At 35.0% G+C, this 57,671-nt stretch carries 48 protein-coding genes, 3 pseudogenes and 1 riboswitch (1 of these 52 running past the window's edge); of the genes and pseudogenes, 4 read left to right on the top strand and 47 right to left on the bottom strand.

Features of this window, described 5'->3' with window-relative positions; translation table 11 throughout:
- The 24 genes and pseudogenes from C564_RS0111330 to C564_RS0111205 form a co-directional block, all read right to left on the bottom strand.
- Positions 1-210, bottom strand: partial view of a DUF4064 domain-containing protein gene (locus C564_RS0111330; protein ID WP_016114488.1) — the 5' portion only. The gene continues 141 nt to the left of window position 1, outside the view; only the first 210 of its 351 coding nucleotides appear in the window; it begins with the start codon at positions 208-210; its stop codon lies beyond the left edge, outside the window.
- A gap of 80 nt (positions 211-290) precedes the next feature.
- Positions 291-626, bottom strand: coding sequence for a DUF4064 domain-containing protein (locus C564_RS0111325; protein WP_018765412.1), 336 nt, complete (start codon positions 624-626; stop codon positions 291-293).
- Between the two features lie 209 nt (positions 627-835).
- Positions 836-1,255: pseudogene (locus tag C564_RS0111320) on the bottom strand (copper resistance CopC family protein); the annotation flags it as partial.
- Between the two features lie 476 nt (positions 1,256-1,731).
- The gene (locus C564_RS0111315; RefSeq protein ID WP_018765411.1) at positions 1,732-2,151 is read right to left on the bottom strand and encodes a VOC family protein; all 420 of its coding nucleotides are present in this window, start codon (positions 2,149-2,151) and stop codon (positions 1,732-1,734) included.
- A gap of 186 nt (positions 2,152-2,337) precedes the next feature.
- A complete protein-coding gene (gene brnQ, locus C564_RS0111310) occupies positions 2,338-3,690 on the bottom strand; it encodes a branched-chain amino acid transport system II carrier protein (RefSeq protein WP_018765410.1) in 1,353 nt (450 codons plus the stop codon).
- A gap of 348 nt (positions 3,691-4,038) precedes the next feature.
- Positions 4,039-4,380 (bottom strand): zinc ribbon domain-containing protein YjdM, encoded by a 342-nt coding sequence (locus C564_RS0111300; protein WP_003196906.1) that lies wholly within the window; start codon positions 4,378-4,380, stop codon positions 4,039-4,041.
- Between the two features lie 127 nt (positions 4,381-4,507).
- A complete protein-coding gene (dltC, locus tag C564_RS0111295) occupies positions 4,508-4,747 on the bottom strand; it encodes a D-alanine--poly(phosphoribitol) ligase subunit DltC (protein WP_018765408.1) in 240 nt (79 codons plus the stop codon).
- Positions 4,748-4,841: 94 nt separating this feature from the next.
- Positions 4,842-6,554: a SulP family inorganic anion transporter gene (locus C564_RS33435; RefSeq protein WP_018765407.1), complete on the bottom strand. Its 1,713-nt coding sequence runs from the start codon at positions 6,552-6,554 to the stop codon at positions 4,842-4,844.
- Positions 6,555-6,691: 137 nt separating this feature from the next.
- Complete coding sequence (locus tag C564_RS0111285; RefSeq protein ID WP_006094540.1) at positions 6,692-7,132, bottom strand: hypothetical protein; 441 nt, start codon at positions 7,130-7,132, stop codon at positions 6,692-6,694.
- A 1-nt stretch (position 7,133) separates the two neighbouring features.
- Positions 7,134-7,487 (bottom strand): ArsR/SmtB family transcription factor, encoded by a 354-nt coding sequence (locus C564_RS0111280; protein ID WP_003196899.1) that lies wholly within the window; start codon positions 7,485-7,487, stop codon positions 7,134-7,136.
- Positions 7,488-8,041: 554 nt separating this feature from the next.
- On the bottom strand, positions 8,042-8,263 hold the full coding sequence (locus tag C564_RS0111275; protein WP_003196897.1) for a hypothetical protein: 222 nt from the start codon (positions 8,261-8,263) through the stop codon (positions 8,042-8,044).
- 32 nt (positions 8,264-8,295) lie between these two features.
- Positions 8,296-9,381, bottom strand: a complete 1,086-nt coding sequence (locus C564_RS0111270) for a P-loop NTPase (RefSeq protein WP_018765406.1) — start codon at positions 9,379-9,381, stop codon at positions 8,296-8,298.
- A 50-nt stretch (positions 9,382-9,431) separates the two neighbouring features.
- Positions 9,432-9,668, bottom strand: coding sequence for a molybdopterin converting factor subunit 1 (moaD, locus tag C564_RS0111265; protein WP_018765405.1), 237 nt, complete (start codon positions 9,666-9,668; stop codon positions 9,432-9,434).
- Between the two features lie 4 nt (positions 9,669-9,672).
- On the bottom strand, positions 9,673-10,137 hold the full coding sequence (locus tag C564_RS0111260) for a molybdenum cofactor biosynthesis protein MoaE (RefSeq protein ID WP_018765404.1): 465 nt from the start codon (positions 10,135-10,137) through the stop codon (positions 9,673-9,675).
- A 170-nt stretch (positions 10,138-10,307) separates the two neighbouring features.
- Positions 10,308-11,603, bottom strand: a complete 1,296-nt coding sequence (locus tag C564_RS0111255) for a molybdopterin molybdotransferase MoeA (protein ID WP_018765403.1) — start codon at positions 11,601-11,603, stop codon at positions 10,308-10,310.
- Between the two features lie 18 nt (positions 11,604-11,621).
- On the bottom strand, positions 11,622-12,638 hold the full coding sequence (locus tag C564_RS0111250) for a molybdopterin-synthase adenylyltransferase MoeB (RefSeq protein ID WP_018765402.1): 1,017 nt from the start codon (positions 12,636-12,638) through the stop codon (positions 11,622-11,624).
- Between the two features lie 63 nt (positions 12,639-12,701).
- Positions 12,702-13,496 carry a formate/nitrite transporter family protein gene (locus tag C564_RS0111245; protein WP_018765401.1) on the bottom strand — a complete coding sequence of 265 codons (795 nt, stop codon included), beginning with the start codon at positions 13,494-13,496 and terminating at the stop codon, positions 12,702-12,704.
- A gap of 214 nt (positions 13,497-13,710) precedes the next feature.
- Positions 13,711-14,727 carry a GTP 3',8-cyclase MoaA gene (gene moaA, locus C564_RS0111240; RefSeq protein WP_018765400.1) on the bottom strand — a complete coding sequence of 339 codons (1,017 nt, stop codon included), beginning with the start codon at positions 14,725-14,727 and terminating at the stop codon, positions 13,711-13,713.
- A gap of 44 nt (positions 14,728-14,771) precedes the next feature.
- Positions 14,772-15,569 (bottom strand): formate dehydrogenase accessory sulfurtransferase FdhD, encoded by a 798-nt coding sequence (gene fdhD / locus C564_RS0111235; protein WP_018765399.1) that lies wholly within the window; start codon positions 15,567-15,569, stop codon positions 14,772-14,774.
- A 16-nt stretch (positions 15,570-15,585) separates the two neighbouring features.
- Entirely contained in the window at positions 15,586-15,930 is a 345-nt protein-coding gene (locus C564_RS0111230; protein ID WP_000041501.1) for a DUF2294 domain-containing protein, read from the bottom strand.
- Positions 15,931-16,109: 179 nt separating this feature from the next.
- The gene (locus C564_RS0111225) at positions 16,110-16,592 is read right to left on the bottom strand and encodes a DUF1641 domain-containing protein (protein WP_003196878.1); all 483 of its coding nucleotides are present in this window, start codon (positions 16,590-16,592) and stop codon (positions 16,110-16,112) included.
- 15 nt (positions 16,593-16,607) lie between these two features.
- The gene (gene fdhF / locus C564_RS0111220; protein ID WP_018765398.1) at positions 16,608-19,547 is read right to left on the bottom strand and encodes a formate dehydrogenase subunit alpha; all 2,940 of its coding nucleotides are present in this window, start codon (positions 19,545-19,547) and stop codon (positions 16,608-16,610) included.
- A 969-nt stretch (positions 19,548-20,516) separates the two neighbouring features.
- Positions 20,517-22,661, bottom strand: a complete 2,145-nt coding sequence (topB, locus tag C564_RS0111210) for a DNA topoisomerase III (protein WP_003196873.1) — start codon at positions 22,659-22,661, stop codon at positions 20,517-20,519.
- Positions 22,662-23,424: 763 nt separating this feature from the next.
- Positions 23,425-24,465 (bottom strand): YheC/YheD family endospore coat-associated protein, encoded by a 1,041-nt coding sequence (locus C564_RS0111205; protein WP_018765397.1) that lies wholly within the window; start codon positions 24,463-24,465, stop codon positions 23,425-23,427.
- 197 nt (positions 24,466-24,662) lie between these two features.
- Between C564_RS0111205 and C564_RS0111200 the strand changes: the two genes are divergently transcribed.
- Positions 24,663-25,895, top strand: coding sequence for an ATP-grasp domain-containing protein (locus tag C564_RS0111200; RefSeq protein WP_003196866.1), 1,233 nt, complete (start codon positions 24,663-24,665; stop codon positions 25,893-25,895).
- Between the two features lie 173 nt (positions 25,896-26,068).
- Here the strand turns inward: C564_RS0111200 and C564_RS0111195 are convergent, their stop codons facing one another.
- Both C564_RS0111195 and C564_RS0111190 read right to left on the bottom strand, forming a co-directional pair.
- Positions 26,069-26,917: a YitT family protein gene (locus C564_RS0111195; RefSeq protein WP_003196864.1), complete on the bottom strand. Its 849-nt coding sequence runs from the start codon at positions 26,915-26,917 to the stop codon at positions 26,069-26,071.
- A 48-nt stretch (positions 26,918-26,965) separates the two neighbouring features.
- Positions 26,966-27,862, bottom strand: coding sequence for a LysR family transcriptional regulator (locus C564_RS0111190; RefSeq protein ID WP_003196862.1), 897 nt, complete (start codon positions 27,860-27,862; stop codon positions 26,966-26,968).
- A gap of 583 nt (positions 27,863-28,445) precedes the next feature.
- On the opposite strand from C564_RS0111190, the gene C564_RS0111185 reads away from it, so the two are divergent.
- Positions 28,446-28,676: a DUF896 domain-containing protein gene (locus tag C564_RS0111185; RefSeq protein ID WP_018765396.1), complete on the top strand. Its 231-nt coding sequence runs from the start codon at positions 28,446-28,448 to the stop codon at positions 28,674-28,676.
- A gap of 133 nt (positions 28,677-28,809) precedes the next feature.
- Here the strand turns inward: C564_RS0111185 and C564_RS0111180 are convergent, their stop codons facing one another.
- From C564_RS0111180 to C564_RS0111090, 18 genes and pseudogenes are all read right to left on the bottom strand, one after another.
- Entirely contained in the window at positions 28,810-29,412 is a 603-nt protein-coding gene (locus tag C564_RS0111180) for a nucleotidyltransferase family protein (protein WP_081621467.1), read from the bottom strand.
- Between the two features lies 1 nt (position 29,413).
- Positions 29,414-30,364 (bottom strand): XdhC family protein, encoded by a 951-nt coding sequence (locus C564_RS0111175; protein WP_018765394.1) that lies wholly within the window; start codon positions 30,362-30,364, stop codon positions 29,414-29,416.
- Positions 30,364-30,831, bottom strand: a complete 468-nt coding sequence (locus C564_RS0111170; protein ID WP_018765393.1) for a (2Fe-2S)-binding protein — start codon at positions 30,829-30,831, stop codon at positions 30,364-30,366. The genes C564_RS0111175 and C564_RS0111170 overlap by 1 nt, the downstream gene beginning before the upstream one ends.
- Positions 30,831-31,667: an FAD binding domain-containing protein gene (locus tag C564_RS0111165; RefSeq protein ID WP_018765392.1), complete on the bottom strand. Its 837-nt coding sequence runs from the start codon at positions 31,665-31,667 to the stop codon at positions 30,831-30,833. Before C564_RS0111165 ends, C564_RS0111170 begins: the two co-directional genes overlap by 1 nt.
- On the bottom strand, positions 31,654-34,005 hold the full coding sequence (locus C564_RS0111160) for a xanthine dehydrogenase family protein molybdopterin-binding subunit (protein WP_018765391.1): 2,352 nt from the start codon (positions 34,003-34,005) through the stop codon (positions 31,654-31,656). Before C564_RS0111160 ends, C564_RS0111165 begins: the two co-directional genes overlap by 14 nt.
- A gap of 334 nt (positions 34,006-34,339) precedes the next feature.
- Positions 34,340-34,735 (bottom strand): cytidine deaminase, encoded by a 396-nt coding sequence (locus C564_RS0111150; RefSeq protein ID WP_003206815.1) that lies wholly within the window; start codon positions 34,733-34,735, stop codon positions 34,340-34,342.
- Positions 34,736-34,773: 38 nt separating this feature from the next.
- Positions 34,774-36,075: a pyrimidine-nucleoside phosphorylase gene (locus tag C564_RS0111145; RefSeq protein WP_026008534.1), complete on the bottom strand. Its 1,302-nt coding sequence runs from the start codon at positions 36,073-36,075 to the stop codon at positions 34,774-34,776.
- Between the two features lie 48 nt (positions 36,076-36,123).
- Positions 36,124-37,305: a NupC/NupG family nucleoside CNT transporter gene (locus C564_RS0111140; protein ID WP_018765388.1), complete on the bottom strand. Its 1,182-nt coding sequence runs from the start codon at positions 37,303-37,305 to the stop codon at positions 36,124-36,126.
- Positions 37,306-37,416: 111 nt separating this feature from the next.
- Positions 37,417-38,088, bottom strand: a complete 672-nt coding sequence (gene deoC, locus C564_RS0111135; protein WP_018765387.1) for a deoxyribose-phosphate aldolase — start codon at positions 38,086-38,088, stop codon at positions 37,417-37,419.
- Between the two features lie 373 nt (positions 38,089-38,461).
- The gene (locus tag C564_RS0111130) at positions 38,462-39,400 is read right to left on the bottom strand and encodes a sugar-binding transcriptional regulator (RefSeq protein WP_018765386.1); all 939 of its coding nucleotides are present in this window, start codon (positions 39,398-39,400) and stop codon (positions 38,462-38,464) included.
- Between the two features lie 281 nt (positions 39,401-39,681).
- On the bottom strand, positions 39,682-40,767 hold the full coding sequence (nheC, locus tag C564_RS0111125) for a non-hemolytic enterotoxin subunit C (protein ID WP_026008533.1): 1,086 nt from the start codon (positions 40,765-40,767) through the stop codon (positions 39,682-39,684).
- Between the two features lie 196 nt (positions 40,768-40,963).
- Positions 40,964-42,172: a non-hemolytic enterotoxin subunit B gene (gene nheB / locus C564_RS0111120; RefSeq protein ID WP_006094514.1), complete on the bottom strand. Its 1,209-nt coding sequence runs from the start codon at positions 42,170-42,172 to the stop codon at positions 40,964-40,966.
- A gap of 53 nt (positions 42,173-42,225) precedes the next feature.
- The gene (nheA, locus tag C564_RS0111115; protein ID WP_018765384.1) at positions 42,226-43,386 is read right to left on the bottom strand and encodes a non-hemolytic enterotoxin subunit A; all 1,161 of its coding nucleotides are present in this window, start codon (positions 43,384-43,386) and stop codon (positions 42,226-42,228) included.
- 961 nt (positions 43,387-44,347) lie between these two features.
- Positions 44,348-45,387: pseudogene (locus C564_RS33430) on the bottom strand (hypothetical protein).
- 36 nt (positions 45,388-45,423) lie between these two features.
- Positions 45,424-46,530, bottom strand: coding sequence for a hypothetical protein (locus tag C564_RS0111105; RefSeq protein WP_033794803.1), 1,107 nt, complete (start codon positions 46,528-46,530; stop codon positions 45,424-45,426).
- 223 nt (positions 46,531-46,753) lie between these two features.
- Entirely contained in the window at positions 46,754-47,428 is a 675-nt protein-coding gene (locus tag C564_RS0111100) for a response regulator (protein ID WP_018765383.1), read from the bottom strand.
- Positions 47,391-48,914 carry a sensor histidine kinase gene (locus C564_RS0111095; RefSeq protein ID WP_018765382.1) on the bottom strand — a complete coding sequence of 508 codons (1,524 nt, stop codon included), beginning with the start codon at positions 48,912-48,914 and terminating at the stop codon, positions 47,391-47,393. Before C564_RS0111095 ends, C564_RS0111100 begins: the two co-directional genes overlap by 38 nt.
- Positions 48,915-49,576: 662 nt before the next feature.
- Complete coding sequence (locus C564_RS0111090) at positions 49,577-51,403, bottom strand: APC family permease (protein WP_018765381.1); 1,827 nt, start codon at positions 51,401-51,403, stop codon at positions 49,577-49,579.
- A gap of 141 nt (positions 51,404-51,544) precedes the next feature.
- Positions 51,545-51,693, bottom strand: a riboswitch (cyclic di-AMP (ydaO/yuaA leader).
- Positions 51,694-52,071: 378 nt separating this feature from the next.
- On the opposite strand from C564_RS0111090, the gene C564_RS0111085 reads away from it, so the two are divergent.
- Positions 52,072-54,513: a PAS domain S-box protein gene (locus tag C564_RS0111085; RefSeq protein WP_018765380.1), complete on the top strand. Its 2,442-nt coding sequence runs from the start codon at positions 52,072-52,074 to the stop codon at positions 54,511-54,513.
- A 465-nt stretch (positions 54,514-54,978) separates the two neighbouring features.
- On the opposite strand, the pseudogene C564_RS34655 reads toward C564_RS0111085, so the two are convergent.
- From C564_RS34655 to panE, 3 genes and pseudogenes are all read right to left on the bottom strand, one after another.
- Positions 54,979-55,137, bottom strand: a pseudogene (locus C564_RS34655) (phospholipase); the annotation flags it as partial.
- A 64-nt stretch (positions 55,138-55,201) separates the two neighbouring features.
- Complete coding sequence (locus C564_RS0111070; RefSeq protein WP_018765378.1) at positions 55,202-55,477, bottom strand: hypothetical protein; 276 nt, start codon at positions 55,475-55,477, stop codon at positions 55,202-55,204.
- A 150-nt stretch (positions 55,478-55,627) separates the two neighbouring features.
- Entirely contained in the window at positions 55,628-56,542 is a 915-nt protein-coding gene (gene panE, locus C564_RS0111065; protein ID WP_026008531.1) for a 2-dehydropantoate 2-reductase, read from the bottom strand.
- Between the two features lie 171 nt (positions 56,543-56,713).
- Between panE and C564_RS0111060 the strand changes: the two genes are divergently transcribed.
- Positions 56,714-57,259: a GNAT family N-acetyltransferase gene (locus C564_RS0111060; RefSeq protein ID WP_003196811.1), complete on the top strand. Its 546-nt coding sequence runs from the start codon at positions 56,714-56,716 to the stop codon at positions 57,257-57,259.
- The last annotated feature ends 412 nt before the right edge of the window (positions 57,260-57,671 follow it).

Raw genomic sequence — 57,671 nt, 5'->3', positions numbered from 1 at the left:
ATTTATTTTATTAACACAACAAGCTAATACTAATAGGCCTATTTGAATAATTAAGGCGATGCTAGAAGTAATGATAATATATTCTTCAATACCTCCAGAACTAGTGTGAGAACTAGTGTAGGAAATACTACCAATTACAATAAATAAAGAAAGTAAGAGTCCTAAGATTCCTCCGATTAAGCCGATTACAAATTCTACAGTGCGTTTCAAATTACAATACCATCCTTCAAAAATATTTTTTAAATTAATCCTTATATATAATTACCGTTATTTCGTAATAACTAAATGTTTTAATGAGGTTCTTGCTTTAAAGATCGAAATGCAAATCCACCAGAAATAATTTGAAGAATTACTGGAATAAGTAAAAGGAATAATGACATAACCAATGTTACTAATGGGAGTAATATCATACAAAGTCCATAGGCTATATTGTTAACCTTATTTACTGAACATGCTAAAACTAACAGCCCTATTTGAATAATTAATAAAATAGAATAATAATTTAAAAGTTTATAATCAATATAACCATCCATAGCAGTTATAGCTATCATCAATATAATAAAAGAACCTATAACTCCAAAAATACCACCAATTAAACCTAGTATAAATTCAGGTGTTCTTTTCAATTCTAATACCTCCCTAACTATTAATATATTATGTATTTAATGTCCGTTTATCTATATTATCAAATATAATTTGGAAAAACTATGCATAAATGTATTTAGTTCAATACATAATTGTGCACTGAGGAGACAAAGAACGAGTTAGAAGATATGTTAGAGGAATCTCTAAACAGCAAACTTTAACAAAATATAGATTTGATATGTAAGGGAACTTCGGCTTGTATATCACTCGTTCCCTTTCCCTCTGTTCCAATACGGAACGGAATGACCCCTTGAATGGGATGCCCATCAGCAGAAATAGCTTTCCACTGAATGGAATACGTACCATTTGGTATATTTTGTTCCACTCCAGCTTCTAATAATTTGGGATTCTTTTTATCAATATGAGCATTTTTTAAATCTACTCGTTTCCCTGAAGCATCCCTTACGAATACTGTATTAAAGTGTGAGGATTGAAGCATTTCATCAAATTCAATCCTTACAACGGAAGGTGCTTTTTCTAATGTTTCATTTTCTGCAGGATTTGATTTAACAATATAAGCATGAGCGGAAGCCGCGCTCGGTGCCAGTATCAGTAACACACATACCATTACCATCCAGATTCCTAGTTTTCTTACTACACTCACATTCATTTCACTTCTTTCTTTTGCATCACTATATTTCACTTGGAAGTTAATAAAGTACCACTATTTTTACTCTCTTTTTTTAGAAATTAACCTCATTAAATATCAAATAATAAAATATAAATCCTCATTATGAACTGTTCACACACCACCTTTAACTTACACTTATAAAGCTACTATTTATACAAACATCACTTATCTTTAGAAAGTTAGTTACGATTATAACATGTAATATATAAATATAAGTTTTTAAAAACGAAAAGAAACAGTGGATCATTTGTGAAGAAAGTGTGAAATCCACTTTCATACAGCGTAATTCCTCACAAAAAAGGTATTACGCCAATGCGTAACACCTTTTTGTTTTTTAATCAATATTATACAACCTACTCTATCTAATCGATGCGTTACTGCAGTAAGTGTTGTCGCGATTGTCCAGGCTTTTAAACTTGCTGCCGCGACACCTTTTATCACACTTCATATACAAATTATTGTTCCTCTGGGTAATCACAATATTCGATAATTGTCCCCTCTGTATCTGCTGGATTGAGGTAAATTAATCTTCTACCATGCTTGTTTATACGGAGTGTATGCTCCAACGTTCGAATTCCTTGTTGTTTTAATTCTTCTAAAGCTTGATCCAAATTATCTACACGATAAGCAATGTGATGTACACCTTTTCCTTTTTGCTTTATAAACCTAGCAATTGGCGAAGTTGTATTATTCGTCGGCGCAAGTAACTCAATGCTATCTCCGTTCACTTCAAGAATAGCCACTTCACTCTCAACACCTATCGCTTCACTTATGTAACGATCTATTAATGTTCCTGATAAGACTTTTTCATAAAAACGTATACTACTATCTATATCACGAACAGCAATACCAATATGATCAATTTTTTTATTCATTTCGTTTCTCCTAGCTTCATTTTACTTCTTTTATAAAAGACATCTAATCAAATTGCCATCTATGAATGATCCAGATCTCTATATTTATTATACATCTAAATTATTATAAAAACTCTCGCTATTCATCTCCTATAATAATAAAAAAGTTATAGAAACGAATTCTATAACTTTTTTTGGTACATATAACTACTTATTTACTCTCGCTACGTTAGAATGAATTTCACTTTTCATTCGTAAATAACTAATCCCATATCCAATAAGTCCACCAATAATAGCTGGGAAAATCCATCCGAGCCCTACTTCATGCATCGGAAGAATTTGAGTGAACAGCTGATTAACTACTTGAATATTTACTCCAGCTACACCAAGTCCATCAAATAAACTTATAATAAATGTTACAAGTAAGCTTGCTTGATAAACTTCTGATCTCCCTTTAAATAATGGATGTAAAAACGTTAAGAAGATTAATACAATTGCTAATGGATATATAGCTGTTAATACAGGAACAGAAATAGCAATTAATTGTGTTAATCCTACATTCGCAACAATTGCACTAAACACAGATAACATAATCGCGATTTTTTTGTAAGATACCTTTGGAAATAATTTATGGAAAAATGAAGAACATGCTGAGACAAGCCCTACACTAGTCGTTAAACAAGCTACTGTAATCATTAATCCTAACAGTATTCCGCCATATGAACCAAAGTAGTAATTTGAAACCTTCGCTAACACTGCTCCTCCATTATCTAAATGTCCAAGCTTCGCTACGCTTGAAGCTCCCATATAAGAAAGCGCTGTATAAATAATCGCTAATGTCGTTGCTGCAATAATTGTTGCTTTTGCACAAACAACCATAATTTGTTTTTTCGTCTTCGCACCTTTTTCTTTAATAGCATTAATGATAATAATGCCAAATACGAAAGATGCAAGCGTGTCCATTGTTAAGTATCCTTCTTGAAAACCTTTAAAGAATGCGTGAGATGTATAATTTTCAACAGGTGCTTGCATATCCCCTATTGGGTGAATAAAAGCAACAATTACTAAAATTCCAATGAACGTTAATTTGATTGGCGTCAAGATTTTCCCAACAATATCGACAATTTTCGCAGGATTGAGCGAAAAAAAACATGTAATGCTAAAGAATATAATTGTAAAAATAATTAAAGGCATAGAACCTAAACTTTCTGGTACAAAAGGTTTAACACCAATTTCAAAGGAAACATTACCCGTTCTCGGTATAGCAAACAAAGGACCAATTGCTAAATACAAAACTGTTGTAAACACAACTCCGAAAACAGGATGAACACGACTTGCCAGCGATTGTAAATCCTCTTTACCTGAAATTCCAAATGCTAATACACCAAGTAACGGTAGTCCAACTCCAGTCACTAAAAATCCTGCATTCGCTGACCAAACATTCGTTCCCGCTGATTGTCCAAGCATCGCAGGGAAAATTAAATTTCCTGCCCCAAAAAAGAGAGCAAACAACATTAATCCAATAACTACTATGAACGAAAATGGTACTTTGTTCGTCATCATAAAACCTCCATTAAAAATAACGTATCTCATTTCCAAATTTAACTAATTGAAGATTCTGAATATTTAACTTAAAAGTTAAGTATTCTTTTCATTTATTATAGCCCCAAGGATAATATATTGCAATACTATTTTCGAACTTTTCTTTTTTTTTTAGATATACAAATATTAATAGAGACTCAATTTTCCTGTTATTATATAATTCCGCATCAATATTTAAGAAGGTGTTGCGTATCATCACAACACCTTCCCTCTATCGTTATATAAACAGTTCTTTACTAATAAATAGCGAAATCAACATGTTTTCCAAGTAGTAAAGATTTTTTATCTTTTATTACAAAGCAACATTTATATCTTTTTAACAAATTCAGATTTTAATTTCATTGCTCCAAAACCATCAATTTTACAATCAATATCATGATCTCCATCAACTAAGCGGATACTCTTTACTTTTGTACCGATTTTTATAACTGATGAAGTTCCTTTTACTTTAAGATCTTTGATGACTGTTACAGAATCACCATCGTTTAGTACATTTCCATTTGCATCTTTGATTACCTTTGTATCTTCACTATTTTCAGTTTCTGATTCTAAAGTCCACTCATGAGCACATTCTGGGCATACGAAAAGATTCCCATCTTCATAAGTGTATTCCGAATTACATTTAGGACAATTTGGTAAATTAGACATATTTTATTTCCTCCACTTGTTATCATTCTAATATATATGAATTATTTTCAATTTCCTTTTTACGACTTCATAAGAAAAACAATTACGAAGTTAAACTGTTTCTTATCCATTTCTCAAACTTCTATTTTTATCGAATTTCTTTCAATTTGTTAATAATCATGTTTGGTGTCGCCCATTCATCGCGATCAAAATCAGAGATAGATACTTCAATGTTTAAACGTTCTTGAAATTCTACTAATAAAGATACCGTACCAAAAGAATCTAAAATCCCTTCTTCAAATAATTGCACATCTGGGTTATCTTTTACGATATCATTTTCACATACTTCTTCTAAAATGTTTAATACTTGATCTTGAAATTCAGACATTATTTATTCTCCTTTATATCCATGATTTATAATACATTTCTTCTTAAAAATCTAGTGCATTAGCTTTATTATTTATTGTATTCCCTTCCTGGGATTACTGAGAAAGCCCGGTACATTCACGAAAAGCGAAATGCTTACACCCTATACATTTTTTCGTATTTAAATGCTCTAGAGCGTAGTTAATCGCTTCTCCTGTATGATCAAAAAAGTTTTCTTCTCCAATCTCAGCGTATAATCCATTCTTGTCTAGAGTTGTTTTTAATTCTGATTGAACTCCCGAAATGAGAAGTACGCCACCTTGTTTTTTAAAATGCTGGACAATATTCCTAAAGTATGATTCTCCTGTTGTATCAATAAAAGGAACTTTTCCCATACGTAAAATTAAAACTTTAGGTTTATAATGAATGGTTGCTAAAATGTTTTGTTCAAACGTCTGAGCAGCACCAAAAAATAACGGACCTTCTATTGTATAAATACTAATTTGCGGACAATCATGAGCTTTACTTACCACATGTGGTAGCAATTTTTCGTTCTTTTTTGTGTGATCAGGAAGCACTTTAGATATAACGAGCATATTGCTCATACGTTTTGTAAACAAAATAATAGCTAAAATAAGACCGATTTCCACAGCAGTTGTCAAACTAGTAAATACAGTGAGTAAAAAAGTTACAAGTAATACAAGGGAATCCCCTGTCTTCATTTTCAGTATGTGAACAAAGTGTTTTTGCTCACTCATATTCCAAGCTACTACCATTAAAATGGGAGCCATACTAGCAAGAGGAATATGCGAAGCATATGGAGCTAACAATAGAAGCGTAAATAACACAAATCCCCCATGAATCACACCTGACATCGGAGATACGGCTCCACTTTTGATATTGGTTGCTGTGCGAGCAATCGCTCCAGTTGCAGGAATCCCTCCAAATAACGGTGTAACAATATTAGCAATACCCTGACCAAACAGTTCTTTATTACTGTTGTGTTTACTATTTGTCATACCATCTGCTACGACAGCAGATAAAAGGGATTCAATACCACCCAGCATTGCAATAACAAATGCTGGACCAATTAACTGTTGTATCCGCTCTAATGTAACTTCTGGTATACCAAAATGAGGAAGTGTATTTGGAATCGTACCATATGCTGTGCCAATAGTAGGTATATGCCCTGAGAAAAATATAATTGCAATTACAGTTGAAACTATAATCCCTACTAATGAACCTGGTACTTTTGGAAAAATTTTTGGTGTTATGAGTATAGTGAACAAACAAATCAAGGCAGTTAAAACACTGTAAAAATTAGTAGTATCAATATGAGTAAAGATTTCTTTTAAGTTCGCTATAAATTCTTCATGTTTTTTGATACCCGTTAAACCTAAGAAACTGGAAATTTGCCCTGTAAAGATAATGACAGCAATACCTGACGTAAAGCCAATTGTTACAGGACGCGGAATAAACTTAATTAAAGATCCTAGCTTAAAAATCCCCATAAGACATAAGATAATTCCAGCTAATAAACCAGCAAGTAGTAAATCTTCATACCCATAGGTAATAACAATCCCTAAAAGAATAGGAACAAAAGCACCTGTAGGTCCTCCTATTTGATACTTTGAACCACCAAATAGCGAAATGAGTATCCCGGCAATACATGTTGTATAAATCCCATACTCCGGCTTAACACCAGAGGCTATAGCAAAAGACATTGCAAGTGGAATCGCGACAACTCCTACAATCATTCCAGAAAGAAGATCCTTTTGAAAATGTCCCAATGAATATCCTTCAAATCTTCCTGTAAATAACCCTTTCATTACAAACCCTTCTTTTCTATTTTTAATAAATCTAATTTCTTCTGAAAGAATATTTTCTTTTGATAAATTTGAATCCTAAATGTATGTTTCATACTTTTGTACAAGAGTTCTTTATCTCGTTACAAGAAAATATCAGCCTAGTATTGGCTATACGTTTTGCTTAAATGTCGTTCTAATTTCCCTATGTCTCCACCTTCTTGCATGTAGGATTTTAACCTTTCTGCTAAAAGTAATCCATCTCGATTATTTAATTTTTTCATATCTATAAACGATGTAACCTTTACTATATCTGGGGTAATATCTCTACGAAACATTTGTCCTGGAACTTCATTCCAGAAACGATTCCATTCGTCCAATATTCCGATTTGATCAAATAAAAAACATTGCATCCCACATAGCCAAGCTGTGCAAGCTGTATTTCTCTTTTGACATCCTACTCCTTCTTGCAAATGTTCGCATAAAAAACAACAAGAATTCCCACTTTCAATACAAACTTTACAAACGTGATGAGCTCCTATTGAGCGAAATAGTTCCATTCCGTATTGAATAATATCCTCTTTCTTAACTTCAATACTCAATCTAATCCTCCTTACTCATCACTTCACGTTCTGTTTCATCCAACTCTTCTAACATTGAAATTGTATCGATTAAATGGTTGTTAAAAATTTTCTTAGCAACTACCAGTAAATCCACAATCATAGGATCTCGCAAGGAATATAAAACTCGTTTTCCATCTTTCGTACCAACAACAATGTTCTTTGAGCGTAGTACACTAAGTTGTTGAGAAACAGCTGAACCTTCTTTATTAAGAATCGTTTGCATTTCATTTACGCTTTTTTCGCCCTCTGATAATAATTCAAGAATACCTATTCGCAAAGGATGTGATAAGGCTTTAAAAAAATCAGCTTTAAATTGTTGCATTTCGTTTCCCATTCAAACGCCTCCGTTATTTATCCTTAATTTGAAAAATCATCATATACATCTTCAAATGTTTGAATATGTATATGATACTTCTAAAACTTACAAGTTTCAATATAAATTTTGAAACTTTAAAAACCTAACTGTTTTTTGTACCAGAACAAAGTTCCTTATTTTAATTCGATAAGGTTTTTAGTATTAGTTTGATAGGAATTGAGACAAACAATTTATCCATTATTTTCTTTTAAATCATTGCGTCTATTCTCATTTATAATTCCCTCTGAGTGAAATATTTCAAACGAAAAAACCTCGCATCCTTAATGATGTGAAGTTTTGAAATGAGGACAGTATATATTCAAATTTGACTTTGCCACGTTTCTTCTACCCTCATTTGTTGCCTAACAAGAAAAGCATGACATTTCGCTGTCATGCTTTTTTCATGCATTTTATAATAACTCATTTAGTAAAAAATTTTTTTATCTTTTACTTTTTGATATCCATAAGATTCACCCTTTCCGAAAAGCTAACTAAAGAAAACACAAGTTAAATACTGCTGTAAATTCTATTAATTAACTTATAAGTAACATTAATTTTTCATTTCTTTTCTCCCGTTCTTCTTTAGCTGCTAGGTCGTACTTTTTTAAAAGGTGAAATATTTCATTTAATATTTTCTGTGAATGATTGCTTTTTAGAAATTCATGTAAGTCTTTAACCAAAAATTCGGATAAAAAACATTGCTGCGTTTCAAGTTTATTGATTACATCTTCAAAAGAATGATCTATATTACACATTCTATTAAAATCCCTCCTTATATCCCTCTCTTTTAAAAGTTCCGTTCTTTTACTATGTTGATATTTAATTTCCATTTGTAGACAAGATCTTGAGCTAAAGATGTAAACATCTCTCCAACAAGCGAATCTTCGTCATATACGGACGAACCTTTATTTTCTTCAGGCTTTGCAAAAGGTATTTGTGCCATCACTTCTGTTTGCAGTTGTTCTGCTAACATTTCGCCGCCACCCTTCCCAAAGAGATAATTCCTTGAACCATCTTGTTCCTCATAATATGCCATATTCTCAACGATACCTAAAATATCGTGTTTTGTATGCTTTGCCATTACCCCTACTCTGGAAGCAACAAACGAAGCTACACTATGAGGAGTCGTAACTATAATTTCCTTCGCATGAGGAATCATCGCAGCCACATCAATCGCGACATCTCCTGTGCCAGGAGGCAAATCAAGAAGAAGATAATCTAATTCTCCCCAATGAGTATTGGCAATGAAATTTTGAATCCATTTGTTTAACATTGGCCCTCGCCACATAACTGGGTTATTACCCTCTGTAAAAAATCCCATTGACATAATTTTAACGTCGTGGCTAACGACCGGAATCGCTGTCTGATCTATCATTATTGGCTTTTGATTAGCTTCCATCATAGCAGGGATACTGAATCCATATATATCTGCATCTAAAATCCCAACCTTTTTCCCCATACGGGCTAAAGCAGTAGCAAGGTTAATCGTCACAGTTGATTTTCCGACTCCACCTTTTCCACTTGTCACAGCAATAAAACGTACACCTGAATCTGGTCGCAATATACTAGGCATGCCGGTTTCCGTTCTAGAATTTTTCTTTAAAGTTTCTGTTAATGCAGCCCGTTCTTCCGGTGTCATAGAGCCGAAAGTCAAAGAAACCTTAGAGGCTCCAATGTTCCGAAGAGAGTCTTCAATATCTTGTTGAATTTTTGCCTTTAATGGACAACCTTGAATCGTTAAAATAACTTCAAGGTAAATATGTGTGCCATCAATTTGAATATTTCTTACCATGTTTAATTCCACGATACTTTTGTGCAACTCTGGATCCTGAACATGGCTTAGAACTTTCATAATTTGTTCATGAGTAAGCATAAATCTCAGTCCTTTTCATTTTTATTTGATAATTTTTAGTACAAACAACATTATCCTCCACTTACAGGTGGGATAAACGCAACGTTATCTCCGGATTTTACAATATGTTCGTCAGTTACAAATTCTTCGTTGATAGCCACCATGACTCTATCCAACGATTGTAAATGATAACTATCTTTAAGCCATTCTTTTAATTGATGAACACTAATCTTTTGTTTTTCTATTATTACTAATTGGTCTGAGCCGACTTCCTCTCGCAAATTTGCGAACAGTAAAATTGTAATCATCTTCTCACTCTTCCTTCTTTGGTTCCCCTTCCGGGTACGGTGTATTTTCAAGCTGATCTCCAATCCACTTTGTTCCATCTTCCCAAAATTCTTTTTTCCAAATTGGGACGATTTGTTTTATGCGTTCAATTGCGTATTCATTCGCTTCATAGGCAACTTTACGATGCGGCGACGACACTGCAATTACAACTGCAATATCCATTATTTCTAGTCGTCCCACTCGATGTGTAATTGCTATCTTTGCACCCGGCCAACTCTTCTTAATTTCTTCACCAATTTGAGTAAGCATTTTTATTGCCATTGGTTTATACGCTTCATACTCTAAATGCAAAGTTCTTTTTCCCTTTGTCAATTCTCTTACTGTTCCAATAAAAGTTGTAATGGCACCTGCTTCACTTCTTGCTACCTTATTCGTTACTTCTTCGACTAAAATAGGAGTATCTACAATTTCAAATAATACTTGTCCCATCAACATGATCCTCCTCTTGTTTTAAAGCTCTATTATTTATCCCGCTATTTGCGTGCAGTAAGACTCCACCTCAAAACTCAGCGAAAACAAAAAGGTTAGGTGGGAGATCAACTGCCCGTAAAAGCCTGATTGGTTCAACTAATAATCAGTGGGGGGCCATCCCCCACTGATTAAAGTTTCACTTTATAGGATGGAATAATATTGCTCCAAGGCCATTCACTTCCTTGATTATCTTCTAATAGGAGAACATCTACGAACATCCCTTTTTTATATCCTCTTGTCCCGCCTGGGAGTACGATAAAAGCGTTTGATTCTGCTAATGAAGAAACTGCACTAGACTTATCAAATCCTGATGGATAGGCGATTACTTGTCCTTCGTTATATTTTAACTTTGCTCGTACAAATCTTGTAAATGGATTAGATTTTAAAAAATCTTCTCCTAGTAATGCTTTTTCTTTTTTTAAATGTGGCTTTTCACTAAACATATAGGTACGAATGCTAGGTCTTACGAATAACTCAAAGCCTACATAACAAGCAGAAGGATTACCTGATAACCCAAATAATAGTTTTTTATTTAATTGTGCTACGGTCGTGACGCTACCTGGCCGCATTGCAACTTTGTTAAAAAGAACCGATGCCCCTAATTTTTCGTATATAGCTGGCAAATAATCATAATCCCCTACCGAAACACCACCTGTTGTGATTAACATATCCACTTGACTTAACGTTTCTTTTACGGCTGCGTGGCACGTATCAAAATCGTCACTAAACTTACCAAAGTATTTCACTCTTCCCCCTGCTCTTCGAATTTGGGACAATATCATGTACGTATTACTATTTCGAATTTTTCCAGGTTGTAGTAATTCATTTACATCAAGAAGCTCACTCCCAGTCGCCAATACTCCAACTACAGGCTTTTTTGCAACTGGCACTTCGCTGTAACCAAATGTAGCAAGGAGAGCTGAAATACCTGGATTAATGCAAGAACCTCTCTTCGCAAGAATTGTCCCTTTATGTGTATCTTCACCTTGAAAGGAAATATTTTCTCCTTTTTTGAATGAGCGTTTCACTTCCACATAGGCTTTACCGACATCCTCATATTGACGAGTCAGTTCTAGCTTCACAACTGCGTTACTTCCTTTTGGAATTTGTGCCCCCGTCATAATTCGAACCGCTTGAAATTGACCTACCTCTTGAGGAAATATAGAACCTGCCCCAATTTCACCAATTATTTCGAACAAAATTGGATTCTCATAACTTGCCCAGGCAGTATCTTCTGCCCTAATAGCAAATCCATCATATGGCGAGCGATTGAAGGACGGAACATCATGATCCGCTACTAAATCTTCTGCTAATGTACGTCCGTATGCTAATTCCAGTGGTACTAGTTCTTTCAAACCACAATTGGCATATTCCATCACTTTACGGACGGCCTCTTCAACTGTAATCGGCACTCTTATTTCCATCATTACCAGCCCTTTCTATTAACCTAATAACCGATAGTATATTTGTTTCGCTTTTTGAATTTCATTCGTTCCATGAATAAATACACGACCATCTTGAAAAATGACCATCCGATAACCTTCTAGTTGGCAAGATAGCAAATACGGATTTCGATCTACTTTCCCGTGTTTTCTTAATACTTTTTCTAAATCTTCAAAGTTGTAATGACTATTATGCGCCGGTCTAATTTGAACCGTATTTCTTCCGCATAAAACAGCTGTCTTCGTTTGATTTTCATAAGATAAATAAGGATAAATTCTATGCGTTCCGCACGAAGGACAATTGTCTGTTTTTATTTTTTCTAGTCTGATAGAATGGTGTTGATTACTCCATATATCAAACATTAAAAAGGTTTTTCTAATTGCTGAGTAATCTTCCACTAAAATTTTGAATGCTTCTGCCACTTGATATGCTGCGACGATTTGGACAGCCGGACTAATAATTCCAACCGTGTCACATGTCGCTCCTGTAACAGGAACACTTTTTAGTACACAATGTAAGCACGGTGTTTTCTTCGGAATAATCGTATAGCTCATGCCATACCCCCCAACACAAGAACCATAAATCCACGGAATATCATATTTTTGTGATAGATCATTTATTATAAATCGAATATCAAAATTATCTGTTGCATCGATGATGACATCGACATCATCTAATAAAGCTTCCATATTTTCTACTCTTGCATCCATCACGAAAGCATCAATTTGTACTTCTGAATTGATTTGTTTTAGACGATTCTGTGCTGCGATTGCTTTTGGCAATTGTTCTATCGCATCTTGTTCAGCATAAAGCTGTTGCCGTTGTAAATTACTCCACTCTACATAATCACGATCAATAATCGTTAATTTTCCAATACCTGCACGTACAAACGCCTCTGCACTTGCACTTCCTAATGCACCTGCCCCCACAATCAACACATGCTTATTTCTAATCTTCCCTTGTCCTTTACTTCCAATAGGAGTGAACAACTGTTGACGTGAATACCGCTCTATCATTAGATAGCCTTCCTTTCATGTACATACTCATCATTTAATTAAAAAAACATGCTTCATATTCGATCATTTTCTCAATACATCTTTCTCTGTAGCACTTTGTTTCTGATAACAAGAAAAATAAGCAAACCCAACAAATCCAGCTCCACCAATTACATTTCCGATAAAGACAGGAACAAAGTTTTTAGCAAGATCCATCCACGTAAGATGACCAGCAAAAATAACTGCTGAAATAACAAACATATTTGCCACTACTTGCTGAAATCCAATTACTACAAAGGCCATAATCGGAATCCAAATTCCAACAATCTTTCCAATCAAATCGTTCGTTCCATAAGCTAACCAAATCGCAAGGCAAACGAGCCAGTTACAACCAATTGCTAAAATTAACGTTCTCCCAAACGATTCATGTAACTTATCTTGAGCTATCGCGATCGTTTTATTTAAATACGTCCCCTCTGTTAGCCCGCCAAGGTGGCCGAAACAATAAGCTACGAAAAGTGCACCGACAAAGTTAGTTAAAGTTATCCAAACCCAGTTATTCAACACATTTTTCAATGAAATTTTTCGTGCATAAAGTGCCATGGACAGTGACATCATGTTTCCCGTAATTAATTCTCCTCCTGCTAAGACTACGAGCATAAGACCTATAGGAAAAACCGCTCCTCCTATAAAATTTACTAAACTTCCCCATTGCTGAGGTACATTGCCTAGAACGCGAATATTAAGCAAAAATCCTAACGAAATGAATGCTCCTCCTAAAAATCCAAGAATAAGCATTGCGGATAGCGATTGCCTTACCTTTTGAACACCGGATTCAATCACAAGCTCAGCGATTTGTTCCGGTTTATGAAATGACATAACCAATTCCTCCATTTTTCCAATTAAAAAGCAGCTTCAAAAACCCTTAACATAATAAGGATTTTTGAATGCTGCTTAATCTCCCTGCATTTCTCTTACAGAGATATCAATCATCACTTTTACTATAAAATAGAAAATCTGCAAAACTTGCACACTTTCCACTACTTACTTTAACAAAAAGAAGCTACGAACAGCCTTCTTTCATAGTGATTTCTCAACCACCAATATGCGACATTTCAATTTTCGGCAATGCTTTTTTATTTGTATTACTTAGCCGTTCATCTGAATAGCGATCTGAACGATTATTCCAAATGTCACGAATAACATCAGTAATCTCCTCATCGGTATATCCAGAGCGAAGTAATTCTCTAAGATCGTTTCCTTTAGAAGCAAACAAACAAGTATATAATTTTCCTTCTGCAGAAATACGAGCTCTTGTACATGATGAACAAAAAGAATCTGTTACAGATGAAATAATTCCTATTTCCTCATCGCTACCGATATAACGATAGCGAGTAGCAACTTCACCAGGATAGTTCGCTTCAATTCGTTCAAGCGGCATAACTTTATGAATCATCTCTAATATTTCTTGTTTAGAGACTACCTCGCCTAATTCCCAGCCGTTAAAATTTCCGACATCCATATATTCAATAAACCGAAGAATATGCTTATTCTCTTTAAAGTATTGCGCCATCTGAACGATGTCTTGTTCATTTTTTCCTTTTTGAACAACCATGTTCATTTTAATCTTCATCCCGACTTCCGCTGCAGCCTGTATTCCTGCAAGAACCGTTTTTACTTTACTTCTATTCCCATTTAAATAAGAGAAACGCTCTTCGTCTAAAGAATCTAAACTAACTGTCACACGCGATAAACCCGCCTTATATAAATCCGGAGCAAACTTCTTAAGTAGTGATCCATTTGTAGTTAAACCAATATCCTCTACTCCATCAATCTTGTTAAGTCGCTCGATTAATTCAGGAAGGTTTTTCCGAAGTAAAGGCTCTCCCCCAGTAATACGCAACTTTCTTACACCTAAAGAAACGAAAATACGCGCTACCCTTTCAATTTCATCAAAAGATAAAATTTTATCATTAGACAAAAAAGAATAATCACGACCAAATATTTCCTCTGGCATACAATATCGACAGCGAAAATTACAGCGATCGGTAACAGAAATACGTAAATCCTTTAAAGGACGGTGCAATTTGTCTAATGTGACGGATTTCATGTTTATTGCCTCGCTTCTACATATTTTATAATTCCGTACAAGTTTTATTTAATATTTACAACCCGCTCTGGATGAGTATATACATTTAAAGATTGATTCCGAATGAAACCTATTGTAGTAATCCCCAATTCTTCTGCTAGCTGCAATGCTAACTCAGTTGGAGCGGATTTTGACAATATTATTTCACAGCCAATTTTCGCAACTTTCAATAGAATTTCTGAAGATATACGGCCACTAAAAACAATAATTTTATCACCAATAGAAATGTTATTTTTTAAACAATAGCCGTAAATTTTATCTAAAGCATTATGTCTTCCTATATCCATTCGGCTTAAAATAATCCCATTCACATCGCATAAAGCTGCATTATGAACGCCGCCTGTATGCTGAAAAGTAGCCGCAGATTGCTGCATATCATTCATTAATCGAAAACAATCCTGAGTAGTGATCTTTACGCGAATATCATTCATCTTCTTCGCAGTCAGCGCATCGTTTGCGAAAACAAATCCTTGCCTACTCATTCCACAGCATGAAGTAATATAACGTTTATTTTGGATATCACGATAATAAGGATTGATTTTTGTCGTTTTTACATGTACATATCCTTCTTTCTCCTGTACCCATATTTCATCAATATCTTCATACTTTCGGATTATACCTTCAGAGGCTAAAAAGCCTATTACCATATCTTCAATATACTCTGGAGTACTAACCATTGTAACAAATTCCTGTCCGTTAATTTTAACCGTCACTGGAAACTCTGTTACAATGCTGTCCTCTATTTGTTTAAATTCCCCTTGTTCATAACGGAAAATTCCCCGTTCCACCTGTATCGATTTCACGATCAGTATCCTTCTCTCACGTTATATTTTTATCAAAGACAAAGACTGAAACTGCAATATCTTCTTCCACTTTCATATCCGAAAATAGATGAACTAATTTTGCCCCAACAAGTTCCTCCAAATGTTCACGAGAATTGACAGCATAAACCTCCTGAATCATTTTCGTTCGAGCCATATGAACCATTTCCGCACCATCCATAGTTCCCGAAATGAATTTCTCAGTAGGTGTCAAATTTCCATAAAGTGTGGCAATAGCCATATTCTCAGCAAATACAGTATGAATTCGTTCTGGTCCTTTTCCGAACAAATCTTTTCGAAGCTTTCGTATCATATCATTAAATTCATGCACCATTTTTGACATACTCTCATTCCTCCCAGTTAATCAATATTAATTTTCCGAATACTACTTCATCATAAACATTGTAACAAAATGACCTTTTCGTCTAAATTATTCACACAAATAATTAAACGAAAAGGCTCATCTTTTGGAATTATTTCAAACATGCATACAACATATGAAATAATATTATTGTTGCTTACCTATTCGTCTTTTAACCCTTTACCCATACCTTTTAAGAAATGAAGACCGAATCCGATAGCACGGTTAATATCCGGATCCTTAAGTACCTTCATAAGGTCCAGTATTCCTACTTTTTTATTACTTTGCAGATGCTGATTACCTTCATCCATGCCTGTTAATACACTACCTACAAGCTTTTTAGTAAGTTCCGGATTAAGCTCTGTTAAAGCTCCTGCAGCGCCCATCATATTATTAATTAAATTTGTAACTGGTTCACGAGTGACTTGTCCTAAAACAATTTTTGCAATTGGTTCTTTCGCTTTAAGCATAGAATTTGCAGCTTCCAGCATCCCAATATCATTCAGTTCACCTACAATATTAAACATTTGATTTAAAGCTTCTTCATTATTAGCTAGAAGTTCTTTTAAATCTTCTAGCTTTTGTTGCTTTTGTTCTTCCTCAGTTAGCCCCTGCTTCTGGATCGCCTTAATAGGTGCTGCCATATTCTTTTCTCCTCCCTAGTTATCCGTTAAATGTACGTATCCTGGACGAGCCCACTTACGATTTACCTCAATCCCATTTTGAGGATGACGCTTTTTGTTACGTGGATTCGCTTTTGGCATCGGATTTTCACCTTCTACTTGTAACACTTCCATACGAACCTTCGTTTGTTTATATGCAGGTGTATTCGTACGTTGATCGACCGCCGGACCAGTTAAGAAATTAATCGCCGATTCTTTATCAGTTGAGTTCATCGGTAAATAAAGCTCATTTTCTTTTACGCGATCCGTTACAAGTGCACGTAATTTAAGTGCTCCAAAAGGAGAAACAAGGCGCACTAACGAACCAGTTTTAACTCCACGTTCTTTTGCAAGTTCTGGAGAAACTTCAACGAATACACCAGGCACTTTCGTTTGAATACCAGTTGATTTATTTGTCATATTACCTTCATGGAAATGTTCAAGCATACGACCATTATTAATGTGAAGATCATATTCCGCTGGGAATTCAGCAGGACGTACCCAATCAGCTAGCGCAAAACGAGCTTTTTTGTCTGGGAAGTTAAATCCATCTTGGAAAAGAAGCGGCGTATTCGTTCCTTCAAAGCTTCCCCAATGAAAACTATTCCAGCCTTCAAGTACTTCATAGTTTGCTTGTGCGAAAAGTGGCGATAAACTTGCCATTTCAGCAAAGATTTCACTTGGATGACTATAGTTCCAATTTGCGCCTAATTTATTTGCAATCGCTTGTACGATCCACCAATCTGGTTTCGCATCACCTAGCGTTGGAAGAACTTGATATAATCTTTGTACACGACGCTCTGTATTTGTGAAAGTACCTTCTTTTTCAAGAGATGGTGCTGCTGGTAACACTACATCGGCGTATTGAGCAGTTTTAGAAAGGAAAACATCTTGAACGACAAAGAATTCAAGACTTGATAAAACTTCATGTACATGATTTGCGTTAGAGTCTACAAGGGCCATATCCTCCCCAACTAGATACATTGCTTTCATTTTCTCTTCTTCAATTGCGTGAAGCATTTCAATGTTATTAAGACCTGGTTTGTTATCAATTTTTACCCCGTAAGCTATTTCAAATTTCGCACGTTCTACATCGTCAGTAACGTGCTGATATCCTGGAAGCCAGCCTGGGAGAGTTCCCATATCACAAGCACCTTGTACGTTGTTATGACCTCGTAGCGGATATGCACCAGCACCTGGGCGACGATAATTTCCTGTTGCAAGAAGTAAATTTGAAATCGCAGCGGAAGTATCTGAACCACCCGTATTTTGCGTTACACCCATTCCCCAAAGAATACAAGTACCATCTGCGTCACGAATCATTTCTGCCATTCTAACGAGAGTTTCTTTTGAAATGCCTGTAATCTCTTCTGCATATTCAAGCGTATATTCTGCAAGACTATCTTTGAAGTCTTCAAAGAAGTTTACATTCTCGTCGATGAACTGTTGATCATGCCAACCTTGATCAATCATATATTTCGTAACAGCCATTAACCATACTTGATCTGTTCCTTGCTTTGGACTAATAAAGATATCTGAACGCTCTGCCATTTCGGTTTTACGAAGATCTGCAACAATTAGTTTTTGACCGTGCAGTTTATGCGCACGTTTCACACGAGTAGCTAAAACTGGGTGGCCTTCTGTTGGATTTGAACCAACGATAATAACAAGACCTGATTGTGCAATATCTTTAATCGTTCCGGCATCTCCGCCCATACCAATCGTACGGAATAACCCATCTGTTGCTGGTGATTGGCAGTAACGAGAGCAGTTATCAATGTTGTTCGTTTCGAATACTTGTCGAGCTAATTTTTGAATAACATAGTTGTCTTCATTCGTAATTTTAGAAGAAGAAATAAAACCTACAGAACCACTGCCGTACTCTTGTTTAATAGATCCTAATTTATTTGCCACTAATTCAAGTGCCTCTTCCCAAGTTGATTCAACAAATGTTCCATTTTTACGAATTAAAGGCTTAGTGAGTCGTTCTTCAGAATTTACAAAATCCCAACCAAATTTTCCTTTTACGCAAGTAGAAATTGCATTAACCGGCGCTTCAGAAGTTGGTTGAACTTTAAGAATTTTACGTCCCTTCGTCCACACTTCGAATGAGCACCCTACACCACAAAACGTACATACTGTTTTCGTTTTCTTCGTACGAGTTTCACGCATCGCAGCTTCTACTTCTGATATAGCGAAAATACCACTGTATCCAGGTTCCACTTCTTTTATAAGATCAACCATTGGCTCAAGTATGTCCGGCTTCAGCCCAGTCATAAATCCAGCTTCACCAAGCATCGATTTTTCCATCAAAGCATTACAAGGACAAATAGTTACACATTGACCGCAGCTAACACATGAAGAATCGTTAATATCCACCCCATCATCCCAAATAACACGAGGACGTTCCGCTTCCCAATCAATAGATAACGTTTCATTTACTTGTAAGTTTTGACACACCTCTACACATTGACCGCACGCAATACACTGATTAGGATCATAGCGATAAAATGGATGAGACATATCAACCTCACTTGCATCTACTTTTGGCTCGTAAGGATATTTTTGATGCTCAATTTCCATTAACTCTGCCGTATTATGCAATTTGCAGTTCCCATTATTGTTGTCACAGACCGTACAGTAAAGTAAATGGTTTTCCAATAAGCGATCCATCGCCTCGGTTTGTGCTGCCTTTGCACTAATAGAGGACGACTCAATATTCATACCGTCCGTTGTTACTGCCGAGCAGGATCGCACCAGTTTTCCATCAACTTCTACAATACAAGTATCACATGTTTGAATAGGATCGACTTCAGGCACATAACAGATTTGTGGATGTTCAATCCCGTTCTCATTAATGATGTCTAATATAGTTGAACCGGGCTTAGCACTATATTCTTTTCCGTCAATTGTAATATGAACCATGCTGTCATTCATGGTCTTTCCCCCTTTTTGAGAATAAAAAAACTCCACCACGAAAATATACGCACCGAATTAATAGGTACGCTATCATCATGGTGGAGTAGTTTATTAGCACATCTTGCTAAAATACCAATCCATTTATTCATAAGTAAAATGATAGATTCATAACAGGTCATATCACGATTCCATCTTTAACACTATAATTATAGCGTTTAATCCAAAAATACACAATATAAAAATGATAAAAAAGTCACGGCACTCAATGCTCTGACTTGTTTGGATATATTCGTTTAATCACGAAGCCATGCATTGACAAGCATAATTCAACGCATGCTACTGAGCTTTCGGTGAATTAACTTTGCAGTCTCCATCCGTTTCAACATAGGGATAAGTGTTCCTGTATCCAGCCTTCACCGTGCTTTGTTTGCTTTCCCAAAGTACCAGAGGAACAAGATATTACAGATGAGTCAAACTCAGTTCTTTGATAGCTGTAGGACTAATTATTTATTTTTGTTATTCTCGCAATAAAAGTTCACTTAATAATAAGTATTAGCTCACATAAAAAAATAAATGTAACTTAATTTTAAATACACGGTTATTTATTAAGCTAAAGGATTTCTTATAAAAAATCCTCCAGCTTTTTTATAATCATAATTTGAATTAGCAAACTTTGATGAAACATATCTTTGTACAACAAAAAGAAAGCATACATCTGCATTTTATGCAAAGTTATACTTCATATCACACGTTGTTTTATATTAGAATCAACGTGCAACGCTATTTTATTATTTTTTAAATGGCTTTATTATTTGTTAAATACCTTTTTAATTCGTGAACATTAATTCCCCAAATAAAACCTTTGTATAGTTATTCTTATTCTGAATGGCTTATATTGTCTTGACGCAAGATATACGAAAAAAAGCACTCCATCTTGCTACAGAACCTTTTTACCTAGTAAAGAACTTTTTTATTAGCTGACAACTCTCACTTCTCAAACACAAAATTGATTTTATTCTCTTTCCACTCTAATTTCGCATCAAAAGTTTTATCATTCTTCTTAAAACCTTTAATTAAATCTGTTTGTTCACCTTTTAATAACTTAGTCATATTCTTTTGCGATATTGTTTTCCCTAATATTTTTTTTGAAATCGTGAAATCACATTGTGTTGTATTATAGTTCGAGCACCCATAAAAAGTTGATTTATCGATTATATCACCATCACATTTTTTACATTTCCCTACTTTTTTACCTGTTGTAAACTTCGATTCTTTACGTTCAATCGATTCAACATGTAATCCAGTAAAGTCCCACTTCTCAGACATTTCAATCGCATCTTCAATAATTTTCGCTGATAGCTTTTTCGTTTGTTCCATAAAGGTTGCTGGAGAAGCTATGCCTTCCCCAATTTCAGCAAGACGCTGTTCCCACTTCGCAGTCATTTCTGGAGAAGCTAAAATTTTATCACCAATTGCGGTAATTAATACTTTTCCTTTATCTGTTGCATACACTTGATTTTTCTTCACATCAATATACTTACGATCTTTCAGCATTGTAATGATGCCTGCACGGGTTGCCTCTGTCCCTAACCCTTCTGTCTTTTTTAATACTTTCTCTAGCTCTTCATTTTCTAAATATTTCCCAGCTGTCTTCATTAGCGTAATAAGCTGCCCTTCTGTATAACGCTTTGGTGGCTGTGTTTTTCCTTCTTTCACTTTCACCTTTACAACTTTTCCTTGCTCGCCTTCTGCTACGATTGGAAGAATGGTTTCATCTTCTTTATCATCTTGGAAAATAACTTTGCGCCACCCTTCTTGAATTTGCTGTTTCCCTTTTGAAATAAATTCAGCACGGCTATCAACAAGTGTTGTAATTGTTGTATAGTCAAAGATCGCAACTTCATAATGAGCCGCAATAAGACGCCTTACAATCATATCGTAAATTTTCTTTTCATCGCCAGATAGTTTATTTGGATTTGTCGCTTGTTCTGTTGGAATAATTGCATAGTGATCTGTAACCTTTTTCTCATTCACATATCGCTTATTATTCATAATGGACTCAATCGGCGCTGGTAATAACTCTTTATATTCTTCAAACTGGCTTAATTTTTGTAAGATGTCAGGGAACGTTGCTGCTTCTCCTTGTGTTACATAGTTAGAATCCGAACGTGGGTAAGACACAATACCTTTTTGATACAATGCTTGTGTAATATCAAGAGTCTTTTTTGGTGAAAACTTAAATGCTTTATTCGCTGTTGCTTGCAGTGATGATAAGTTAAATAAAAACGGTGGTTGAAACTCCTTCCGCTCCGTTTTCATTTCTTTTACTTCAGCCGGTTTATTTTGGCAAAATGCTGCAATTTTATTTGCCATATCAGGGTCTTTTAAACGGGACTCATTATCTTTCTCCCATTTCCCTTCATATTTCTTTCCTTCTATATTAAAAGTTGCAAACACTTCCCAAAACGGCTCTGATTTAAAGTTTTCTATTTCTTTTTCACGTTTCACAATTAAAGCTAATGTCGGCGTTTGTACACGACCAGCCGAAAACACATCATTCATTCCTTTTTTCTTTAGCAAAATACTAAAGACACGCGATGCATTCATCCCGACCACCCAGTCGGCACATGATCGTGTGTATGCTTCATAGTACGTATTGATTGTATCTGCTTCATCAAGTAAATTTTTAAATCCTTGATAAATCGCTTGCTTCGTTAAGGAGGAGATCCATAGACGTTTCATCGGTTTTTGCACGTTACAAAGATTGATAATATTTCGTACAATTAATTCCCCTTCACGCCCCGCATCGCCTGCATGAATAATTCCCGTCACTTGCGGATTATGTAACAGCTGTTTCACAACATTAAATTGCTTATACTTTGATTTTGTAACTTCAAATTGAAAACGTTCCGGAATCATTGGTAATGTATCGAGTGACCACTTTTTCCACTCAGCGTGATAATGTTCCGGATTACATAACTGCGTCAAATGACCAATTGCCCATGTACAGTAAGCTCCATTTGGAAATAACTCATTTGCTTCTACTTCTAAATAGCCGTCTTTTCGGCGATATTTAAATTGAGAAACAAGGGCCAAACCTTGATCTGGTTTCTCGGCTATGATTAATTTCATTTTATAACTCCCTATCTAAATTCCAATGCTACTTTCATTTTATCTCTGTTTTATAAGTGATGAAAAATATCTATCATTTTTATCATTCACAATTTATCTTATATTTTTTAGACCTATAATATTATACGCTTAACCTTCACACCTTCACAATAGGAGACTATATAAACCATAGATTTAATAAAGATATGGAATTCATATAGGGTGCGGGAGATCCAAAGAAAAACCATGCAAATAAACCATCTTTTGCGGAGAACCCGTTCCTTTTCCCTTAGATATAAAAACATCCCTTTAGGTATTCGAACCTAAAGGGATGAAACCATGCAACTTTTTTACAAACACCGGGGCTTTATTTTAAGCATATTAACTTTATTTCAACTCTACCCTAAAATTTGTTTTTGCATGCCCCCTATTTATATATATTTTTCCTTAAAAACAAAAAAATAAAAAATGATCAAAATTGCATTGATCTTATAATAATAAAGACAATTAATAGTTACCATAGTGGTTGAAGTTCCTAACTTTTTAACAATTAATCGGAAATTTTATACAGTTATTAACAAAAAAATAGTGTATATCGTTGATCATTGTTTTGAATAGGGACTCCAATACTGTTCAATACCATATTATCAAAAAAGCCAGTAGCAAATAAACGATTGGGATACGTTGCAATCCCACTGTATAGATTTCCATGGAGTACATTCTCAATCATCTCTTCACTAATATTGATTTTTTTAAAAGCATCACCCTATCGTTTCCCTTATTTTTATCCTCTATTTTGTTTGTATTTATTGGCTAAATATCTTGCATAGTAAATCGTGTTTCTAACTACATCTAATTCAAGATTAAATATATTAGGTGCACCTGGTCTCCAATTCACTTCAAACAGCCACAATTTTTGGTCCTCATCAATTCCAACATCAATTCCTAATTCATCAAATGATACACTGTCATATAAAGAATCAAAATGGTTAACAAAGCTTACTGCAAACCGCTCCAAATACCTTTGAATATTGTACCAGTTGTCATCAAACTCTGTTTTTAAAAAAATTTCTAGATACGTGCTATAACCACCACTACCCATATTTGATACAATGCTTCCCAATGGACCTATCCTTGGAAAAATTGAAGTAATGACCCATTTTCCTTCTCCGTTTCTTTGAACATGCAGCCTGAAATCATAAACATGACCAGTTTTCATTTGACATGAAATAAATTGTTGAACTAGGTAATCTTGTTCTTGTATTTTATGAGATATAAAGTCTAACAATTGTTTTTCATTAATAGATGAGACTTGCCCTGCCTCATTCATTTTGTAATGCTCTACCCCATATTTTTCAATAAAAACGATGCCCCCACCTTGATGCCCAGACATCGGTTTGATAATAACTTTTTTATAGCGCTTAATCATGTCAAAAAACTTGCTAGCATCAGTTAATTCATAAAAAGGAATAAGATATTGTTCAAACTCTTTTGCTTTTTTAATTCTGTTATATACACTTAATTTATCTCCAATCGAATGACTTGTGAATGGAATCCTATCGTATAGATAATCAAAGATTTTCTCAGTTTTATCACTAACAGGAGCGCTTGCATTATAAATGACATCGGGAAAAGAAAATTCTTTTTCAATCCACTCGCCGTTTTCATAGATTTTTCCTAAAATCGTTTGATTTTCTATTTTTACTTTCCCTGGGGTAAAGTAAAAGAAGTTGACACCTTCAGCTTTTGCTACAGCGGCACAAGCATATGCTCTCCTTACGTTTCTTGGATCTTCTCGATGATGAAGCATACCAATTATAGTCATATTGGTTCCCTTCCCCTCTTTCTAAAGTTCTTTTTCAACATACAGATCAAATTCAACTTATATATATTCATATCCTTTCCATATTTAACCATTTTTCAAAAGATTAAGAACAACCTTTGTCCCATTTTTATATTCTATTTATATAGATAACAGAGCTTATTTTATAAAAACAAGTAAAGATAGGGTGGGGTAAGATTATGAATACTATTGTTTTTATTGAAACAAATAAATCTGGATCGAGTAGGGAAGCAATTAAAGCAGCAGAGAAACTTAATTTCTTTACGGTTTTGTTAACAGACCAAAAAAGATTTCTTGAAGAACGAAGTGAATTTCCGGATGTACATCAGATGATATTTACCGATATAAATGATTATGATAATTTAATTACAGTAATCCACAATCTAAAAAAAACAGGGAAAAATATAAAAGGAATTTTTAGTTTTATTGATTATTTTGTTTATGTCGCTGCATGTTTGTCTGAGAAGTTCTGTAAAAGTATGGTATCTACTGACGCAATTTATCATATGGAAAATAAAATATTGACCCGTAACGTGCTTAAGAATTTACCGATTTCACTCAATTATTTAATTTACAAACCAACAGAATCCTTATCATCTTTTCTTAAAACTGTAGAGATGAAATTTCCTCTTGTCGTTAAATCCCCTGAATCAGCAGGATCAAAAGATGTATTGTTGGCAAAGGATAGAGATCAATTAATTTCATCTATGCAAACCCTTTTAAAAAAACGACCTAATGAAGAAATTCTACTTGAAGAATATGTAGATGGACCTCAGTACTTAGTTGAAGTTTTAGTTCACAATAAAAAGGTTCATATTATTGCAGTGATTGAACAAGAAATTACATTTTTTGAACGTTTTATCGTCACTGGTTATTCTTTGTTAGGACAATTAGACACTAAACTACATTATAGTCTTCTTAACGCTATTCATTCTGTTGTACATGCTTTTGATATAAAAAATGGTGCTTGTCATCTGGAGCTCCGCAGAGTAAATGGTATTTGGAAGTTAATTGAGATAAACCCAAGGATATCAGGCGGAGCTATGAATCGTATGATTGAAGTTGGACATGGAATCAACTTAGTACAGGAAACGATTCAGTTAATGTTAGGAAATAAACCTTCACTGAATAAAAAACATTATAAATATGTGTATACGCACTACTTAACAGTCGCTTATAGAGGGAAATTAATTCGAGTTACAGGAAAAAAGCGTAGCTCTAAATATCCTGGTGTAGAAGAAGTATATATAAAACCTAAAAAGGGAAGTATCCTAAAACCTCCTAAATCAATGGGGGATCGGTGCGGCTACGTTTTAGCAGCATCATTTTCTAAACAAGAAGCTAAAAGAATAGCTTTAGAAGCAGCTAAAGAAATTTCTTTTGACATTGAACCAATGAATACAACAGCATAGATTATGCTGCATTCAAACGATACTCAAAATAAAACGAAACCCTTATATATTATAGTGTTTCGTTTTTTTTATCGTATTTGTTATGACGTTGTTTCTTAAAACTATAAACTAATGATTATTTTTTTACCTCCTTAAACAAAAAGCTGGTCCTCAAAATTTGAAGACCAGCTTTTTTAACTCGCTTTAAAACCACCACCTAATACATCACGTACATCGTGAATGACAACGAATGCATTTTCATCTTTTTGGCTCACGACTTTCTTTAATTGAATGAGCTCTTGTTTATTGATGACAACATATAATACTTCTTTGTTATTTCCTGTGTAACCACCTTTCCCATCTAGCACTGTTACACCTCGTGTCATACTCTTCATAATGGATTCTCTGATCATGTCTGGATAGTTTGAAATAATTGTTACAGCAGTCTTTGTATTCAATCCTTCTACAATAAAATCAATAACCTTTGCACCGATAAATACCGCTACCAGCGTATACATCGCTTTTTCCTGCCCAATAATAAATACTGAACCTGCAATAACGACGATATCAATAATTAATACACCTTTTCCAACACTCCAACCTAAATATTGGTTTGCTAATTGTGCTATGATTGCAGATCCACCTGATGTACCACCTGCACGGAACATAAATCCTAAACCAACACCAACGAAAACACCCGCAAATAGAGCTGCTAACAATGTATCATGATTTACCGGAGTCGCTATATCTTCTGTGATATATAAAAAGAAAGATGAAGAGACAATACCAAGTATTGTATACACCATTGTCTTTCTATCAAAAAACTTATACCCAATTGCAAGTAATACTGCATTTATTAAAAGGTTTACAGTACCTGGTGACCATTCAAACAAATAATATGTAATAACTGTAAGCCCAATAACTCCACCTTCAGATAACCGATTTGGAATAGCAAAAAAGTTAATCCCAATCGCAAACAATAATGATCCTATTACGACAAGCGCTACTTCTTTCACTCTTTCATTTATTACTCTTTCATTCATTACTTTTCCCCCAATATATAGTTTCCAGCCTACTTTCAGATCAGAGAATCAAGCGAATTCTTTCCATTTCTCTGCATGCTTTTCTATCATTTCAATTAATTTCTTCATTGCAGGAGTTAACCATTTGCTTTTATGATATGCCAATTCAGTTGTAACGAAATCTTCACTATACGTCCATGGTAGTACACTTAGCTTACCTTGCTCGATTTCTTCCTTTACCGTTATAAACGGTAAATAAGATATCCCTAGCCCACACATAACGGTTTGCTTAATCGCTTCAATACTCCAAAAATGAATATGAGAACAATTAATACCATCTTCTTTAATCCGTCTTTCTAACAAATCTCGGTAACTCCCTGGCTCTGTAAGCAACAACATTTCTCCTTCTAAATCAGCAGGACTAACGCTCACCTTTTTTGTTAGTGGATGTTTGGGCGGAGCAATAAGCACAATCTTCTCTTGAACAAGAGAATGAGTAACAATGTCTGTACCCAGTTGCTCCGGATGTGTAAATAAAGCGAAATCAAATTTTCCTGATTTTAGCTCATTGTGCAATTCTTGACTCTCTGATGGTTGTAAAATGATATGTACTTGCGGATACTTCCTTTTAAATTCATATAAAACAGCAGGTAATCGATAAATCATTAAAGACTCATTCGCTCCAATGCGTATTGTCCCTGAAAATTTCCCGTTCATTTGAGATGATTCCAATGCTTCATTTGATAATTCCAATATTTTATGCGCATAAGAAAGCATATGCTCCCCTACATCAGTTAAAATCACCTTTTTTCCAAGACGATCAAATAATGGATTTCCAATCTCTTCTTCTAATGATCGAATATGATTAGTAATTGTCGATTGCGTATACCCAAGTTGTTCTCCAGCCCGTGTAAAGCCACCGCTTTCCGCTACAATAATAAAAGTTTTCAAATGGCGCAGCTCCATACTTACTCCTCCTGTTGTACGATCATTCTTTTGTTTTATATAAAGCTAAAATATAATTTCCGGATGTTTTTCTTGTTATAACCATATCTTCATAATAATGAAAAAGTTAATATGTAGGTTACATAGTTTTCTCTTACGCAGAAATGCAGTCCATTGTTCACCGAGACACCAATAAAAATAATCATTCTCATGAAATTAGTTGGTTTTAGTAACAATCTCATATATTTTCTATTCTGCGCGCTTGAGCGATTCCCTAAAAAATCATTGATTAACTATCTAAACGACTTATTAAATCGAACGATTTATGCACAAATAGCATTCCGAAAAGAAGGACAATTAAATAGCTGTTCCTGTGCACTCACCTAATCGCTATTATATATTTAGAATGTAAATAAATAAAATGAATTATTTTAATAGAAATCATTTATAAAAATGATGGATAAACCTAATGTAATCTAGTTAGACACCTTTTTTAAAAAAGGAGTGTCTTTTTCATTTACAACTATTGACATAATCAAAAAGAAATATCAAAATCATTATAAATTAGTGAGTTACTAATTTATAGTTGAAAGAGGTGAACAAAATGAAAAATATATTATTTCGCATTAATGAATTAGCAAAAAAAGAAAAAGCTTCCGGACTAAAAAAAACGGAAAAACAGGAACAACAAATGTTAAGACAACACTATATGACAGAATTTCGCGGAAGTTTAGATTCCATTTTATTAAATACAACGATTGTAGATCCTAACGGGGAGAACGTTACTCCACTTGCTTTACAGCATGCACAAAATCGTATGAACCTTACAAATTGAGATCCAAAATCGATTCAAACGACCAATTTTACAAAATAATATCAACGTAAAAAGAGCCAAATTTCTATATTGAGAAATTCCGGCTCTTTTTGACATAGTTCTATGTCTACTACATTGTAATTCAAACACCATATCAATCCGCATATTTTTGTTTCACCTGTTGATATTTTTCCCATGTATCGATATCAAAAAATATTTTGTCATTTTGAGACAACAATGAAATTCCATTTATCGTAGGCTTCATAAAAATTGCACGTGCTCCTTCATCCCCTTTCAACGCTTTAAAAAACGGAAACACTTTCTTTGTAAATAAAACAGGAGGTTGCTTTACTCCTCTATAACTCGCTGCTACAAAATGAATGTTTTTATTTTGCTCATAGCAATCCATTATCTTATTAATAAATTCAGCTGTAACGAATGGTTGATCCGCCAAAAGAACAACCACTGCATCTACATTTATTTTTTTCGCCATTTTAACACCACACTGAAGAGAATATGACTGTCCCTTATCAGCGTTTGGACAAGAAAGAATATACACATTTTCACGGCACGTCCTCTTTAATATCCACGTGGGGTCATTTGTAACAACAATAATATGAGAGAGCCTTGAAGAAAATGCCGCTTGTAACGCTATGTTTCCAAGTGGTTTCCCCTGTAATGGTAAGTATAATTTATTTATTCCTGGCCCCATCCTTCGACTGTTTCCAGCAGCTAAATATATACCAGCAATCTTTATTTTACTTCCCCCTTAATTCTTGAACAATTTCAGCTATGATACTAATCGCTATTTCAGTTGGCCCTTTTCCACTAATTGCAAGCCCTACCGGAGAATGAACATTTTTTGGTATCGCCTTTCCTTCTAATAGACGAGCAGTGCGGTGACGTGGACCTAAAATACCAATATAGCGAACACATTGTTTCAATAAAAGTTCAACCAATTGCTGATCACGTTGAAAATGGTGAGTCATAATCACAACAAAATCTTCTTCTCTTAATAGAAGTCGTGGTACAATCTCTTTCGGAAACCCATTCATACAAACATCTGCACTCGGAAAATGTAAAGAATTACATAACGATTCACGCCAATCACAAACTGTTACAAAAAAGTTTACTTCTTTTGCAAACCGAACAAGAGGTTTCGCATCCTCCCCCGCTCCAAAAATAAAGAGTCGTGGCTTTGGTGCAAAGTGTTGATAAAACCATTTACCGTATAAACCATGTAAGGAATGAGTTGAAAATAAAGCTTCTTCATTCCCAAACATGTCACCATTCTCACTTACAAACAAAGTCTGTAATGAAGAAAGGTTCTTTATCATTCGAACTGAAATACCCTTCTTAAGATATTCATATAGTGTTTGCAAAAAAGCTTTGTACTCCTCATCTATATGCTCAACTAATATACGAATGATGCCGTTGCATCCCATTCCCCAAGATAAATCATCTTCTGCTTTTGTATTAAACTGATGGATAGACCAAGTTTGATTCTCTATTACTTCAGCTGCATAAACAGAAACCTCTTCTTCTAAACAACCTGCACTTAACATTCCGACTTTCGTTCCATCTTCACCAAAAAGCATGATTGTTCCTTCTTTACAATATGCAGATCCTTCTACATGAATAATCGTCGCTAAAGCACATCGTTGTTCACAAGATAGTAGTGCTTCTAGTACAGTATGAACAGAAGTCATCATTGATGCTCCCGTTGTTTTTGTAAGACAGATTTCACAGCTTCTTCAATCTCTTGATAACTTGTGCACCGGCAAATATTAGAACTTAACCATTCTTCAATAACTGAATCATCCACATCCATTTTTTGTGTAACGAGCGCATGACAATTTATAATAAACCCAGGCGTACAATACCCACATTGAAAAGCCCATTTGTCTTCAAAAGCTCGCTGAATAGGCGTTTCCCATAAGCCTTCAATCGTTGTAATCCGCTTACCAATCGCTTCCACTGCTAACATAATACAAGACTTAATTGGTAGCCCCTCAACAAGAACTGTACAAGCACCACAATCACCGTTTTCACATCCCGGCTTAGCTCCAGTTAGACCGAGGTTATGTCGTAATGTATATAATAGCGTATCTGCCATTCTGACAATCACTTCACTATCTTCCCCATTCACATGAAGAATAAATTGCCCAATTCCCATTATTTCACCCCTTCAAGCTTCATCAGCACATCATAAAGCACATGTTGCAAAATAAACATACGATAAGCACGCGAACCTCGTATATCATCTAATATAAGTGCGGGAATATGAAGAAGGGCGCGCTCAATTCTCTTCCTTACTGGAATATCCCAATCGTTTAACACTGCCTCTATTGCGAGCGACCGAAATGGAAAGGCACACAATCCACTAAATGCAATTCGAATGTCTTCATCACTTTTTAACGCAGCAACTGTTACAAGTGGGTAATCAATTTTCTCTAATTGCCTTTTTTTTACACTGTAATAAGGAGATTCTATATATTTTTGATTGGTGATAATTTGTATAAGAAACTCACCTTTTTGCAATTGTAACTTCTCAATAAACGCTTGCTGTGCCTTGATATACTTTATACCTTCTTTTCCTGCAATAACAAATGTGCTATCAGCTAGTAAAAAAGGGAGTACTGCTTCCCTATATATAATTTTCCCTGCAATGTTGCCACCAAGCGTAATTTTATTTCTTGCTGTGTGATCTGCAGCCCTTCCGGCAGTCTCTCCAAGAAGAGGGAATACTTTTTTCTCTTGAACTTGTGTTAATGTTAATGTAGCTCCAAGAATAAGATTTTGGTCATTCCATGCACAAATATTACATTCGGGAATATCTTTCAAATCAATGACCGCTTTCGCAATTATTTGTTGCAAACGCCCCATTGTAATAATTTCAGTGCCTCCTCCATAATAAATAGGCTTTTTTCCCTCTTTATCCAGCTGATGAAATAATCGGATTGCTTCTTCGATACAATTCGGACGATAATATTCAAAGTCAAATGGTATCATATACACCATTCTCCTCCGCTTGTTTTACTTTCCAAATCAATTCAGGATTAATAGGTAATTGACGAAGTGAAATACTAGCCGCAATAGATAACGCATTCGCTAAAGCAGCTGGCATACCGATAATTCCATGCTCACCAAGCCCTCTAGACCCAAATGCAGCTTGATCATGCGGTACTTCTACAAATTCAGCAATGTATTTTGGGTGTTGCCCATAATGCATCACTTTATAAGAACGAAACTGATTATTAAGAACTCTCCCATACAAGTCATAGTGAAATGTTTCTCTCGTCGCAAAACTTAATCCCATACTCATAGCCCCTATAATTTGTGTTTCTGCTCCTTTTCTATTTAAAATCCTTCCAGCATCTGCAACCGTTACTGCTTTAATTAATTTATACGTATATAATTGTGGATCAAATTCAACCTCTATTGCCTGTGCTCCCACTCCCCACTCTGGTCCTTGTTGCCCTTTTCCTGTTTCATAGTCAATCTTTGTTATTCCTTCAAAGATATATGTACCTCTTCCGATTATTTGCGCCCCTGCTACATTCCCACTCGAATCAACATATCCAAAAACAATTTTTGCAAATGGTACGTAAATATCTGGATTTGTTTTTACATATACAGTCTTATTTGCAATTGTTAATTCACCTGCTGGTATTCCAAGTACATTAGCCGCCGTATCTAGTAACTGCTTCATTACATCTTCCGTCGCTTTTACAACTGCATTTCCAACGAGATGTGTCGTTCGACTGGCAGCTGTTTTCCAATGTTTTGGCGCTATTTGTGTATTGACTTCCATCATAATAGATACATCTTTAACATTCATATTCATTTTTTCTGCAACCATTTGTGTTAAAGTTGTTTTCGTTCCTTGTCCAATTTCCACTGCACCACAATTGACATTTACACTTCCATCACCATTAAAGGTTATAGTCGCACCCGCTCCAGCATTATTTGGTGTAGTCGAATTTTTCCAAAAGCAACTAATTCCTTTTGCCCGTATCCTCCCATTTGGTAAAACAATACGATTCCCTTCTTCCCAACTAATAAGCGATTTTAACTTTTGTAAACACGCCCGAATATCCCCCGTATTACTTTTTGTGACTAATACTTGTGTTGGTGTTGTATCTCCTCGCTCAATTGTATTTTTCATACGAAACTCAAGCGGACATATATTTACTTTCTTTGCCAATATATCTATCATTCTTTCAATTACAAATGTATACTCGGCATGACTAAATCCACGAAACGATGTCGCATATGGATGATTCGTGTACATACAAAGCGAATCACACGATACATGCTGAATTGAGTATGGACCTGTACAGTCTAATCCGGCCGCTTTACTCATGGTCACTGCCCGATCAGCATACGCACCGCCATCAAATAAATATAAAATCTCTGCAGCTTGCAATTTCCCATTCTTTGTACATCCAAGCTTTACTTTTGCTTGTAAACCAATATGAACAGGCGATGTTACAAAATCTTCTTCTCTACTATTCCGCAGGGTAACACGCCTCCCACCCACTGCTTTAGAAGCAAGATACACTAAATACTCAAGTTGTACCGTTGTTTTTCCACCATACGCCCCTCCAACTAAAGGCACATGTACAATTATTTTTTCCTCATCAATTTGAAACATCTTACTAAGCAATCTTTTAATTTCAAAAGGGGCTTGCGAAGTAGAATGAATAATAACCTCTCCATTTGGCTTAATTTCTACTTTCGCACATCGAGTCTCCATTGCAGTATGATCAGATTGCCGAAAAGAAAACGTTTCCTCTACAACAACTTCACTATTTACAAACCCTTCTCGAATATCTCCCTTACGAATTTTCGTTCTATTTGCAATGTTTGTATGCGCTTCTGGATATACTTCTTCTTCCAATTCATATTGTTCTATATTTTCATGTACGAGTATATCCCTTTCTAAATAGGCTTGCAGCGGGGCGTGAACTACAGGCAGTTTCTTATATGTAACACGTATTTGTGCTGTTGCGTGTTTAGCAATCGCTTCGCTATCCGCTACGACAAGTGCAATAGGCTCACCAAAATACCGAACTTTTTCGTAGGCTAACGGGGGACGATCTACAATACTGGAACCGACCAGAATAGGATAATCTGCGCCTGTTATTACAGCATGAACACCAGGGATTTCCTCAGCTCTCCTTATATCAATACTTTCAATAAAAGCATGCGCATACACACTTGTTAAGAGTTTTGCGTATAAAGTACCTATCTCAATCTCGTCATCCACATATTTTGCTCTACCCGTTACTTTATCCGCACCTTCTTTTCGTTTAATACTTTTTCCAATAATGTGATACGGTTTCATTTTAGCCCTCCCTTCCTTCTACTCTTCTACCAACCTTATTCGTAGCCACCCTCATTTAGTACGGAACTCTTTATAGATGCACAATACCATTAGAGAGAACTTCACCTAACCTTGTGGACAGTTTACGAGTTTGAAATAGATAAGAAGCAGACAGAAAGAGTAATCCTGCAAAACGGTCGATCCATCCCCAGCAAATTCCCATTCAAATAGAAAAATGGCTTTCATGAACAGAATTTCAATGGTTATATAAATAAAAACATATTCTTCACACAAAAAAAGAAGCTCTCCCAACATATAAATTTTAGGACAGCTTCTTTCTTATATTCATTTGAAATTAGATTAAATCCTCAATCGAAAATGCACCCGGTAACAATTGTTCAACCGTTACTTCTTTTTCATCGCCTTTTAGATTTGTTAATAACACTGGCATTTTAGGATCGCAAAACTCTGCAATGACTTGTCTACAAGCTCCGCATGGTGAAATAGGCCCATCTGTTTTACCTGTAATTACTAAATAACTAAAATCACGTTCCCCTTCTGATACTGCTTTAAATATAGCCGTTCTTTCAGCACAATTACATAGACCATAAGAAGCATTTTCTATATTACAACCTGTATAGATCTTACCTTCTTTCGTAACCAACGCTGCACCAACAGGAAATTTAGAATATGGAATATAAGCTTTTTCTAACATCTTCGTTGCTTCTTCAATGTATCTTTTTTTATCCATGTTATTTCCTCCTCAGAGTAAATTAATCCTATGAACCATTAATCAGTTATAATTGTATGAATTAAGTTAGGAGTTTCAGCCTTTTCTGATACAGAAATGTTTTCATAAATTTTAGCCTTTACATCTTCCACGTTTTCACGATTCGCGTAAATCGTAACAAGTGGTTCCCCTTCTTTTACAGCTTCACCAACTTTTTTACGTAGCATTAAGCCAACAGCTAAATCAATTTCATCTTCTTTTGTTGCACGACCTGCCCCTAGAAGCATGGCAGCAATACCTATTTCATCTGCCACAATGTTAGAGACTACACCTGAAGTTTTAGCAGGTACATCAATTACATATTTAGCTTGTGGTAACTTTTCTGGATGATCTACAATTGAGCTATCTCCACCTTGATTACTCAAGAACTCCTTGAACTTCTCAATTGCTTTTCCATTTTTCATAACTTCTTTTAGCATTTCACGTGCTTCTTCTAACGTATTCGCTTTTTTCCCAAGTACAACCATTTGACTACCTAATACAAGTACTAATTCCGTTAAATCTTCTGGACCATCCCCTTTTAATGTATCAATCGCTTCTTGTACTTCAAGAGCATTACCAATTGCAAAACCAAGAGGTTGTGACATGTCTGAAATAACAGCCATTGTTTGACGTCCAACATTATTTCCGATTCGTACCATTGCGTGTGCTAATTCTTTCGCATCCTCTTCTGTTTTCATGAATGCACCAGCACCTGTCTTAACATCAAGAACAATCGCATCAGCACCAGCCGCAATCTTTTTACTCATAATCGAACTTGCGATTAACGGAATTGAATTCACTGTTCCAGTAACATCACGTAGTGCATATATTTTTTTATCGGCAGGCGTTAAATTTCCTGTTTGTCCAATAATTGCAACCTTGTCACGGTTCACTAATTCGATGAATTGCTCTTTCGTAATTTCAACATGGAAGCCTTCTACTGCTTCTAATTTATCAATTGTACCACCCGTATGACCTAAACCTCGACCAGACATTTTTGCAACTGGTACATCTAAAGCAGCTACTAATGGTCCTAACACTAATGTTGTTGTATCACCAACACCACCAGTTGAATGTTTATCTACTTTAACTCCTTCAATCTCAGATAAATCAATTGTTTCTCCAGAATGCACCATAGCCATCGTTAAATCGGCACGTTCACGGTCAGACATGTCTTTGAAAAAGATAGCCATTGCCAGTGCACTTACTTGGTAATCAGGTATTGATCCATCTGTATACCCTTTGATAAAGAATTGAATCTCCTCTGTTGTTAATTCTTTACCATCACGTTTTTTCGCGATAATATCTACCATTCTCATCTGAATCACCAATCCTTTTTATTTTTTATTCGTCTAGCTCTTAAATTCTTAATATATTAAACCAACTATTGTTGCTGATAAAAAGCTTACTAAAGTTGCACCAAAGAGTAATTTCAAACCAAATCTTGCTACTACATTCCCTTGTTTTTCATTCAAACTTTTAACAGCACCGGCGATAATTCCGATTGAAGAGAAGTTTGCGAATGAAACAAGGAACACTGATATAATTGCTGTTGTTCTGCCTGAAAAATTAAAGTTCCCTTGTGCTAAATTTGTCATAGCTACAAATTCATTTGATACAAGTTTCGTTGCCATGATGTTACCTGCGTTAACAGCTTCATGCCAAGGGACACCTATAATAAAAGCAAATGGCGCAAATACATAGCCAAGGATTTCTTGGAATGAGATACCAATTATCCCTTTAAAAATTGCATTAATGAAAGCAATTAAAGCAACAAATCCAATTAACATAGCCGCTACTGTAATAGCAACTTTAAAGCCATCAATTATATACTCCCCTAATACTTCGAAAAAGGTCTTTTTCTCTTCCTCTTGTACTTCTAACATATCTTCTTCTTCAGTAACCTCGTAAGGGTTAATGATAGAAGCAATAATAAATCCACCAAACAAGTTAAGTACTAAAGCGGTTACAACATACTGCGGTTTTAATAAAACCATGTATGATCCAACAATCGACATAGAAACTGTTGACATTGCAGATGCACACAATGTATATAATCTTCTTTCTGATAGTAGACCTAGCTGCTTCTTAACTGAAATAAAAACTTCTGATTGTCCTAAAATGGCTGAAGCTACAGCGTTATACGATTCAAGTTTCCCCATTCCATTTATTTTACTTAAAGCTAAACCAATGTATTTCACAATAAATGGCAATACCTTAATGTGTTGCAGGATACCAATTAAAGCTGATATGAAAACAATTGGCATTAATACCCCTAAAAAGAATGAAAATTCTTTTTGATTTGCTAAACCACCAAATACAAAATTAACACCATCACCAGCATACTTTAACAATTGTCCAAAACCATCTGCAATCCCAGCAATTAACACGTTCCCGATGCTTGTATTTAATAGTAAGAAACCTAAAATAAACTGAAGCACAATCATCGTTATAATAGGGCGATATTTCACTTTTCTTCTATTATTACTAGCAAGCCATGCAATGCCTAACACAATGATCAAGCCTATGATACCGATTACATATTTCATAAAATTCACCCTCCTTTTCCGTATCCGCTTACATATTTATCAAGTGTTAAAGTAATAGATACACCATGCTCCTTGCAGTTTGTGTATCTATTACTTACAACGTTTTATGAATTAGTAGTTATCTGAAGCACCATTTTTGTCATCTAATACGATTGCAACACTAGCGCTTGCTCCGATTCTAGAAGCTCCCGCTTCAATCATTTTCTCTGCATCTTCTCTTGTACGAACACCACCAGATGCTTTCACACCAACATTTTCTCCAACAGTTTTACGCATTAATGCGATATCTTCAGCAGTCGCTCCACCAGTTGAGAATCCAGTTGAAGTTTTTACAAAGTCAGCTCCAGCTTTTACAGATAATTCACAAGCACGTACTTTTTCTTCATCTGTTAATAAGCATGTTTCAATAATAACTTTTACAAGTGCTTTTCCTTTTGCAGCTTGTACAACTTCGTAAATATCTTTTTCAACGAATTCATTATCGCCATCTTTTAAAGCGCCAACGTTGATTACCATGTCAACTTCAGTTGCACCTTTTGCAATTACATCTTTTGTTTCAAATACTTTTGTTTCAGTTGTATTCGCACCTAAAGGGAAACCAATAACTGTACAAACATCTACATCATGTCCTGCTAATTCTTCGGCTGCTAATTTCACCCATGTAGGATTAATACAAACAGAAGCGAAATTGTATTTTTTTGCTTCTTCTAAAACTTTCATAACGTCTTCTTTTTTAGTATCCGGTTTCAAAACTGTATGATCAATTAACTTTGCAATGTTCATTTTCTTCACTCCTCATATCTTTTAACAACTTCATTCTAACTCCACTCTGAACAAATGTAAACATACTTTTGAAATTATGTTCAATATTTCTTTGAGATAGCGAACTAAGTTTTTAAAATTGACACAAAAAAGGGGATACCCTATTAACAGCTCCCTCATAAAACACAGTATTTATTCATTGATAAAGTGAAACTTTAATCAGCCCTCACCAATCCGACTTTTACGGGATTAAAAAATTCCTTTCACAAATCTCTTATACAAACCATTATTTCATCATGAATTTTTCACTGAAAAACTCATATATTGCACAGCCACATACTAAAAGAAGGTTTCTCAAATTTATACTTTTGAGAAACCTTCTTTTTTAACCTTTTTAATAATTTAAAAGCTCTTTCGCGGTATGCTGATCTATAATCAGCACATTTGCATATCCTCCGCTTAACGCACCATCTATTGCTTTTACTTTTCTAGAACCTCCAGCAACAAGAACAGAGCGTTTTTTTAAGCGCAACTCCTCTAAATCAATACCAATTGTACGCTGATTAATTTCCTCACTGCAAATATTACCAGCTCCATCAAAGAAACGTGAACAAATATCACCAACAGCTTGTTCTTTCAATAAACTCATCTCTTCTTTATCTAAATAGCCTAATCGAAATAATAGAGCTTCGTCTCTAACAGTTCCAACCGTAAAAATTGCAATATTTGCTTGTTTTCCCATTTCAATAATATGGTGAATATGTCTATCCTGTTCCACTAATTCCTTTGTAACTGCGTTATCAAATATAACTGGAAGCGGTAGATTTCGTGGTGTCGTTTGAAATGCATCTGCAAATAAAGCGATTGTTTCATTCGCATAGGTATTAACACTTGAGTGACTAATACCCCCTTTTAATTGAACAACCTCTACCCCTTTTACATGTTGCGGCACAATTTTTCTTGCGATTTCATACATAGTGGTTCCCCAGCTCACACCAACGATATCACCATTTGTAACAGTCTCCTCCATATACTCAGCAGCATATTTACTAATATATTCCGTAATAGTCGCATACTCTGGTACCGGAGAAAATACGACGTGCGCTTCTAATAAATTATATTTTTCTCTAAGTAGATTTCCTACATTATCTAAATCAGCAAATGGATCTGCTATGTTAATTTGAACAAATCCTTTTTCTTTCGCATATTTTAAAAGCCTTGAGATGGTCGGTCTGGAAATATTCAGTTTATTAGCAATTTCTTGTTGACTATAATCAGATTGGTAGTATAATCTTGCAACTTCAACACTTAATTGTTGTTTATCTTTATCCATAGTAGCTATTTATATATCCTTTCCTACATTTTTCTATCATTTACAAGCATTATACCGCTTTATTCTAGGAAATTCGACCATCTAAATTGATAGCCAACATTTTCAGAGTAACTTCAATCAAATTTATTTATTGGGCGAAAAAAATTTCTATCAATAAGTTTCTTTTTTCTGTCCCTTGAATTAACACATATGAAGTTCCTTAAACCTCTATTTATCCTCGTTTCAAACTTCAACCAAAACAAAAAAATCAGCGGAGGCCCCCCACTGATTAGAGTCTTACTTTATTCTACTACACCTTCATGTAATTTTTCTGTATAATTTTTGACATCCTGCCAACTATCTCTAGCTGTATTCAGATCTTCTTTGATAAAAGTAAACTCCTCAGGACTGATACCTTTTACATTTTGTAACAAATTATTATACTTAGCACCAATTGTATACCACTGATTCGAAATATTTTGAAGAGAAGTAATGGCTGCATCAATTGTTTCCGTCATATTGATTGTCTTATTTTTAACATCAGTCAAAATAGCTACTTCCGCCTGTGCCCCAGAAATTCTAGCCTTTAAGTTTTCGATTTCTCGTTCTGCATTTGCAATATCTTTCTTAGCGACAGCAATCATCGGCCCACCAGCGAGACAAGTGATTAACGCCACACAAAGTGCTGCTCCCGCAATAACCATATCATTACTTTTTTTAATTGAATCATTGTAAGTATTGATTTGCTGTTGCAACAGCGGAATTCCAGCATTCGTACTTGCTAAAATTGAGGTTAATTGATTTGCATCATCTTTAAAGCTTTTTGTATCTTCTGCCATTCTATTTCGAAACGTTTTTAGATTTCCTAACAGCTTATCCACTTCACTCTGGTTGTTCAAAATGACATTGTACAATTTTTCCAAATCAGATTTCAATTTCCCGCTGTCTTTTTGGTCCATAGCTGCTAATAAATTGTTGTAATATGCTTGGAATGTATCATTAAATTCCACAATATTTTGATCCGTCTTCAAAATTTGAGGTTTCATTTCATCTAACCAGTATGTCGCATTCAACTTGGCCTCTTTTTGGTGCTTGATCATATTTTCTCGTAAACTACTATTTACTGCACTTATTTTACTCAAATCTGTTTCTTGTTGATCACGAATTGTTTTCGCATATGCATCTATTGCAAATACACTAGATGTTGTTTGTGCCATTACATCCTGGAATCCTGCAGGACCAAGAGAATAGTTTTTATTACTTTCTTGCAATGAATGTATTTGCCCCTTTTGTTCTGCTGCAAGAGGATGCAGTGGTACAATATTACTTGTCGTAACCCCGAGAACCATCATTGACAACATGATTTTCTTATAAAGCCTCTTATTCATATCTCCACCTACTTTGTATAAAGTACAACTTCTATCAGCTGAGATTCCCTTTATCTCAATCATTCTCTGTGTCTCTCTGTTCACGAATAATGAGATTAAAAATCTCCTGCTCAAAATTGAACAGGAGACCTGCATCCCATACTTTATATGTCCGAAAAAATTATCAAGTATCTCCATATAAAGCATTAGTGATTTATTACGCTTTTGTATCCACTACTTTAATATCCTCAGCATAAATCTTTTCAGCATAATCTTTAATATTTTTCCAGCTATCTTTAGCAATATTTAGATCCTCTTTGATGAAAACAAGATCGTTAGGGCTAATAGATTCAACGTTTTGAAGTAAAGAGTTATATTTTGATCCCATTGTATACCATTGATTTGAAATATTTTGCAGTGCAGTAATGGCTACATCGATTGTATTTGTTAAATATTCAGTTTGAGTTTTAATATTTGTTAAGCCAGCTACCTGTAATTGAGCTTGCGAAATTTGTCCTGTTATCTTTTGGATTTCTGCCTGTGCATTATCAAGTTCTTTCTTCGCTAAAACAATTCCAGCAGTTCCCCCTCCTATCGCTGCTGCTCCACCTGCAATAAGTCCAATTCCTAATGGAGTCCCTGCACCAGTAGCAATTACAACTGCACCACCTATAATCGCAATTGGTCCTAAAGCTGTTGCAACTGACGATCCAATAATAATTGCGTTATATTTACCAATCGCCTCATTATACGTTGTGATTTGGTTTTGCATAAGTGGAATTCCAGCATCTTGACTTGCTAAAATAGACGTTAATTGATTTGCATCACCTTTAAAGTTTTGCGTATCTGTTGTCATTTTATTTCGAAATTGTTTTAGGTCTGCCACTAACTTATCTACTTTTTCTTTGTTCTCTGTAATACTAGCAGATAATCTTGTAAGTCCTTTTGTTAGTGTTGCTTTGTCTTTATTATCTACCGCTGTTACTAACGTATCATAATAGTTTTGGAATTTCGTATTATAATTAATAATATTTTGGTTCGTGGAAATCAATTGCGGTTTAATTGTATCCAACCAATGATTTGCATTTCCTCTAGCAACATCTTGATGATGAACAACTTTTGTTTTTAAAGAATCATCAACTGTCGTTATACCATTAAAATTAACATTAGCTTGTTTGATAATTGTTAAAGCATATAGGTCCATTACTAAAGCATTTGAACCTGTTCTTGCCATCGCATCTCTTAGACCGTCTGGCCCTAATGAATATTCAGAGTACTTGTCCGATGCATCTGATACACTAGCATGAATCGGAATTGGTTTTGTTGTGCTTTCCGCTGCATAAGTATGTGCTGGTAGGATATTACCTGCTGCAACTACTGCCATGATTGCCGATAGAGCCATTACTTTATAAGGTTTTTTTGTCATTTTTCTTCTCTCCCTATATCATTAATTATTGTGATGTATTGTCTGCAAGAAATTTAATGTACCATTACATTTGTCACGTAATCTTCAAATTGCTTCGTTTGTTTAGCCATCTCATCATTTAATCTTTTAAGTTGACTAAATTGTTTTTGGAGTGTACTACTATCAATAGAAACACCTGTTGCAAGATTCTCTTTCATTTGAAGCATAGTTTCATTCACTGACTTCCAATCATTCACCAAATACTCCAAAGTTGTAATTTGTCTATTAATTAGCTCCGTAAAACTTTTTACCTGATCTTCAATAAATGTAATTTCAGTTACTTGAATTTCAGATTGTGATAACTTTTGAATAAGTGGTAGTAATTCTTTTTGCTTCTGCTGGATTCTATTCGCAGCTTCTCTTGTTTGACTATCTGCAGCATTTACGATTTCATCGCTAAGAGATCCAATCGATACAAAATCTACTGTTTTTGTCTGAGCTGTTTGATTCGTAATTGTAAAAACTTGTTTCCCAATATTAATTGAGCCTTTAATAATTTCATTTGGTCGATTTAAAATCTTTGTAAGTTCCACTTGAATCTCTTCTTGAATTCTTTTAATATCCGCTCTTATTTGTACAATATCTCCATTTGAGCCCTTTAATGATTGAATTGCTGTGTCAGCCTTTTGAGATAGACTTGCATTATCTTTATCCAATAAAGCTTTAAAGCGATTTAACTCAAGTAAAGTTTGTTCCATGTCATCTTGAATTGTTTGTGATTGACTATGGAGCCTACCGAAAGCGCTTACAAAATCATTTTTTGCTTGTTCATCTTCATTCACTTTTCCAGCTAAATCATATAATTTACTATAATAGCTATTAAATCTTGTACTATATCTCATCATTTCTTGATTTAGATCCATTAACTTCGGATTATACTCATCTACCCATTCACGGACATTCGTTTTTGCGATCTTTTGAAAATCTGTCAAACTACTCATAGCACTTACTTTAATATCTGGCTGTTGTAAAATAACTAATCCGTAAGCTTGTATTAAAGGAGTGTTTGCCCCTAAAGTTCTTATCGAATTTGACAATGTATTTCTAGCCGTAATATTTTGAACACTTGTTTGTTTAAATTCTGATTGATTACTTTCTGCGAAAGCACTTATAGGTGTTAAGCAACTTGTAGATACTGCCGTAACCAATAGCCCTGTAAGTAAAGTCTTTTTCACTTTAACTCCTCCTAATATATTAGTAACTAATTATATTTTTTTATATAGATTTAATACTGTTTATTTCTTTATAATAGACAAATATAGGAAACGTTTCCATACATATTCAATCTTTTTCGAATAGGTATGAACTCTATTAGTTTTTATATTTCCTTATTAGCGATTTCATCCCTTACTTTTTTGATTCAAATTAGAACTACTATCTTAATAAGAAAATAAAATCATATTTTACTATATCCACCTCTTTCGATTCATTAGATTTAAAATATAGCACCACTTGGACTTAAACTAAATCATATAAGCTATTCATCATACCTTTTATTTACTGAATGAATTTCCTACCATGAATCTTCTTCCAATTCCCTATAAAACTAAGAAAGAAGATTGCATATGTTACACAAAAATATTATTCATTTTTCACAATTCATTAATAAGGTTATGAAACAAATAACTGTGTTTAAATTCAAGTTTTATACTGTAGCCTCATTTAAACACAGCTATTTTTTATCGTAAAGGTGTATTTTTTCTTCCGCTATTCCATAGGCTTTTTGTCTTTATTTCAATATAAAGTAACATTAACTTTATAAAATATTAATAAGAGTATTTTTCATTGAAAAGCACCTTTATCTCTAAAAGAATCGCCATAGCAATTATTATTTTGATATAATTATCATGAGTGTATGCAATTATGCATACACTCTTTTTACAGAGCAGATTTCCTTACTTTAAAACTTTTTCTCCCTTGCAGAAAACAATTCATTTTCTCTTTTTATAAAAAAGAAAATGAATTAATCATCCTCCTGATAAAAACATTCCCTTTCTGCTCTTTTATTCATAGGTAGTAAGTCCCATCTATATCCTATATTCATTATCTAAAAACGAGCGCTCACTAGTACCAATTAAATGGTAAAGTTTACTGAGAAATCCTATTCTATTTCTATTTTTTGATTAGCAAAGTATACTACAAACTACCACAGTGTCTACATTTATTACGCCTCCGATAATAGTAAGCTATCGTAGCGCCAAACAGAGCCACTCCCCAAATTGGCCATAATAACTCTGGACCTTCCAATGCCCATCCCCTATGATCTAGGCCCCCTTTATTAATAAAACCTCGGATGTACATCAAACCAGCTGAAGTAACCATAATGGAAACCAACGCGGAAAAATTTCTCCCCATCGCTGAATAAGCCCTAGCGTAAGAATTGCCCCTCCAAGCGCTACGGTTGCCAAAGACGCACCCATTAACCAAATTCCAGGTGAATCACGTTCAAAAGAATCAAGTAATTCTTTAGTCGTTCCTAGTGGAATGCCTATCGCCCAACACCATCTTGTTATGGAATAACAGATGGGAATTATAATAGCAATGTAAGTGCACCATTTCCCCCAAGATGCTGCTGAGGATTGTGATGTCCATTTAGAAGGATTACTATTTCGGCCACAATACGGACAAGCATTTCGTATTTGGCGTTGGTAGGCTAAAGCAGTAGCAATCCATAGAAAGGATCCGAGCATACTAATATATTGATTTACAACCATCCCATACATCATGTGTTCAAAAAAATTAGCTTCAGATGGAAAATCAAATGGCGCTCCAACCAGAAAGACAATTCCATACGCCGCAGTCGCCAAAATACGGTAATCGATAACTGCAAATAATAGAATTGCTACTAACATATACACAAACGTGAGCAACATCATTCGGAAAAGTCCCTTGCCCCAGCCAAGAATCATCAGGACAGCTACAATGACTCCCATTAATCCAAATCCAACCATCATAGGTGCACCGATCTCAGGCCTCAAACCAGCTAGCATTGAGTATTCAGAATGTGGATCCCCTATCCCAAGTGGAAAACCTTTTCCTCCCAACGCCCAATACAAACCTAATATGAAATACATAAACGACCACGCACCTGCAACATACCCAATCCATTTTGGCCATAGCGATAACCGCTCAACAATATGAATTCCGGTTTCACTTGTTTTCTTTATCTTTAACATCTCGAAAACCACCCCTTCTATTAGAAAGTTCAAATGCTAAAACTTTCCGCAAAATCCACACTGGCCTTTCCTTCTTTGATAATAAGCAAGAGTTGCCACTCCTAATGCTATTCCCCATGGAAGCCAAAATAGTGAAGGCCCTAATTCTCCCCAATTTCCAGCATTGATGGAACCATCCAATATTTTCAAAATGATAATCGGACTTATTTTTAATCCCGCAAGAGTGATAAGAACAGATGCACATATCGCTGGTATCACCGCGAACCAAATAGGAACACGTCTTCCAGCCAAATAAAGGCACCAACGAGGAAAATTTTCTCCCCATTTTTGGATAAGTCCCAATGTAAGAATAGCACCGCATATTGGTAATCCCCCAAGTACGACCTCTATCAAACGTTCCGTAAATGATTGATTGCTAATTAATGTTGCTGCTGCATCACTCACTCCCCATGGAATCTCTGCAGCCCACGCTAAGCGGACAATGCCATAAGGAAGTGCCATAACGATAGCAATGTAGGTTGCATATTTCCCCAAACTGTTTCCGGCAATTGAGTTATCCTGAGTCTCCTTTTGGCGTCCGCAATTCACACATGCTTCCCGGCTCCGCCGCTGATAAGCCAAGGCTGTGGCTCCCCACAAAAATCCTCCTACCATACATAGAAGTTGATTTATTACAGACCAATCAATGAGTTGAAAGTGTAGCATGAATGAATAAGCGAAATTCTGTAATACCCGGACATCAGGAATCACAAACACTAGAGTCATACACATTATCCATGCGAAAATGAGCAGGACTGCACGTGGAATCATTCCCCCCCACATTCGGATTGTAGCCAATGCAGCGATTGCTCCAATCCCTCCAATGCAAGCGATTGTCACTCCTCCCACATCTGATTGTATGTTTGCTAAAAATGATCCCATCATAACCCCTCTTGAATCATTTTCACCAAAAGGAAATCCTGCGCCTCCTAAAGCCCAATAAAGCCCCAAAATCCCATACAAGAAAGACCAGATTGCAGCTATATAAGCAACCCATCTATGCCAATCTGACAGCAGTTTATTTTGATTCCTCTTCCTATCTTTCAATGTGTATTCTGAGTTATTCTCAGTCGACTGTCGTATATAATTTAATTTAAAAACCATAGTCTCCAACTCCTTAGTGGATAGTGATGAGTAAGTTCATACTATAATAGGAGAAACAATTTGAAACGAATCCACGGACCTGTTTATAAACAGGTCTAAAGATCCGTTTATAAACAGGAGTTTACATGATTAAGGCTTTAGGCCCACTTCTTGTAAATGTCGCTAGAAAACAAAAACCCAATTCCATGTAAAGGAATTGGGTTGAGAACTTTCTAAATATAAATCAATAATCGCTTTCCTGATTCGGACGCATAAACCCTTGTTCCCATGCAAAAACAGCAGCTTTCGTACGATCAAGCATATGAAGCTTACTTAAAATGTTACTAACATGGCCTTTCACTGTCTTTTCACTAATGAAAAGACTTTCAGCAATTTCAGCATTCGTGAGCCCCCTAGCAATCAATCGTAATACTTCCAATTCTCGTTCACTTAGCTCGGAAAATGGATTGGGAGATGCCTGTTTCGTAGCACGAATCTCATTAACAACCCGTGCAGCCACCCGTGGATGCATAATGGATTCGCCTTGTACGCCTCTCCTTACCGTTTCAACCAATTGATTAGGCTCAATGTCTTTAAGCACATATGATATTGCCCCTGCACGTAACGCTGGAAAAATGTACTCGTCCTCATGATAAGAAGTCAACACAATCACTTGAGAACGAGGACTAACTTGTTTAATCATTCGTATCGCCTCTACACCATTGATACCCGGCATCACTAAATCCATGAGTACGATATCTGGCACAAGCTCAGCAGCTAGGTCCGTAGCATTCTCACCATTCTCTGCTTCTCCAACCACGTGAAAGTCAGGTTGAATTGTGAACAGAGTATTCAATCCTTGTCTTACAATTGCATGATCATCAACAATTAAAATCGAAATCGGATCTTCCTTCTCCATTTTCTGTCACCTCTTCTAAATAACCATTGGCATTCGGATTGTTATCTTCCCGAATGTCTGCTTGTTTACATTGAACGGTAATTTTCACACCTTTCTCTATCCCGCTTTGGATATCGATATTCCCTTTTAACGTATGAATCCGTTCACGCATAGAGGACAAACCTACTCCTTGTCGAGTTCCCCTTTGAATATCAAACCCACAACCATTATCATGAATAAAAAGAGTTACTACTTCTTCGCACTCTAGATGAATCATTACCATATTTGCTTGACTGTGGCGTGCAACATTATTCAGTGCCTCCTGTGTGATGCGAAAAAATGTTTCTTCAATAATGGGGGATACTTGTTGCTGTCCACTTGTCTCCAAATTAACCATGATACCCGTTTGTTCTTGCCACATCCCCGCATAATCTTTTAATGCATGTGCCAAATTCTTTCCCTCAAGTGCGACAGGACGTAATTCCCGTATTAATGCACTTAACTCCCGCTGCGTTTGATGTAACAAGTTTTCTGCCTTTAGCAAATGGTCCTTAGCGATATCATCATCTTTTCCAATAAGGGATTTACTAGTATTCAGCCAGATAGATGTAGCAAACAGTTGCTGCTTAATACTATCATGTAGCTCACGAGCTAATCGATTGCGTTCCTCAAGTGTCGCTAAATCTTGCCGCACTCTAAGTAAGGTACGTAATTGTTTCGCCATTTGATTCAACTTATGTGCCAACTGCCCTAATTCATCCTTTGAAGGATCATGTACAAATGTTGTGAAATCTCCTTGACTCCATTGATCTGTAGAGTTTAATATCTTTTGAATACGACGAACGAGACTTCGAGAGGTGATAATTCCAAAAGTAATACCAACAATTGCTGCACCAATAAAGAAAGCCAAAATACTAAATCCAAAAAACTGAAAAGTGGCCTTCCAAAAATCGAACAAAGAAAAATGTATGTTTTCTGCTTTAACTACTAATACCCCAAGAACATCTTTCTCATTAGATAACGGAGCAACAATATATAAAACCCCACCTTTATGATAGCTATATGTTTTTAACTTACGTGCTTCGGATGGTTTCAGTGACAGAGCTGTATATATATTTCGATAAACTTTCGCAGGGAACTCTGTTTTAAAATCAATAAACTGAGGCACATTCTCTCCAGCACTTGCAAGTAATTTCCCATTTGGATCAGTCACCACAGAAAATCCATCGAATTCAGTCCCTACTTCTATGGGCCAATCTTCTAATGCCTTCTTCAGTTGATTTTGATTAATCAATGGTCCATTAAAGTTAGAAGATATATTTTGGGCCTGTATGCTTATCTGTTGTTCAAACATTTGGTCCGCATTATATTTCACTAGACTAAGTGAAATAAGAAAGCCTACCACTTCAAGGGTTAATAGAACACCAATGGTTGTTAATACATAAAATAAAGTCAGTTTCCACTGCAAGCGGCGGAAATGCCGGACAAAACGAGACAAAAATTTCATGTTTTTCCCTTCCTAATTGAAAGTATAGTGACCACCGTATTGTTCAATTCCCACTAAAATCTACTCCCTACTATAAAATATGTATTGAAATTTAACATTCCTCCCCCCATGAAGCTTCTTTATATCATTCATTCTAAATTTAATTTTTCTTGATGAATTAGAAATTTCCTAGCGTACCCTTAAAATTATTTGTGCACGAATATATCCTCTCCTTGCTCTTCTGTAAATCAGATCCTTTTCCGTCTTATCATTCACTCTATTTTAACAACTTCTTAAAAAGATAGATTGGTATGGAGAAACAGATATAAACTCCCCCCTTCTACTTAATGACGAATGTGGATGTGGAACATGCACTTTTGTAATAATATTCTTAAAGAAAAAATCAAAAACTATATATCTTTATTGCCTTAATAGTAGTAAATATATTCATAAAATGTAGATAATCATTTTAAAAACCAGGGTCGTTCAAAGAATTGGTGAAAGTAATTGGATAGGAATTTTAACAAGGTTAGAAAGAATAACTTTTGGAGTGGTAAAAAGTTTCGAAATACCAAATTTAACATAAGGATTGGATACACAAAGATAAGATATAAAACCTATTTGTATAAAAAGGTAGCTCTACATAAGTAAAGCTACCTTAGAAATTGCTTGTTCTATAATCTTTATTTTTTCAAATGATACGGTACAGTTGTAATAACTACATTTCTCTTATAAAGCAAGAATGCACGAATCAATAAGCTAGACTGGTTATGAAGAATATTGTGCCAGCCTTTCTTAGGAATAAATTGCGGTATTACTACAGTAACCCGATAATTTGATTCGCTAGCTTTATATTGAACTGTATCAATAAATTTGGTTAGCGGCTGAATAATACTTCTGTAATGAGAGTGTAGTGTCACCAGTCTAACCTCAGGCTGCCATTTCTTCCATTTTTCTTCAAACTTCTTCTCATCTTCTCTTTCAAAAGAAACGTAAACAGCTATGACCTGATCTGGTGAAAGGGATTTAGCATAATTTAATGAATTCTCTACTACATGAGTCATCCCAGCAACAGGAACAATTATGACATTCCCTTCAATCGGCACAATTGGTTCACAAGTTTTAAGACTTAATTGATCACCTACCGCTTCATAATGCTTTCTAATTCGATGAAAAACAATAATAATGACAGGTAAGAAAATTAAGACTGTCCAAACTTGTGAAAACTTAGTTAAAAAGAACATGCTCATAACTATAAAACTAATAATAGCACCCGTTAAATTAATCGTTAATTTTAAAATCCATCCTTGAGGCTTTTCACGAATCCATTTTACCACCATTCCAGACTGGGACAACGTAAATGGAATAAACACGCCTACTGCATAAAGTGGAATAAGATGTTCTGTTTGCCCTTGGAAAGCAATAATTAAAAGAATTGAAGCAATTCCAAGTATGATAATTCCATTTGAATACCCTAATCGGTCTCCTCTAACTGTAAACATTCTAGGTATAAACTTATCTTTTGCAAGATTAACTGCTAGTAAAGGAAAAGCAGAATAACCAGTATTAGCAGCAAGTATTAATATCAACGCTGTTGTTCCTTGAATAAAGAAATACATGAAGTTCCGTCCAAATGTTTCTTCGGCAATTTGTGAAACAACTGTTACCTCTTCACTTGGAGTAATACCATAATAGTAAGCTAAATATACGATTCCTGAAAATAACACTGCAAGTAAGGAGCCCATCGCAAGTAACGTTTTAGCAGCATTTTTAGGAGCCGGATCTTTAAAGTTTGGAATCGCATTGGAAATGGCTTCAACACCTGTCAAAGCAGAACTACCTGATGCAAATGCTTTTAAAAGTAAAAACAAACTAATCCCTGCTACTGGTGTACCAATTGGTGTATGCAAATTAGGTGAGACTTCACCTGTTACAATGTTGTATATACCTACACCGATTAATATAAATAACGCTAAAACAAATAAATAAACGGGATAAGCTAAAATAGAAGCTGATTCCGTTACTCCTCTTAAGTTCAAAATTGTAATAAATAATACAAAGATAATAGCAATAATTACATTATGAGCATGTAAGCTAGGAAAAGCAGATGTAATAGCATCTGTACCTGCAGATACACTTACTGCCACCGTTAAAATGTAGTCTACTAATAAGGAACCTCCGGCTATTAATCCTGGATTAACACCTAAATTTTCTTTTGATACTACATATGCTCCCCCGCCATGAGGATAGGCAAAAATAATTTGTCTATAAGACAAAATTAGAGCTGTTAGCAAAACTAAGACTCCTATTGCGATTGGAATAGAATACCAAAATGCTAACGCCCCCACTGTAGATAGAGCAATCAATATTTGCTCCGGACCATAGGCAACCGATGATAATGCGTCAGAAGATAGAATCGCTAACGCTTTCGTTTTATTAAGCTTTTGCTCTCCTAATTCGGTTGATTTTAAGGGTCTTCCAATTAAAAACCTCTTTATAGTTGAAACCACTGCTGTCCACTCTCCAATAACTTTGTACGTACATTTCTCTTTTAGTCAAATTAATACGCTATTTTTCAGAAAACAAAAAATGTCTACAAGCCATAACAAATAGACTTGTAGACATTAATTTTTTTGTCGCACAAGCTCCACCTTCCTTCTCATATAACGCTTACGAGGTTAGCTGTCGGATTCGGGCCTGTGAGTAGCCCTACCTCTTTTGCAAGGATTCACCCCTTGGATTATGTATCAATCCATAAAAACGGTTCCCCCGTACCATCAGGTTTCAGCGATTTAGAAATTCGAAACTGTCGATTATCATACTCCCTTATTTAGAAAAAGTAAACAAAAATTTTTAAACAATGGCTTAAATTTTTAGAAATAGAAAAATTGTGATGATTATATAGGGTATTACTTCGTGAATGAATATAATGCATCATATAAAATTAGCTTTTGAAGTTTTTGCACCACAATCAAATTATTTATATATACGCTATCTATTAATGAATAGACTTCACCTTTTTTCAACTACAGTATACATATATCTAGACCCATCGATTACTTCTATCAGTTCCCCTATTAATACTCTTATTGTTCGAAATATTAAATCTAAAACCCGTTTTATTTGTAGGATTTCCTTACTTTTTGTCGAATATATTCAATGGGAGGAGGAATATTACATGATTTTCAAAGGATTCTTCATTAATCTATCTATTTTTGCTTTCCTAGTTAGCTCAGCTATATTCATTCGAGTGTTGATTTTGAATATTAATTCTAAATTAAACCGGCTATACGGAGGAGTAGTTGCCGGTATCATAGCTGCTATTCTGATGGTCTTTAATTTTAAGCACATGGGATTGTTTTATGATCTTCGAATGGCTCCTCTTATAATTTCGTACATTTATTTTGGTCGTACGGCCGGTTGGATTACAATAACATTTATTATAATTATGCGCATTTTCTATCTTGGTGGTAATTGGGGACCATCTTTGATTGTTTCTTTAGGAATAGCTACTATATATACTATTTTTGAAACTTATCTCAAGAAGCTTCATCCCTTTAAGAGAGTCTTTCTCTATCTAGCTGTTTATATAGCTATGATCCATTTGGTATTCGGATTCTTTTTTCCTTCTATACCTCTTATACTTTTTGACATTCAAGGTACATTATTTATATCTTCTGGACTATTGATCTGTATTTTTCTTATGGAGTCCTACCAAAAATTATATTGTTTAACACAAAATTTAACTAAAGCGAATGAAACATTACTAGAATCCAAGCAAGAATTAAGGGATACCGTACATGAATTGCAAGGAGGTATTTTTAAATTTAAAAAAGTAAATGGAAATTTTATTCATACTATGTGTGATGGGCAGTTATTTTATCAACATGGGTTTCACTCAGAACAAGTGGTAGGAAGAAGTTTACTTACCATAGATTCTTCCATTATTTCATTTCATTTACTTCCTCGACTACTAAAATATTATCAACAGGCATGGGATGGTGAAGAAGTCAGTTTCGAACTGCCATGGCCCAATGATGAGACTATTATACTTTTCTCTCTTAGGCCTGTTAAACGAGAAGGAACAGTTATTGAGGTAGTTGGTTCTACTGTTGATATAACGAAAAGAAAAAATGCGGAAGATGAACTAAAGGTGACGAAAGATCGGCTGGAATCATTTATTAATCATAACGTAGATGCTATCACTATATTTGATTTAGATGGACATATGATACAAGCCAATAAAGCTTATGAAAAGATATTTGGATGGTCAGAAAAAGAAATCTTGGGAAAAAAATTACCTTGCATACCTGATTTTTTAATGAATGAAACTTTAGAATTTATAAAAAATATTAAAAATACCAATATACAAGACCCTGTTATTACTAGGTTAGAAACAGTTAGACAAAGAAAAGATAAAACTCTAATTGATGTAAGCTTGACGGTTTCACCCATTCTAGATTTAAGGGGCAATATAATTGCTTTATCAGGAATTTGTAGAGACATTTCTGAAAGGAAACAAGCAGAAAGAGAACTCCATCGATTACATCAACAATTAAAAGACAGTGAAATGAAATACCGTGCACTAATCGAACAAGCAACTGACGCAGTATATGTAGTAGAGCTGAATGAGGATCAATTTCCAACAGGATTTATAGAGGTAAATCCTGTTGGGTGTAAAAGATTTGGATATAGTAGAGAGAAGCTTCTCTCAATGCCATTTCCTAGTACCGTTCCGCCAGATTCTCCAATGGTCAAAAGAGTAATAAAAAAAATTAGAGAAGGGCAAACTTCTTTCACTTTGCAAGATGAATTTGTTTTTCCAACAGGAAAAACAATAACAACTGAGTTTGGTGTCCGTGTTTTTAACTTGAATGGCAAAAACGTTTTCTTGAGTATCTCTCGAGATATCACTGAGCGGTTAAAAACAGAGGAATTATTACGAAAATCAGAGAAACTTGCTGTAGTTGGTCAATTAGCCACTGCAATTGCCCATGAAATTAACAATCCTTTAACAGCAATGAAAGGATTCATGCATTTACTAAAATCATCGGAAAATAAGAAAAATGAACATTATATAGATATCGTGTTATCAGAGATTGAGCGAATAGAAAGTATTACAAATGAATTTATGGCACTAGCAAAGCCTCAGGCGTTAGAAATTAAAACAAATGATCTTAATGTATTAATGAAACAAGTTGTAATGATACTTCAGCCTCAAGCAATGATGAACAACATACAAATTACAACTGAGTTTACATCTGATACTTCATTCATCCTTTGTGAAGGAAATCAATTAAAGCAAGTTTTTATAAATATCTTAAAAAATGCGATTGAAGCGACAGCAATGGGAGGGGAAGTCTTGATTCAAATCGAATATAAACCTGATAAAAACCAGGTAAACATTCGATTTACTGATTACGGATGCGGAATTGAAAAAGATCGTATACCTTATCTAGGAGAGCCATTTTATAGTATTAAAGAAGATGGTATCGGTTTAGGATTAATGATCTGTTATAAAATGATCGAAAAGCACCAAGGAAAGATACTTATTGAAAGTGAGGTAGGTAAAGGAACGACAATCAATGTAAATCTTCCTATATCTACTCTCGAAAACTAATATTCTTATTTATCTTTTTAGGTACCACCGTATCACCAGAAATTTAAAAATAAAAACATCTCAAAAGTAAAAAGTTTCTTTTCTATAGTTTAGAAGAAGAAATTTTTTACTTTTAAATATTATGGATAATTTAATTTTAAAAAATGAAGAACAATATCTATTAGAAGCTGATGATAGTGTAAAAATACCAGCAAATTCGAAACATAAATGGGAAAATTTTCAGATATGGTGGATTATTCCTAGAATCGTTGCCGTATCTTAATAAAGACATCCTTGTTGCACAGACAATTGGTATACCAAACATGATTGTAATACACAGATTGATCGAATGAACTTAATAGAAAGAGAGGGCCTTTCTGGTAAGAGCTCCTCTCTTTCTATTAAGTTGTGTCATGTGTAAGTTTATCATTTTAACCGAGAAGACTCCCTCCTCTAAACGAAGTGAAGGTGGGGGTAGTTCAATTCTTATTGATTCACGTACGTATCAAACCATAAATGGATATATCCAGCTGTAATACGCTGCGCTTCTATTAAGCGTTTTCCTGTTACTGGTGTTACCTCAGCACGCCATTTATCAGCAGAGTCTTGTGACACAGCCGCTTTTATAAACCAACCTTTCGTTGAACTTTAAGGTGAGAGTCTTACTATCGGCGAATAGCGGGATAAAATATTGAATGTTCATATACAATTACCTGATTTGTACTTTTTTATATCCACCTTCTTTTTCGAGACCATTCATTTTTAAATTCACATAATAAACCAATCTAAATATAAACGGAAACAACAAAGAGCCTACAAGGGATGGAATGAATATTTTATTAAAAAGTGAAGCTATCCCAAAAAGAATCACCGCAAAAAAGTAGCCTACAATTGCACTCCAATAAACAAAACGTGCAAATTTAATTTGGAACGTATCACCTTTTTTGCAAGGTTTACCGAACATAACTTGGACAAATTTAATCAATGTAATCACCTCTCCTTATGCTGTAGCTTGTTTCAAGAGACAACAAGCCAATTATATCTCATTTACAGTAACTCGCTTGGAAATGTCTCCTCGAAAACCCGTCACACCAGCAGGTCTACGAATCTCTCTATAGACTGTTGGAATGTTCGCTTACAGCATCTCTTCATAAACTTTTAAATTTTGATAAATAATTTTTAACAATGGCGCATCTATATGAAATTGTTTTGCTAATTTTAACAAATATCCTTGTAAGTACTCCCCCTCGATAGGTGAATCTTTCTCCATATCCCGCTGCATAGAAGATTTCATATCATATGAAATCTTATCGATCGTCTTCATATGTTCGTCAACAATATTATCCTGAATTGGGGCTCCAGATGCTTTCATAATCTGTGCTGCTTCTTCAAATAAATTCCGAATCAAGTCCCGTCCCCCATCACTTTCACGGATTGGTCCTATTGGTGCGCGCATTAGCGTAGTCACACCTGACATAACAGTAATAAATAAATATTTATGCCACATATCTTGCACGATATGATTACTCAAAACAAAACTTGCTTTTGTACCCTTTAATGCATCGGCAATCCCATATATTCGCTCTGTATGTAGATGTTTAATTTCCCCAAATATAAGTCGGTCAGCAGAGCTAGTTTGAACAACATCTCCCTCACCGTTTAATGTTGTTTCAATAAAACACAAACCTCCAATAACTTTATCCTCACCAAATACCCGTTGTAATACAGATAGATGGGCTATACCATTTAGTAGTGGTATAATAATTGTGTTCTCACCAACAAATGGCTTCAAATCGTTTATTGCTTCTTCTAAATGATAAGTTTTTGTTGAAAATAAAATTAAATCGAATGGATCTGCGGATTCAGTTTTTGTGATTAATTGTGGTATAAAGGAGAAATCTCCATTTATGCTACGAATAACAAGACCATTTTTCTCAAGCTGTTGTTTTCGTCCACTACGAACGAGAAAAGTAAGGTCTTCCCCTTTTTCTACTAAACGGCCTCCAAAATACCCTCCGACTCCTCCAGCTCCTAGTACTAAAATACGCATATAGAACTCCCCTTTTCCAAACATGAAAATTTCACTTCCTTGTAACATAACTATATTATACATCTGACTCATTAATTAAACAGAAGATTCAACTTTTTAATAAGGTTTTATTTTAAAATTATGTATTATAGACTTAGTAAAGACTTGTATAGTTAGAAAGGATGAGAAGAAATGCAATATCCAATGTTCTTATCTAAAAGATTAACAATACGCCCATTTGAATTAGATGATGCTCCGAGAGTTCAAGAATTAGCAGGCGATAAAGAGGTTGCGAAAACTACTACAATTATTCCTCACCCTTATCCAGATGGCTGGGCAGAAGAGTGGATTACCTCTACTCATACAGCTATGGATAAGGGAGACAGTTTTCACTTTGCAATGGTTAATGAGCAAAATATGCTCATCGGTTGTATTTACCTTTTTATTAACAAAAAACACAATAAAGGAGAACTAGGATACTGGCTGGGTAAATCATATTGGGGTAAAGGATACTGTACAGAAGCCGGTCAGGTCATCGTTACATATGCATTTGAAGAATTACAGCTAAATCGTATTTACGCCGATGCTTTTACTAAAAACCCAGCCTCTTCTAAAGTCATGCAAAAATTAGGATTGAAACATGAGGGAACATTTAAACAAAGTTGTTTGTATTGGGGAGTGTATGAAGATACTGTTGTTTATGGTTTAACAAGATCTGATTATAACAAGAGTAAGTAGCTTCTCTTCTTTTTAGCGAATATCAATAATACGAAAGCTTTAGTTCTGCTTTCTAGATTTATGAAAGCAGAACTTTTTGATTCATTGCTTGTTAACTATGGAATCTAACTACTATTGAACTACCCCTACCTACCTCTACAAGAGCTTGAGGTGGGGGATTCTCCTGTCTCTGTCCTCACAAAAACAGTTTCTCTCGTTCAACAAAGAGGATACAACAATATAGAGTTCGGTAGTGTCTGTATGTAAGACGACCCATTCTATCTTCCGACGAAAGGTAAAAAAAATAGGTACAACTACTTTGTTCTTATATCGAGGATAGAACACTTTGTCATGCATCCAGTTCCTAGACTTGTTATCTGCTCTGGTAATAAGCGTAAAAATCTGGGACAAAGTGCTCTTTTTTATCATGCAA

It is taken from the genome of Bacillus sp. 105MF (assembly GCF_000374885.1).
GTDB lineage: Bacteria > Bacillota > Bacilli > Bacillales > Bacillaceae_G > Bacillus_A > Bacillus_A pseudomycoides.
This window is presented reverse-complemented; position numbering and strand designations above follow the sequence as displayed.

Excerpts from the sequence above, each read along its gene's own strand:
- C564_RS33435 (WP_018765407.1), bottom strand. The coding sequence starts at position 6,554 with ATGAAAGGGTTATTTACAGGAAGATTTGAAGGATATTCATTGGGACAT.
- C564_RS0111245 (WP_018765401.1), bottom strand. The coding sequence starts at position 13,496 with ATGTCATTTCATAAACCGGAACAAATCGCTGAGCTTGTGATTGAATCC.
- C564_RS0111145 (WP_026008534.1), bottom strand. The coding sequence starts at position 36,075 with ATGAGAATGGTAGATATTATCGCGAAAAAACGTGATGGTAAAGAATTA.
- C564_RS0111160 (WP_018765391.1), bottom strand. The coding sequence starts at position 34,005 with ATGAAACCGTATCACATTATTGGAAAAAGTATTAAACGAAAAGAAGGT.
- C564_RS0111140 (WP_018765388.1), bottom strand. The coding sequence starts at position 37,305 with ATGAAATATGTAATCGGTATCATAGGCTTGATCATTGTGTTAGGCATT.
- C564_RS0111095 (WP_018765382.1), bottom strand. The coding sequence starts at position 48,914 with ATGAAATTTTTGTCTCGTTTTGTCCGGCATTTCCGCCGCTTGCAGTGG.
- C564_RS0111300 (WP_003196906.1), bottom strand. The coding sequence starts at position 4,380 with ATGTCTAATTTACCAAATTGTCCTAAATGTAATTCGGAATACACTTAT.
- C564_RS0111260 (WP_018765404.1), bottom strand. The coding sequence starts at position 10,137 with ATGGGACAAGTATTATTTGAAATTGTAGATACTCCTATTTTAGTCGAA.
- C564_RS0111280 (WP_003196899.1), bottom strand. The coding sequence starts at position 7,487 with ATGGGAAACGAAATGCAACAATTTAAAGCTGATTTTTTTAAAGCCTTA.
- C564_RS0111150 (WP_003206815.1), bottom strand. The coding sequence starts at position 34,735 with ATGGATAAAAAAAGATACATTGAAGAAGCAACGAAGATGTTAGAAAAA.
- C564_RS0111315 (WP_018765411.1), bottom strand. The coding sequence starts at position 2,151 with ATGAATAAAAAAATTGATCATATTGGTATTGCTGTTCGTGATATAGAT.
- brnQ (WP_018765410.1), bottom strand. The coding sequence starts at position 3,690 with ATGACGAACAAAGTACCATTTTCGTTCATAGTAGTTATTGGATTAATG.
- topB (WP_003196873.1), bottom strand. The coding sequence starts at position 22,661 with ATGAAATTAATCATAGCCGAGAAACCAGATCAAGGTTTGGCCCTTGTT.
- C564_RS0111105 (WP_033794803.1), bottom strand. The coding sequence starts at position 46,530 with ATGGTTTTTAAATTAAATTATATACGACAGTCGACTGAGAATAACTCA.
- C564_RS0111225 (WP_003196878.1), bottom strand. The coding sequence starts at position 16,592 with ATGGCAGCACCTATTAAGGCGATCCAGAAGCAGGGGCTAACTGAGGAA.
- panE (WP_026008531.1), bottom strand. The coding sequence starts at position 56,542 with ATGCGTATTTTAGTACTAGGAGCTGGAGGAGTCGGAGGGTATTTTGGA.
- moaD (WP_018765405.1), bottom strand. The coding sequence starts at position 9,668 with ATGATTACAATTTTACTGTTCGCAAATTTGCGAGAGGAAGTCGGCTCA.
- fdhF (WP_018765398.1), bottom strand. The coding sequence starts at position 19,547 with ATGAATGACAGCATGGTTCATATTACAATTGACGGAAAAGAATATAGT.
- C564_RS0111190 (WP_003196862.1), bottom strand. The coding sequence starts at position 27,862 with ATGGAGCTGCGCCATTTGAAAACTTTTATTATTGTAGCGGAAAGCGGT.
- C564_RS0111165 (WP_018765392.1), bottom strand. The coding sequence starts at position 31,667 with ATGATACCATTTGACTTTGAATATTATCGTCCGAATTGTATCGAAGAA.
- C564_RS0111060 (WP_003196811.1), top strand. The coding sequence starts at position 56,714 with ATGCAATATCCAATGTTCTTATCTAAAAGATTAACAATACGCCCATTT.
- C564_RS0111185 (WP_018765396.1), top strand. The coding sequence starts at position 28,446 with ATGAAAAATATATTATTTCGCATTAATGAATTAGCAAAAAAAGAAAAA.
- C564_RS0111100 (WP_018765383.1), bottom strand. The coding sequence starts at position 47,428 with ATGGAGAAGGAAGATCCGATTTCGATTTTAATTGTTGATGATCATGCA.
- C564_RS0111170 (WP_018765393.1), bottom strand. The coding sequence starts at position 30,831 with ATGGGAATTGGGCAATTTATTCTTCATGTGAATGGGGAAGATAGTGAA.
- C564_RS0111195 (WP_003196864.1), bottom strand. The coding sequence starts at position 26,917 with ATGAATGAAAGAGTAATAAATGAAAGAGTGAAAGAAGTAGCGCTTGTC.
- C564_RS0111085 (WP_018765380.1), top strand. The coding sequence starts at position 52,072 with ATGATTTTCAAAGGATTCTTCATTAATCTATCTATTTTTGCTTTCCTA.
- C564_RS0111250 (WP_018765402.1), bottom strand. The coding sequence starts at position 12,638 with ATGATAGAGCGGTATTCACGTCAACAGTTGTTCACTCCTATTGGAAGT.
- C564_RS0111230 (WP_000041501.1), bottom strand. The coding sequence starts at position 15,930 with ATGTCAAAAATGGTGCATGAATTTAATGATATGATACGAAAGCTTCGA.
- nheC (WP_026008533.1), bottom strand. The coding sequence starts at position 40,767 with ATGAATAAGAGGCTTTATAAGAAAATCATGTTGTCAATGATGGTTCTC.
- C564_RS0111175 (WP_018765394.1), bottom strand. The coding sequence starts at position 30,364 with ATGACTTCTGTTCATACTGTACTAGAAGCACTACTATCTTGTGAACAA.
- nheB (WP_006094514.1), bottom strand. The coding sequence starts at position 42,172 with ATGACAAAAAAACCTTATAAAGTAATGGCTCTATCGGCAATCATGGCA.
- C564_RS0111200 (WP_003196866.1), top strand. The coding sequence starts at position 24,663 with ATGAATACTATTGTTTTTATTGAAACAAATAAATCTGGATCGAGTAGG.
- C564_RS0111275 (WP_003196897.1), bottom strand. The coding sequence starts at position 8,263 with ATGTGTAATATAGATCATTCTTTTGAAGATGTAATCAATAAACTTGAA.
- deoC (WP_018765387.1), bottom strand. The coding sequence starts at position 38,088 with ATGAACATTGCAAAGTTAATTGATCATACAGTTTTGAAACCGGATACT.
- dltC (WP_018765408.1), bottom strand. The coding sequence starts at position 4,747 with ATGTCTGAATTTCAAGATCAAGTATTAAACATTTTAGAAGAAGTATGT.
- C564_RS0111270 (WP_018765406.1), bottom strand. The coding sequence starts at position 9,381 with ATGCTTACTCATGAACAAATTATGAAAGTTCTAAGCCATGTTCAGGAT.
- C564_RS0111130 (WP_018765386.1), bottom strand. The coding sequence starts at position 39,400 with ATGGATAAAGATAAACAACAATTAAGTGTTGAAGTTGCAAGATTATAC.
- C564_RS0111255 (WP_018765403.1), bottom strand. The coding sequence starts at position 11,603 with ATGGAAATAAGAGTGCCGATTACAGTTGAAGAGGCCGTCCGTAAAGTG.
- moaA (WP_018765400.1), bottom strand. The coding sequence starts at position 14,727 with ATGAAATCCGTCACATTAGACAAATTGCACCGTCCTTTAAAGGATTTA.
- C564_RS0111205 (WP_018765397.1), bottom strand. The coding sequence starts at position 24,465 with ATGACTATAATTGGTATGCTTCATCATCGAGAAGATCCAAGAAACGTA.